This window comes from Bradyrhizobium iriomotense, from assembly GCF_018129405.1.
Lineage (GTDB): Bacteria > Pseudomonadota > Alphaproteobacteria > Rhizobiales > Xanthobacteraceae > Bradyrhizobium > Bradyrhizobium iriomotense_B.
The window spans coordinates 113677-170298 of sequence record NZ_JAFCLP010000016.1; the positions used below are offsets into that span (position 1 = coordinate 113677).

The 56622-nt window shown below is 64.2% G+C and carries 53 protein-coding genes and 1 tRNA gene (2 of these 54 cut by a window edge); 27 read left to right on the top strand and 27 right to left on the bottom strand.

Annotation, left to right across the window (positions count from 1 at the left end):
* On the top strand, positions 1-1053 hold the 3' portion of the coding sequence (locus JQ592_RS27530; RefSeq protein WP_211405912.1) for an NAD-dependent succinate-semialdehyde dehydrogenase. The gene continues 405 nt to the left of window position 1, outside the view; only the last 1053 of its 1458 coding nucleotides appear in the window; its start codon lies off the left edge, out of view; it ends in the stop codon at positions 1051-1053.
* 79 nt (positions 1054-1132) lie between these two features.
* On the opposite strand, the gene JQ592_RS27535 is transcribed toward JQ592_RS27530, so the two are convergent.
* Entirely contained in the window at positions 1133-2407 is a 1275-nt protein-coding gene (locus JQ592_RS27535; RefSeq protein ID WP_211405913.1) for an NAD(P)/FAD-dependent oxidoreductase, read from the bottom strand.
* Between the two features lie 16 nt (positions 2408-2423).
* Positions 2424-3092 carry a haloacid dehalogenase type II gene (locus JQ592_RS27540; protein ID WP_211405914.1) on the bottom strand — a complete coding sequence of 223 codons (669 nt, stop codon included), beginning with the start codon at positions 3090-3092 and terminating at the stop codon, positions 2424-2426.
* 175 nt (positions 3093-3267) lie between these two features.
* Here JQ592_RS27540 and JQ592_RS27545 point away from each other — a divergent pair, with 175 nt between their 5' ends.
* The 6 genes from JQ592_RS27545 to JQ592_RS27570 all read left to right on the top strand — a co-directional run bounded on the left by JQ592_RS27545 (position 3268) and on the right by JQ592_RS27570 (position 10923).
* Positions 3268-4110 carry a GNAT family N-acetyltransferase gene (locus JQ592_RS27545; RefSeq protein ID WP_211405915.1) on the top strand — a complete coding sequence of 281 codons (843 nt, stop codon included), beginning with the start codon at positions 3268-3270 and terminating at the stop codon, positions 4108-4110.
* Between the two features lie 12 nt (positions 4111-4122).
* Positions 4123-5499: an aspartate aminotransferase family protein gene (locus JQ592_RS27550; RefSeq protein WP_211405916.1), complete on the top strand. Its 1377-nt coding sequence runs from the start codon at positions 4123-4125 to the stop codon at positions 5497-5499.
* Between the two features lie 274 nt (positions 5500-5773).
* Complete coding sequence (locus JQ592_RS27555) at positions 5774-7378, top strand: ABC transporter substrate-binding protein (RefSeq protein ID WP_211405917.1); 1605 nt, start codon at positions 5774-5776, stop codon at positions 7376-7378.
* An 85-nt stretch (positions 7379-7463) separates the two neighbouring features.
* Positions 7464-8414 carry an ABC transporter permease gene (locus JQ592_RS27560; RefSeq protein WP_211405918.1) on the top strand — a complete coding sequence of 317 codons (951 nt, stop codon included), beginning with the start codon at positions 7464-7466 and terminating at the stop codon, positions 8412-8414.
* Positions 8411-9265: an ABC transporter permease gene (locus tag JQ592_RS27565; protein WP_211405919.1), complete on the top strand. Its 855-nt coding sequence runs from the start codon at positions 8411-8413 to the stop codon at positions 9263-9265. Before JQ592_RS27560 ends, JQ592_RS27565 begins: the two co-directional genes overlap by 4 nt.
* The gene (locus tag JQ592_RS27570; protein ID WP_211405920.1) at positions 9262-10923 is read left to right on the top strand and encodes an ABC transporter ATP-binding protein; all 1662 of its coding nucleotides are present in this window, start codon (positions 9262-9264) and stop codon (positions 10921-10923) included. The genes JQ592_RS27565 and JQ592_RS27570 overlap by 4 nt, the downstream gene beginning before the upstream one ends.
* Positions 10924-10936: 13 nt before the next feature.
* Here the strand turns inward: JQ592_RS27570 and JQ592_RS27575 are convergent, their stop codons facing one another.
* Positions 10937-11413, bottom strand: a complete 477-nt coding sequence (locus tag JQ592_RS27575; protein ID WP_211405921.1) for an Lrp/AsnC family transcriptional regulator — start codon at positions 11411-11413, stop codon at positions 10937-10939.
* Positions 11414-11648: 235 nt separating this feature from the next.
* Between JQ592_RS27575 and JQ592_RS27580 the strand changes: the two genes are divergently transcribed.
* On the top strand, positions 11649-12974 hold the full coding sequence (locus JQ592_RS27580) for an NAD(P)/FAD-dependent oxidoreductase (protein WP_211405922.1): 1326 nt from the start codon (positions 11649-11651) through the stop codon (positions 12972-12974).
* A gap of 54 nt (positions 12975-13028) precedes the next feature.
* Here the strand turns inward: JQ592_RS27580 and JQ592_RS27585 are convergent, their stop codons facing one another.
* The 7 genes from JQ592_RS27585 to JQ592_RS27615 form a co-directional block, all read right to left on the bottom strand.
* Positions 13029-13664: a response regulator gene (locus tag JQ592_RS27585; RefSeq protein ID WP_211405923.1), complete on the bottom strand. Its 636-nt coding sequence runs from the start codon at positions 13662-13664 to the stop codon at positions 13029-13031.
* Positions 13665-13832: 168 nt separating this feature from the next.
* Positions 13833-14462 (bottom strand): response regulator transcription factor, encoded by a 630-nt coding sequence (locus JQ592_RS27590; RefSeq protein WP_211405924.1) that lies wholly within the window; start codon positions 14460-14462, stop codon positions 13833-13835.
* A 60-nt stretch (positions 14463-14522) separates the two neighbouring features.
* Positions 14523-15728: an ATP-binding protein gene (locus JQ592_RS27595; RefSeq protein ID WP_349630501.1), complete on the bottom strand. Its 1206-nt coding sequence runs from the start codon at positions 15726-15728 to the stop codon at positions 14523-14525.
* 381 nt (positions 15729-16109) lie between these two features.
* On the bottom strand, positions 16110-16358 hold the full coding sequence (locus JQ592_RS27600; protein ID WP_211405925.1) for a hypothetical protein: 249 nt from the start codon (positions 16356-16358) through the stop codon (positions 16110-16112).
* 14 nt (positions 16359-16372) lie between these two features.
* Positions 16373-17212: an outer membrane beta-barrel protein gene (locus tag JQ592_RS27605; protein WP_211405926.1), complete on the bottom strand. Its 840-nt coding sequence runs from the start codon at positions 17210-17212 to the stop codon at positions 16373-16375.
* 138 nt (positions 17213-17350) lie between these two features.
* Positions 17351-18616 (bottom strand): arginine deiminase, encoded by a 1266-nt coding sequence (gene arcA, locus JQ592_RS27610; RefSeq protein WP_211405927.1) that lies wholly within the window; start codon positions 18614-18616, stop codon positions 17351-17353.
* Positions 18617-18630: 14 nt separating this feature from the next.
* Positions 18631-20064, bottom strand: coding sequence for a basic amino acid/polyamine antiporter (locus JQ592_RS27615; RefSeq protein ID WP_211405928.1), 1434 nt, complete (start codon positions 20062-20064; stop codon positions 18631-18633).
* A gap of 441 nt (positions 20065-20505) precedes the next feature.
* On the opposite strand from JQ592_RS27615, the gene JQ592_RS27620 reads away from it, so the two are divergent.
* A complete protein-coding gene (locus tag JQ592_RS27620) occupies positions 20506-21009 on the top strand; it encodes a DUF1269 domain-containing protein (RefSeq protein WP_211405970.1) in 504 nt (167 codons plus the stop codon).
* An 18-nt stretch (positions 21010-21027) separates the two neighbouring features.
* Here JQ592_RS27620 and JQ592_RS27625 read toward each other — a convergent pair whose 3' ends face one another.
* Positions 21028-21738, bottom strand: coding sequence for a Bax inhibitor-1/YccA family protein (locus tag JQ592_RS27625; protein ID WP_211405929.1), 711 nt, complete (start codon positions 21736-21738; stop codon positions 21028-21030).
* Between the two features lie 264 nt (positions 21739-22002).
* On the opposite strand from JQ592_RS27625, the gene JQ592_RS27630 reads away from it, so the two are divergent.
* The 11 genes from JQ592_RS27630 (at position 22003) to JQ592_RS27680 (ending at position 32067) form a co-directional block, all read left to right on the top strand.
* On the top strand, positions 22003-22227 hold the full coding sequence (locus JQ592_RS27630) for a DUF6894 family protein (RefSeq protein WP_211405930.1): 225 nt from the start codon (positions 22003-22005) through the stop codon (positions 22225-22227).
* Positions 22228-22376: 149 nt separating this feature from the next.
* On the top strand, positions 22377-23810 hold the full coding sequence (locus JQ592_RS27635; RefSeq protein WP_211405931.1) for a basic amino acid/polyamine antiporter: 1434 nt from the start codon (positions 22377-22379) through the stop codon (positions 23808-23810).
* Positions 23811-23840: 30 nt separating this feature from the next.
* Positions 23841-24077: a hypothetical protein gene (locus tag JQ592_RS27640; RefSeq protein ID WP_211405932.1), complete on the top strand. Its 237-nt coding sequence runs from the start codon at positions 23841-23843 to the stop codon at positions 24075-24077.
* Between the two features lie 29 nt (positions 24078-24106).
* Positions 24107-25228, top strand: coding sequence for an AI-2E family transporter (locus JQ592_RS27645; protein WP_211405933.1), 1122 nt, complete (start codon positions 24107-24109; stop codon positions 25226-25228).
* Positions 25229-25233: 5 nt separating this feature from the next.
* Complete coding sequence (locus tag JQ592_RS27650) at positions 25234-25833, top strand: hypothetical protein (protein WP_211405934.1); 600 nt, start codon at positions 25234-25236, stop codon at positions 25831-25833.
* Entirely contained in the window at positions 25834-26319 is a 486-nt protein-coding gene (locus JQ592_RS27655; protein WP_211405935.1) for a DUF992 domain-containing protein, read from the top strand.
* A gap of 146 nt (positions 26320-26465) precedes the next feature.
* Positions 26466-27044, top strand: a complete 579-nt coding sequence (locus JQ592_RS27660; protein WP_211405936.1) for an HdeD family acid-resistance protein — start codon at positions 26466-26468, stop codon at positions 27042-27044.
* Entirely contained in the window at positions 27041-27355 is a 315-nt protein-coding gene (locus tag JQ592_RS27665) for a hypothetical protein (RefSeq protein ID WP_211405937.1), read from the top strand. The genes JQ592_RS27660 and JQ592_RS27665 overlap by 4 nt, the downstream gene beginning before the upstream one ends.
* A gap of 39 nt (positions 27356-27394) precedes the next feature.
* Positions 27395-27637, top strand: coding sequence for a hypothetical protein (locus tag JQ592_RS27670; protein WP_349630502.1), 243 nt, complete (start codon positions 27395-27397; stop codon positions 27635-27637).
* Positions 27638-27676: 39 nt separating this feature from the next.
* Positions 27677-28918 (top strand): efflux RND transporter periplasmic adaptor subunit, encoded by a 1242-nt coding sequence (locus JQ592_RS27675; protein WP_211405938.1) that lies wholly within the window; start codon positions 27677-27679, stop codon positions 28916-28918.
* Positions 28915-32067, top strand: a complete 3153-nt coding sequence (locus JQ592_RS27680) for an efflux RND transporter permease subunit (protein ID WP_211405939.1) — start codon at positions 28915-28917, stop codon at positions 32065-32067. The genes JQ592_RS27675 and JQ592_RS27680 overlap by 4 nt, the downstream gene beginning before the upstream one ends.
* Positions 32068-32274: 207 nt before the next feature.
* On the opposite strand, the gene JQ592_RS27685 is transcribed toward JQ592_RS27680, so the two are convergent.
* The 5 genes from JQ592_RS27685 to JQ592_RS27705 form a co-directional block, all read right to left on the bottom strand.
* Positions 32275-32350, bottom strand: a tRNA-Lys gene (locus JQ592_RS27685).
* Between the two features lie 169 nt (positions 32351-32519).
* A complete protein-coding gene (locus JQ592_RS27690) occupies positions 32520-33128 on the bottom strand; it encodes a Spy/CpxP family protein refolding chaperone (protein WP_211405940.1) in 609 nt (202 codons plus the stop codon).
* A gap of 209 nt (positions 33129-33337) precedes the next feature.
* Positions 33338-34339, bottom strand: coding sequence for a TRAP transporter substrate-binding protein (locus JQ592_RS27695; protein ID WP_211405941.1), 1002 nt, complete (start codon positions 34337-34339; stop codon positions 33338-33340).
* A gap of 221 nt (positions 34340-34560) precedes the next feature.
* Positions 34561-36123: a 2-isopropylmalate synthase gene (locus JQ592_RS27700; protein WP_211405942.1), complete on the bottom strand. Its 1563-nt coding sequence runs from the start codon at positions 36121-36123 to the stop codon at positions 34561-34563.
* Between the two features lie 590 nt (positions 36124-36713).
* Complete coding sequence (locus tag JQ592_RS27705; RefSeq protein ID WP_246820703.1) at positions 36714-36977, bottom strand: hypothetical protein; 264 nt, start codon at positions 36975-36977, stop codon at positions 36714-36716.
* Between the two features lie 277 nt (positions 36978-37254).
* Between JQ592_RS27705 and JQ592_RS27710 the strand changes: the two genes are divergently transcribed.
* A complete protein-coding gene (locus tag JQ592_RS27710; protein ID WP_211405943.1) occupies positions 37255-38487 on the top strand; it encodes an SMP-30/gluconolactonase/LRE family protein in 1233 nt (410 codons plus the stop codon).
* A 120-nt stretch (positions 38488-38607) separates the two neighbouring features.
* Entirely contained in the window at positions 38608-39729 is a 1122-nt protein-coding gene (locus JQ592_RS27715) for a D-alanine--D-alanine ligase family protein (protein WP_211405944.1), read from the top strand.
* Positions 39730-39914: 185 nt separating this feature from the next.
* Here JQ592_RS27715 and JQ592_RS27720 read toward each other — a convergent pair whose 3' ends face one another.
* Positions 39915-41027, bottom strand: a complete 1113-nt coding sequence (locus tag JQ592_RS27720; RefSeq protein WP_246820704.1) for a hypothetical protein — start codon at positions 41025-41027, stop codon at positions 39915-39917.
* Between the two features lie 277 nt (positions 41028-41304).
* Here JQ592_RS27720 and JQ592_RS27725 point away from each other — a divergent pair, with 277 nt between their 5' ends.
* The 3 genes from JQ592_RS27725 (at position 41305) to JQ592_RS27735 (ending at position 44468) form a co-directional block, all read left to right on the top strand.
* Positions 41305-42402 carry an NAD(P)/FAD-dependent oxidoreductase gene (locus tag JQ592_RS27725; protein ID WP_211405945.1) on the top strand — a complete coding sequence of 366 codons (1098 nt, stop codon included), beginning with the start codon at positions 41305-41307 and terminating at the stop codon, positions 42400-42402.
* A 185-nt stretch (positions 42403-42587) separates the two neighbouring features.
* On the top strand, positions 42588-43898 hold the full coding sequence (locus tag JQ592_RS27730; protein ID WP_211405946.1) for an ABC transporter substrate-binding protein: 1311 nt from the start codon (positions 42588-42590) through the stop codon (positions 43896-43898).
* Positions 43899-44279: 381 nt separating this feature from the next.
* Entirely contained in the window at positions 44280-44468 is a 189-nt protein-coding gene (locus tag JQ592_RS27735; protein WP_211405947.1) for a hypothetical protein, read from the top strand.
* Between the two features lie 180 nt (positions 44469-44648).
* On the opposite strand, the gene JQ592_RS27740 is transcribed toward JQ592_RS27735, so the two are convergent.
* The 9 genes from JQ592_RS27740 to JQ592_RS27780 all read right to left on the bottom strand — a co-directional run bounded on the left by JQ592_RS27740 (position 44649) and on the right by JQ592_RS27780 (position 53606).
* A complete protein-coding gene (locus JQ592_RS27740) occupies positions 44649-45818 on the bottom strand; it encodes a Gfo/Idh/MocA family protein (protein WP_211405948.1) in 1170 nt (389 codons plus the stop codon).
* 43 nt (positions 45819-45861) lie between these two features.
* Positions 45862-46176, bottom strand: a complete 315-nt coding sequence (locus tag JQ592_RS27745) for a septal ring lytic transglycosylase RlpA family protein (RefSeq protein WP_211405949.1) — start codon at positions 46174-46176, stop codon at positions 45862-45864.
* A 104-nt stretch (positions 46177-46280) separates the two neighbouring features.
* Entirely contained in the window at positions 46281-47126 is an 846-nt protein-coding gene (locus tag JQ592_RS27750) for a CmcJ/NvfI family oxidoreductase (protein ID WP_211405950.1), read from the bottom strand.
* Positions 47127-47479: 353 nt separating this feature from the next.
* Complete coding sequence (locus JQ592_RS27755) at positions 47480-48418, bottom strand: ABC transporter substrate-binding protein (protein ID WP_211405951.1); 939 nt, start codon at positions 48416-48418, stop codon at positions 47480-47482.
* Positions 48415-49515 carry an LLM class flavin-dependent oxidoreductase gene (locus JQ592_RS27760; protein ID WP_211405952.1) on the bottom strand — a complete coding sequence of 367 codons (1101 nt, stop codon included), beginning with the start codon at positions 49513-49515 and terminating at the stop codon, positions 48415-48417. Before JQ592_RS27760 ends, JQ592_RS27755 begins: the two co-directional genes overlap by 4 nt.
* A 30-nt stretch (positions 49516-49545) precedes the next feature.
* Positions 49546-50718: an acyl-CoA dehydrogenase family protein gene (locus JQ592_RS27765; RefSeq protein ID WP_211405953.1), complete on the bottom strand. Its 1173-nt coding sequence runs from the start codon at positions 50716-50718 to the stop codon at positions 49546-49548.
* Positions 50712-51509 (bottom strand): ABC transporter ATP-binding protein, encoded by a 798-nt coding sequence (locus tag JQ592_RS27770; RefSeq protein ID WP_211405954.1) that lies wholly within the window; start codon positions 51507-51509, stop codon positions 50712-50714. The genes JQ592_RS27765 and JQ592_RS27770 overlap by 7 nt, the downstream gene beginning before the upstream one ends.
* Positions 51503-52525, bottom strand: a complete 1023-nt coding sequence (locus JQ592_RS27775) for an ABC transporter permease (RefSeq protein WP_211405955.1) — start codon at positions 52523-52525, stop codon at positions 51503-51505. Before JQ592_RS27775 ends, JQ592_RS27770 begins: the two co-directional genes overlap by 7 nt.
* Positions 52503-53606 carry an ABC transporter substrate-binding protein gene (locus JQ592_RS27780; protein WP_211405956.1) on the bottom strand — a complete coding sequence of 368 codons (1104 nt, stop codon included), beginning with the start codon at positions 53604-53606 and terminating at the stop codon, positions 52503-52505. The genes JQ592_RS27775 and JQ592_RS27780 overlap by 23 nt, the downstream gene beginning before the upstream one ends.
* 474 nt (positions 53607-54080) lie before the next feature.
* On the opposite strand from JQ592_RS27780, the gene JQ592_RS27785 reads away from it, so the two are divergent.
* Complete coding sequence (locus JQ592_RS27785; protein WP_211405957.1) at positions 54081-55061, top strand: ABC transporter substrate-binding protein; 981 nt, start codon at positions 54081-54083, stop codon at positions 55059-55061.
* Positions 55062-55184: 123 nt separating this feature from the next.
* On the opposite strand, the gene JQ592_RS27790 is transcribed toward JQ592_RS27785, so the two are convergent.
* Complete coding sequence (locus tag JQ592_RS27790; RefSeq protein WP_211405958.1) at positions 55185-55637, bottom strand: hypothetical protein; 453 nt, start codon at positions 55635-55637, stop codon at positions 55185-55187.
* A 321-nt stretch (positions 55638-55958) separates the two neighbouring features.
* On the opposite strand from JQ592_RS27790, the gene glgC reads away from it, so the two are divergent.
* On the top strand, positions 55959-56622 hold the 5' portion of the coding sequence (glgC, locus tag JQ592_RS27795) for a glucose-1-phosphate adenylyltransferase (RefSeq protein ID WP_211405959.1). It continues 599 nt past the right edge of the window; the window shows 664 of its 1263 coding nt (coding positions 1-664); its start codon is at positions 55959-55961; its stop codon lies beyond the right edge, outside the window.

A 56622-nucleotide genomic window follows, 5' to 3' on the forward strand; every position in this document is an offset into this window, starting at 1 on the left:
ACACCGGACCGGCGCATCGTCGTGCTCAAGGAACCGGTCGGGGTGTGCGCGATCATCACGCCCTGGAATTTCCCGAACGCGATGATCACACGCAAGGTGGCTCCGGCGCTCGCGGCGGGATGCACCGTCGTGATCAAGCCATCGGACTTCACGCCCTATTCGGCGCTGGCTCTCGGCGTGCTGGCCGAGCGCGCCGGCATTCCCGCCGGCGTCATCAACATCGTCACCGGCCTACCGAGCGAGATCGGCGCCGAGATCATGGCCAACGAGACGGTGCGCAAGATTTCGTTCACCGGCTCGACCCGCGTCGGCTCGCTGCTCATGCGCGGTGCCGCGGATAGCGTCAAGCGCGTGAGCCTCGAGCTCGGCGGCAATGCGCCCTTCATCGTCTTCGACGACGCCGATCTCGACCTCGCGGTCGAGGGTGCAATCATGTCGAAGTTCCGCAATGGCGGCCAGACCTGCGTCTGCGCCAACAGAATCCTCGTGCAGTCGGGCGTCTATGACGCTTTCGCGGCCAAACTCATCGCCCGCGTCAAGTCCATGAAGGTGGGATCGGGCCTCGAACCGGGCGTGGCGATCGGGCCGATGATCAACGAAGCGGCGATCAGCAAGATCAACCGCCATATCGCCGACGCACTGTCAAAGGGCGCGCGTATCGCCGCGCAACCGGCGTACCTGCCCAAGGGTCCGCAATTCACCGCGCCGATCGTCCTGACCGGGGCGACCACCGACATGGTGCTGGCGCATGAGGAGACATTTGGTCCCGTGGCGCCCCTCTTCCGCTTCGAGACTGACGAGGAGGCGATCGCGATCGCCAATGCGACGCCCTTCGGCCTTGCCGCCTATTTCTATACCCGGGACCTGAAGCGGTCCTGGCGCGTTGCGGAGGCGCTCGAAGCCGGTATGGTCGGCCTCAATACGGGCATGGTGTCGACCGAGGTGGCGCCATTCGGGGGTGTCAAGCAATCCGGCCTGGGGCGCGAAGGAGCGCAGATCGGAATCGAGGAATATCTCGAGACCAAGGCCTTCCACATTGGTGGACTGGGCTAGGCTGCTGCAATGGAGAGGGCGCAGATCCGCGCCCTCTCGCGCATTTTGGACAACAGTTCGGCGACGGGCTCTTCCGACGCTACTGAACGCGATCGAGCGTCTTGTAGTACAGTCCCACCAGCGGCAGGAACCACGGCTTGCCGAAGTGACCGGGCACCGCGGGCCAGTCGAGTCCCTTCATCGGATTTCGATCCTCGCGTCCGAGCATCGCATCGGCGATGATCATGCCGAGATGGGTCGACAGTTGCGCGCCGTGGCCAGCATAGCCCATCGCATACCACAGCCCGTCCTGATAGCCGGCGCGCGGGAAGCGGTCGCTGGTCATGTCGACGAGTCCACCCCAGCAATAGTCGATCTCGATGCCGGCGAGCTGCGGGAAGATTCGCGTGAGACCATCGACGAGAATGGCGCCGCTCTTTGCGTCGGAACGCTGGTCCGATGTCGCCGAGAAACGCGCGCGTCCGCCGAAGATCAGGCGGTTGTCGGGTGCCAGGCGGAAATAGTTGCCGACATTCATCGACGTGACGCAAGTGCGATTGCCGGGCATGGTGGCCGCGATTTCAGCCGCGTCCAGCGGACGGGTCGCTATGATGAAGCTGCCGACGGCGACGAGGCGTCGCCGGAAGTAACCGAAATTGGGCGTGGTATAGGCGCCCGTCGCCAGCAGCACCTGATCGGCGGTGACGCTGCCGCGCGGCGTCGTCAGGCGATGGCGCGATCCTTCGCGCGCCTGCGCGGTGACTGGTGCCTGCTCGAAGACGGTCGCGCCGCGGCGCTTGGCGGCCTCCGCCAGTCCGACGCCATAGCGTCCCATATGCATCATCGCGCTCTTCCTCGAGAGCATCGCGCCAAAGAAGGGTGAGCCGATCTCTGCGCCGAGATCCCGGGCGGACAGCAATGCGGTGTCCGGATCAACCTCGCGATGGACCGCTTCGAAATTGCGCGCGATGGCGTCGAGATGCTTCGGCTTGGAGGCGAGCTTCAGCTTGCCGGCGCGGCGAAAATCGCAAGCGATGCCCTCCTCCGCGATCAGCGCCTCGAGCGTGTCGATCGAGGAATCGAGCGCGCGGTAGAGCGCGACGGCTCGCTCCTTGCCCAATTCCGCCTTGGCAGCGAGATAGCTGTGGGCGAGTCCATTGTTGAGATGCCCGCCGTTCCGCCCCGATGCGCCGCCAATCACCCGGTCGGCCTCGAGCACGACAACCTTCGTTCCCGCCTTGGCAAGCTGACGTGCAGCTCCGAGGCCGGTGAAGCCGCCACCGATCACCGCGACGTCATAATGCCCTTCGACCGGACCTTCGGCGCCGCCGGAAAAGCGCGGCGCGGTATCGTGCCAGTAGGAGACGTATTTCACCGCAGATCCCGCCGGCTCAGAGTCCGAACACGCCCGGCAGGCCGCCGATGTCCTTGATCTCGACATAACCGTAATAGGGGTTCGCAGGCTCGTGCCCCCGATTGACCCAGACCTTGTTCTTGATGCCGAGGTCGTGCGCGGTCATCAGGTCGTAGCGGAAGGACGAGGAGCAGTGCACGACGTCCTCAGGCCCGCAACCCAGCGTATCGAACATGAATTCGAAGCCTTTCATGCGAGGCTTGTAGGATCGGGCCTGTTCGGCCGTGAGCGCAGCGTGAAACGGCGCCCCGAGCTTGGCAACGTTGGACGGCAGCTGCGCATTCATGGCGTTGGAGAGGATGACGAGTGGAATCTCCTTGGCGACCTTGGCGAGGCCGGCCGGAACGTCGGGATGCGGTCCCCAGCTCGGCACGCGATCATAGACCATCTGCGCATGCTCGGACTTGAAGGCGACGCCGTTGCGCTTGCACGCACGCTCCAGCGCATTGTGGATCACGTCGGCATAGGGCTTCCAGTCGCCGAGAATCTCGTCGAGCCGATACGCCGCGAAATCCCGCACGAGCGCAGCCATTTGCGGTTCAGGAAGATGCGCGCGATAGAGATCCTGCGCCGCTTCCGCCATCTGAAAATTCGTCAGCGTGCCGTAGCAGTCGAAGGTTACGTATTTCGGGCGAAACTGGCTCATCATCCTATCCTGGTGCGCTCGCTCAATGTCAGGGCTGCAACAATAGAACGTCAACGCGGCATAAGATGCGGCTTTTTCGCCGGCTGCGGTGGAAGATATCGTTCGCGCCGGGCCCTTCAGACGATCTGCACATCGCCGAGATACGAAACTCGGTCCCGGACAGGAACACGAGTCAATGACCCAGAGCACCATATCGCTCACGGCGTTTCGCCCCGATCATCTCGAGGGCGCGTTGCGTCTTTCGCGTCAAGCCGGATGGCCGCACCGCCTCGAGGACTGGCAATTGGCGCTCGATCTCAGTGCTGGGTTCGTCGCCCTGGATACGAATGCTTTGACCGTTGTCGGAACGATCCTGATGACGCCCTACAAGCGGGACATCGCGACCATCAACATGGTCATCGTCGATGAAACCGCCCGCGGCCGCGGACTGGGACGCCGGCTCATGGAAGCAATCATCGAGCAGGCGGGATTGCGCGCGCTGAGGCTGGTCGCGACCGGCGAGGGTCTGCCGCTCTATCAAAAGCTGGGCTTTTGCCGGACCGGAACGATCATCCAGCACCAGGGAATGGTCTTGCCCGTCGACGCGCCCGCCAATGTCCGGCCGGCCGAGTCGCACGACATCTTCGGGATCCTCGAGCTCGACAGAGCCGCATTCGGCGCGGACCGCAGATGCCTGCTGCGGACGCTCGCAGAGATCGGCCAACTGGCCGTGCTCGATCGTGGCCACGGGATCGCCGGATTTGCGGCGTCGCGCAGCTTCGGCAGAGGTGAAGTGATCGGACCTGTGGTTGCAGCGAATGTCGACGACGGAAAAGCTCTGCTCAGCTTTTTCATGGCCCGAAGCGAGGGGCGTTTCATTCGCGTGGATACTGCCGAAGCCTCTCAATTGAGCGCCTGGCTCGCGGAGTGCGGGCTGGTCCAGGTGGGCGACGGTATCGCCATGCAGCGCCCCGTCGCGGTGCAGTCCAGCCCCTCCCCATTCACGACATTCGCCCTCGCCAGCCAGGCTTTTGGATAGACGGAGACTTTGATGCTGAGCAATTCGCTGATCGAGCTCGACCGGGCTCACCTCATCCACCCGGTCGCATCCTACCGGGGTCACGAAGCGGCCGGCGTCAAGGTGCTGAAGTCGGCCAGAGGAGCGACCGTGACGGATGCCTCCGGACATCAGCTGATCGACGGTTTCGCCGGCCTCTGGTGCGTCAATGCCGGCTACGGGCACGAGAGCATCGTTGCGACAGCTGCCAGGCAGATGCGGGAGCTTCCCTACGCGACGGGCTATTTCAGCCTTGGCTCGGAGCCCGCGATCCGCCTCGCAGCCGAATTGGCGCAGCGCGCGCCCGGCGACCTCAACCACGTCTATTTTACGCTCGGCGGTTCGGACGCCGTCGACAGCACGGTCCGCTTCATCCGCTACTATTGGCATGCGCGGCGCGAGCCACAGCGTGAGCATTTCATCTCTATCGAACAGGGCTATCACGGATCCTCGACCGTCGGTGCCGGGCTGACGGCCCTGCCCGCCTTCCATGCCGGATTCGGCGTGCCGCTGAGCTGGCAGCACAGGATCCCCTCGCACTATGTCTATCGCAATCCGGCCGGCGAGGACGACGCCGCCATCATCGCAGCCTCGCTCACCGCGCTCGACGCGAAGATCGAGGAGATCGGCGGCGCAGAACGCGTCGCCGCGTTCTATGCCGAACCGATCCAGGGCTCGGGCGGCGTGCTCGTACCGCCGAAGGGCTGGATGAAGGCCATGCGCGCGCGGTGCAAGGCGCATGGCATCCTTTTCGTCGCGGACGAGGTCATCACCGGGTTCGGCAGAACAGGCCCGCTGTTCGCATGCAGCGAGGACGACATCATCCCCGACCTCATGACGGTCGCAAAGGGATTGACGTCGGGATACGTCCCGATGGGCGCGGTCCTCATGTCGGATCACGTCTACGACACGATCGCCGATGCGGCGGGCGCGAGCGCCGTCGGCCACGGCTACACCTATTCCGCGCATCCGGTCAGCGCCGCGGTCGCCCTGGAAGTGTTGCGCCTCTACGAAAACGGCCTGCTCGAGAACGGCAGGAAGGCGGGTGCCCGCCTGATGGCTGGCCTTCGATCGCTCAGGGATCATCCCCTTGTTGGAGACGTGCGCGGCCGCGGCATGCTGGCCGCCGTCGAACTCGTCACCGACAAGCAACGCAAGACGCCGCTTCCTGCCACGGCCCAGCCGGCGAAACGCATCTTCGACCGGGCCTGGAAGAACGGCCTCGTCATCCGGGCCTTCCCCACCGGCGTGCTGGGTTACGCCCCGCCGCTCTGCTGCTCCGAGTCGGAGATCGACGCCATCATCGAGCGCACGGCGAGGACGCTCGACGATACGCTGGCTGATGCCGAAGTTCGCGCCGCACTGCGATAATAATAGGCATGCACAACGAGCCGGCTGGAAGCAGGTCCGAAACACTGGAAACAGAGACATCTTCGCAATTTTGTGCCGCCGCTCGCGGTTTTTTCGGCCGAAGCCGCGGAACTATCCTGCGAGACTTTGATCGCAGGAAAGAAGTGCAGTTCTGAGTGGAGAGGCGGCACCGTCGTTACGACGGACCGCGCCGGCATCCACCACAACGGCGCGGCAGAACAATCTGCCGCTCACCGCAACACGAGCCGTAGCCTTAGCCAGCGAGGGGATTGACATGAGCGACACGACGAACTGGTCCTGTTCAGACGATGCCATGATCGAGAACGCCATTCGGCGCGGCGCTTCGCGCCGCGATCTTCTGAAGCTGATGCTCGCCAATGGCGTGGCCATGGCCGCAGCCGGCACGATCTTCGGCCGCGCGTCGGAAGCGGTGGCGGCGACACCTGTGAAAGGCGGCGCCCTGAAAGCCGCGGCATGGTCCTCGTCGACCGCCGACACGCTGGATCCGGCCAAGGCTTCGCTCTCGACCGACTATGTTCGCTGCTGCTCCTTCTACAATCGCCTGACATTTCTCGACCAGACCGGCGTGCCCCAGATGGAGCTCGCCGAATCGATCGAGAGCGGCGATGCCAAGACCTGGACGATCAAGCTCAAGAAAGGCGTCAGCTTCCACAACGGCAAGGAGCTGGGCGCCGACGACGTCATCTTCTCGCTGAAGCGCCATCTGGACAAGGCAACCGGATCGAAGGTCGCTGCGATCGCGTCCCAGATGACCGACTTCAAGGCCGTCGACAAGACGACCGTCGAGGTGACGCTGGCGAGCCCCAACGCAGACCTGCCGACGATCCTGTCCATGCATCACTTCATGATCGTGGCCGACGGCACCACCGACTTCTCCTCGGGCAACGGCACCGGCGCCTTCAAGTGCAAGCAGTTCACCCCCGGCGAGCGCTCGATCGGCGTACGGAATCCGAACTACTTCAAAGGAGGGCCGAACGTCGATTCATTCGAGTTCTTCGCCATCCCGGATGAAAACGCGAGGATCAATGCCCTGCTGTCCGGGGACATTCATCTCGCCGCCTCGATCAATCCACGATCGGTGCGCCTCCTCGACGGCAAGGACGGCTTCGCGCTGTCCACGACAACGTCGGGCACCTACACCGACCTGAACATCCGCATGGACATGGCGCCCGGCAACGTCAGCGATTTCGTGGAAGGCATGAAATACGTGGTCAACCGCGAGCAGATCGTCAAATCGGCCCTGCGCGGCTTCGGTGTCGTCGGCAACGACCAGCCTGTGTCGCCCGCCAATGTCTACCACAACGCGGCCCTCAAGCCGAAAACGTTCGACCCTGATAAGGCCAAGTTCCATTTCCAGAAGGCCGGCGTGCTCGGCCAGACCATCGAGGTCATCACCTCCGAGGCGCCCGGTTCGGCGATCGACATGGCCATGATCATCCAGGCCAGCGCCGCCCAGATCGGCATGAAGCTCGATATGAAGCGCGTGCCCTCCGACGGCTACTGGAGCAATTACTGGCTGAAGGCGCCGATCCATTTCGGCAACATCAATCCGCGTCCGACGCCCGACATCCTGTTCTCCCTGCTCTACAAGTCGGATGCGCCGTGGAACGAGAGCCGCTTCGTCTCGGAAAAATTCGACAAGATGCTGCTCGAAGCCCGCGGCTCGCTCGATCAGGCCAAGCGTCGCGAGATGTACAATGAGATGCAGGTCCTGGTGTCGGAGCAAGCCGGCACCATCATTCCGGCCTACATCTCCAACGTGGACGCCATCACCGCCAAGCTGAAGGGACTGCAGCCCAACCCGCTCGGCGGCATGATGGGCTACGCCTTCGCCGAATATGTCTGGCTGACCGCCTGACCGGCACAAGGCGAGGTCGCAGCTCGGGATCCTGCATCGGGACCCGAGCTGACCAAAATGAGCGGCGTGGCGTGGGAGGACGAATGTGAGAGGACAAGTTTCGTCGCTCGTGGCGAGGCGGCTTATCATCGCCTTGATCACACTCGTGATCGTTTCCTTCGCCGTGTTTTTTGCCACCACGCTCCTGCCGGGCGATACGGCCACGATTCTGCTCGGGCAGTCCGCGACACCTGAAGCCGTCGAGGGCCTCCGCAAGGCAATGCATCTCGACGATCCCGCGATCATCCGCTTCCTGAGATGGATCGCCGGCCTCGTCCAGGGCGATTTCGGCAAGTCTTACGCAAACAATGTCCCGGTCGCCACTCTGATCAGCGGACGCTTCGTCAACACGATGAAACTTGCAGGATTGACCGCTGTGATTGCCGTGCCGCTCGCGCTGACGCTCGGCATCACCGCTGCGATGTGGCGCGGCACGCTGTACGACCGCATCGTGACCGTCGGGACCATTGGCATCATCTCGGTGCCGGAGTTCATGATTGCAACGCTGGCGGTGCTGCTCTTCGCGGTCTACCTCAAATGGCTGCCGGCGCTTTCCCTCACCAACGAGGTCAAGTCGCTCCATGACCTGGTGCGGATCTACGCGATGCCCGTCATGACGCTCACATTCGGCGTTTCGGCGCAAATGATCCGCATGACACGCGCCGCCGTCGTCGAAACATTGAATACGCCCTATGTCGAGATGGCGCTGCTCAAGGGCGCTTCGCGCCCCCGGCTCGTGCTGCGGCATGCACTGCCGAATGCACTCGGCCCCATCATCAATGCGGTCGCGCTCTCGCTGTCATACCTGCTCGGCGGTGTGATCATCGTGGAGACCATCTTCAATTATCCCGGGGTCGCAAAGCTGATGGTCGACGCCGTTTCGACCCGTGACCTGCCGCTGATCCAGACCTGCGCGATGATCTTCTGCCTCGGTTATCTGGCACTGATCACGGCCGCCGACATCATCGCCGTCCTGTCCAATCCGAGGCTCCGATGACGAATCCGACCTCGTCAGGCCGGCTCAGCATGCGATTGGGCTATCGCTTCAACCTCGTGGGCATGTCTGCCCTTGGCATCATCCTCCTCTGGGCCGGCATCGCCCTGTTCGCTCCGCAGATCATCCCGCATTCCGTCGGCGAGATCGTCGATACCGATTATTTTGGCCCCGTGAGCCGGGACCTGTGGTTCGGCTCCGACTATCTCGGCAGGGATATCTTCTCGCGCATCCTGATGGGCGCGCGTTACACGCTCGGCATCTCGCTTGCCGCAGTCTCCATTGCCTGCTTCAGCGGCGTCGCGCTCGGTATGACTGCGGCAGTCGCCGGAGGGTGGTTCGACAGCATGCTGAGCCGCTTTCTCGATGCGCTCAACTCTATACCCAGCAAGCTGTTCGGTCTCGTCGTGGTCGCCGCGGTCGGCTCGTCGATCCCGGCACTCATTGCGACGCTCTCGGTGATCTACACGCCCGGCGCTTATCGCTTCGCTCGTGCGCTCGCCGTCAACGTCAATACGATGGACTTCATGGTGGTCGCCCGCATCCGGGGCGAACGCCTGCCCTATCTCATCGCCTCCGAGATTCTTCCAAACATTCTCGGGCCCGTACTCGCCGATCTCGGCCTGCGCTTCGTCTTCATCGTGCTGCTGCTCTCCGGCCTGTCCTTCCTCGGGCTCGGCGTGCAACCGCCCTACGCGGACTGGGGCGCACTGGTTCGCGAGAACATCGGCGGGCTGCCCTTTGGCGCGCCGGCCGTGATCTTCCCGTCGCTCGCGATCGCAAGTCTCACCATCAGCGTCAACCTTCTGATCGATAACCTGCCGAGCAGGATCCGCGACCGGAGCGCCGAATGACGGGAAACCTCGTCGAGATCCGCAATCTCAGGGTTGAGGCAACGACCGACGCCGGCCGGCGGGTCGAGATCATCAAGGGCGTCAGCCTCGACATTGCCGAAGGCGAAATCGTCGCCCTCATCGGCGAGAGCGGCTCGGGCAAGACCACGATTGCCATGACGCTCATGGGCTACGCCCGGCAGGGCTGCGCGATCACCGGCGGCGAGGTGCGGGTGGGCGGCGTCGACATGGTGAAGCTTTCGGAAGCGGAACGCGCCGGAATCCGCGGGACCAGCGTCGCCTATGTGCCGCAGAGCGCTGCGGCCGCGTTCAACCCTGCGCTCACCATCATGGATCAGGTCATCGAGGTGGCGCGGATCCACAGGCTCATGTCGGCCGCCGAGGCGCAGGCGAAAGCCCTCTTGCTCTTCAAAGCCCTGTCGCTGCCGGAACCAGGAGCGATCGGCAACCGCTACCCGCACCAGGTCTCCGGCGGTCAGTTGCAGCGCCTCGCCGCCGCGATGGCCCTGATCGGCCAGCCGAAGGTGGTCATCTTCGACGAGCCCACCACGGCGCTCGATGTCACGACGCAGGTGGAGGTGCTGCGGGCGTTCAAGTCCGTCACGGCGCAGCACAACATCGCCGGCGTCTACGTCTCGCACGATCTGGCCGTGGTCGCCCAGATCGCCGACAGGATCGTCGTGCTCAAGGACGGTACGGTCCAGGAGATGGGGACGACCAACGATATTCTCGAGGAGGCCCAACACCCCTACACCAGGGAGCTGCTGGCCGCGTTCAGGCCAAAGACTCAGCAGCGGCAGCCTGACGACGAGGGCGTGATAAAGCGCCCGTTGCTTGAGGTCGACAATCTCACAGTCGGCTACGGACCTCGCTCGCGCGATGGACAGCCGCTGATCAAGGCCGTGCAGGCGGTCAGTCTCAAGCTCGATCAAGGGCGGAATCTCGGCATCATCGGCGAGTCCGGCTGCGGCAAGTCGACGCTTGCCCGGGCGATTGCCGGAATCCTGCCGGCCCATGCCGGCGATATCGTCTTCAACGGGCGCGAACTGGGAAAAGCCGGCCGCAACCGCACCCGCAACGAGCTCCGCCAGATCCAGATCGTGTTCCAGCACGCGGATACCGCGCTCAACCCGGCGAAGTCGGTGGAAGACATCCTGAGGCGTCCCCTCGCCTTCTACCACGGCATGAGAGGCAAGACCCGCGATGCGCGCGTCAGCGAGCTGCTCGATCTGGTCCGCCTCCCCAAATCCGTGCGGCATCGATTGCCGGGAGAACTCTCAGGCGGCCAAAAGCAGCGGGTGAATTTTGCCCGGGCGCTCGCCGCCGAGCCGACGCTCATCCTGTGCGACGAGATCACGTCGGCCCTTGATACGGTCGTGGCGGCCGCTGTGGTCGAGCTGCTGAAGGAGCTGCAACGCGAGCTCGGCATCTCCTACATCTTCATCAGCCATGACCTGTCGGTGGTCGAGGCGATCTGCGACGAAATCATCGTGATGTATCGCGGTCAGAAGGTCGAACAGATCGCGTCGACCCGCCTGGCAGCACCGGAGCACCCTTATACGCGGCTGCTGTTCTCTTCGGTGCCCAAGCTCGATACCGGCTGGCTCGACAATCTGGAACAGGATGCCGAACAGGTGCGGGCCTATTGCCATCCGTAGGCGCAGCCGGCAATCAAGCCGGAAACAGGCTGGTCAGCGGCATCTGCGAACGGACAATCGGCGACTTGAGGACGACGAAGCTGAAATACTTGTCGATGCCGATGTCCATGTCCGTCAAACGCTCCATGATCGTCTGGTACTCGCCGATGCTGGCGGTGACGAACTTCAGCATGTAGTCGTAGCCTCCCGAGACCAGATGGCATTCGATCAGCTGGTCCACCTTGTCGACGGCCGACAGGAAACGAGCGAAGTCGATCTGCCGATGGTTCTTCAACGTCACTTCGGTGAACACCGTCAGCGTCTGTCCCAACTTGCGCACGTTGATCTGGGCGGAATACCCCTCGATGTAGCCCTCGGCCTGCAGTCTCTTCACGCGCATCAGGCATGGGCTGGGCGACAGGTTCACCAGCTCGGCAAGCTCGACATTGGTGATGCGACCGTTCTTCTGGAGTTCGTGGAGGATCTTGATGTCGATCCGGTCCAGCTTCATTGGCGACTCTCCATTGAGCACGCGCCGCAGGGCGCAGCAGAAAATTGGGCACAATGAGGCAAAATCTCACTTATCCTGCATCCATTGTCCACCGCTGACATCATATTGCTCGGTCAGAATACAGTTTTGCAGCCCCCCGAGGATGCAGCATAAAGTGCCGAGCTGCCATCGAATCCGGCGCCGCGCGGGGCGATCCGGGGCTTACGATGTGCCGAGCGAAATCTAGGAAGCCAGGATGCCCGCACCACTCAGCCACATCGAGACCTCGCCGGAGCTTCCCCGTGACGCCGACGTGGTGGTCATCGGAGGCGGCATCATCGGGGTGTTCGCGGCCTATTATCTCACCCTGCGAGGGCTCAGCGTCGCACTCGTGGAGAAGGGACGGATCGGAGCCGAGCAGTCCAGCCGCAACTGGGGCTGGTGCCGGCAGCAAAATCGCGATGCCCGCGAGTTGCCGATGGCGACCAGGAGCCTCGACCTGTGGGAGAGCTTTGGCGCCGAAAGCGGCGAGAGCACCGGTTTCTCCCGCTGCGGCCTTCTGTATCTCAGCAACGACGAGGCCGAGCTCGATGGCTGGGCACGGTGGCGCGACTTCGCGCGGACGGTCGGCGTCACCACGCACATGCTCGATGCAACCGCAGCAACACAGCGCGGCGCGGCGACGGGACGCGCCTGGAAGGGCGGCGTCTTCTCGCCAACCGACGGCACCGCCGATCCCGCCAAGGCTGCGCCGGCGGTGGCGCGGGCGATGCTGAGGCGCGGGGGCACCGTGCATCAGATGTGCGCAGCGCGCGGGCTGGAGACCGAGGGCGGCTGCGTGAGCGCGGTCGTGACCGAGCGCGGCACAATTCGCACGCGTATGGCCATATTGGCGGGCGGCGCGTGGTCCTCGTCCTTCTGCCATCAGGCCGGCATCCGCCTTCCGCTTGCCTCGATCCGCTCGTCCATCCTGTCGGTGTCGCAAGGTGCGAAAGGCCTGCCTGATGCACTCCACACTGCCGCTGTTTCGGTGACGAAACGCGGCGATGGCGGTTATACGCTCGCCATCAGTGGTCGGGGCCGCGTCGATCCGACTGCGCAGCAGCTGCGCTTTGCTCCGCAATTCCTGCCGATGTTTCTGCGGCGCTGGCGCAGTCTGCTCCCGGGCGGCCTCGAAGGCGTCAGGTCCGGACACGAAACACTCCAGCGCTGGCGCGCGAGCGAGCCGACACCGATGGAGCGCATGCGCATTCTGGATCCCACGCCCGATCGGAACACGATCGAGCTCACGCATCGGCGCGCGCTCGAACTGTTGCCCGCCCTGAAGGACACCAAAATCACCGCCGCATGGGGCGGCTACATCGACTCGACGCCCGATGGCGTGCCGGTCATCGGAGAGACGTCGAGCCTGCCTGGGCTGATATTGGCCGCAGGCTTCAGCGGCCACGGCTTCGGCATCGGTCCCGGAGCCGGTCACCTCATCGCGGATCTCGTGACTGGCGCCGCGCCGATCGTCGATCCCCAACCCTATAGGCCAGATCGCTTTGACGGACTTGCGGTCGGAAAGGTCTCGGACTTCTAGACAAGGTCATCATACAGGCCGAAGCGGCATCTGGCGCAGCACATCGGCATCCGTTCAGGGCGAGACCAGCTTCTTGCGTACGGCATAGCGCACCAGTTCGGCGGTGGACGACATTCTGAGCTTGCGCATGGCCGAGGCGCGATGGGTTTCGACGGTCTTCACGCTCAGATTCAGGATCGCGCTGATCGACCTGTTGGTATTCCCTTCCGCGATCAGCTGGACCACGCTCTGCTCGCGTGATGTCAGCAGCATGTCGGCCCGGTTCTGCTTGTTCGCCTGGTAATCATGAAGCAGCTTTTCCAGGAGGACGCTGGTGAAGTAGGGCCTGCCGTCGAGCAAGGCTTCGATAGCGGAAATCAGGTGCTTGCGGGCATCGGACTTGAAGAGGAAGCCGCGAATACCGGTGAGGATGGCCTCCGTCAGGAGTTCCTCGCTTTCGTGCATGGTCAGGATCAGCACTTCGGTTCGCACATGCAGCGTCCTGAGGCGACGGCTGACCTCCAGGCCGTTCATGATCGGCATGGAGTAGTCGACAATCACGATGTCCGGTCGGGTTTCGAGTGCCAGCGCGACGGCCTGCTCGCCGTTTGTAGCCTCTCCGCTCACGATCCAGTCGGAACGCGTTCCAACGATCGCGCGAAGGCCGGAACGCACGATTTCATGATCATCCGCAATCAAGATGCGTTTCACGACGTCGTTCCCGTTTTCCGGCTCCTATCCGACCGGGCGGACAACGGCAGTGACCGGCCGTAAGGTCAAACGATCATACGGCTCCCGGCGGCAAGCGTTATCCAACAAAACCCTGAGATGTCCCGGCGAAGGTACTGACGCCCAGGGTCGGCTCGCCGATGTCACAGTTCAGGCCTCGACCAGCCCGGTCCGGACCGCGTATCGGACGAGGCCTGCCGTCGAATTCACCTCGAGCTTGCGCATCGCAGCCGCCCGATGCGCCTCGGTTGTCTTGACGCTGAGATTGAGGATCGCGCTGATCCCCTTGTTGCTGTAACCTTCCGCAACCAGCTTGACCACGAGCTGCTCGCGCGCCGTCAGCTCGTGATGTCGCTCGCCGTTGGCGCCCGCCCCGCGGTCGAATTCCGTCACGCAGCTCGTGGTGCAGAACGTCCGGTGCAACAGCAACGCCTCGACCGCCGCGAGCAGCAGCTTGTTCGCGTCCGATTTCACCAGGAACGCACGCGCGCCGGCCTCGAATGCCTGCTGCGCGATCAGGCCCGAATTGTGCACGGTGAAGATCAGGACCTCGGTCTGCAACGGATGGTCCTTGATCCGCCGCGCCGCCTCCACGCCGGTCATACGGGGCATCGAGAAATCGAGGATGGCGACGTGAGGCTGGCTCTCGATCGCCGCAGCGACCGCCCGGCCGCCGTCGGTGACCTCGGCCACCACTTCCCAATCCGCCCGCTGTTCGAGCACCGCTCGCAAGCCGGACCGCACCGCTTCGTGATCGTCGGCTATGAGAATTCGTTTCATGGCAGCACGCTCCAAGTCCCTCACGGCGGTCCGGCCGCCCTTCCGGCCTGCCGCCGCGGGCTAATGTTCTTTCGCTGATCGTGTGCCTGCGTGGGCCCTCATGATGGTCGTGGTTCTTCGCCGATTCCGCCCGTTCGCCGCGAGACGTCGCGGAAACATCGCGCACAGGACGGTCCCGGAAAGTGGCGCGGTCCGGCTGGACCGGATGTCGAGCGTACCTCCGATCTCACGCAGCCTCATCCGCATCGCGGGAATACCGACCCCGATCGCTACGGCCTTGTGGCCGCGCCCGACCGCATCGGGAAGACCGCGTCCATTGTCGCTGATCGTCAGCACGAAACGGCTGTCGGCGAGGTCGATGACGATGGCCACCTCCGTCGCCTTCGCATGACGGAAGACGTTCGTGAGACCTTCCTGAACGACGCGCAGCAGCGAACGCTTTGTTTCATACGGCAGCCGATCGACATCCGGCACGATGTTCACGGTCACACGCAAAGAAGTGCGCGCCGCAAATCCTTCCGCATACCGCTCGATCGAGGCCTTCAATCCCTCACCCGCCAGATTCCGTGGATGCAGGAGATAGGCAAAGGCGCGGAGCTCCCGGAGGGCTTCATCGATCGACGCGTCGATGTCGTCGCAGAGCCGCTCCGCCAGGGCCGCATCGCCCAGATTGCTCCGCATCCGCATCAGGCCGAGGCTGGCGGCGATCAGATGCTGACAGGTCGAATCGTGCAGATCGGAGGCGATCCGTTGCTGGATGCCTTCCTGAATGGCGAGCAGGCCGACGTCGATATCGAGCCCGTCGTCGCATGCGGCGGCGTGTCCGATAGGACCATTGCGCAGCTCGCGGTGGCTGCCGATCAAGCGGACCACACCGCCGTCCACGATCGGCGTGACAGTCGTCTCCATCGCCCGCGGCGACCCGCCGAGCGCGAGTCGCTGGCGGATCCTGACTTCCGTTCCCTCCGCGAGGCCCGCCCGAAGCGCCTCGCAGACGGACCTTGCGTCGTCCGCACTCATGCAATCGAAAACGTCCATGTCGCTGACGTCTTCCGACGATACGCCGAGCCGCGACTCGAATGCCGGATTGATTCCCTCGTAGGCGAAGTGTCCGCGGAAGGACGGCCGCGCGGCGAAGAGAAGATCTGCCGAAGACGTCCAATAGAGCTCGTCGATCGATTCTTGCGAACCTATGCGCAGCCAGTTCTTCAGACCGGTTCGATCCGACTCACTGTCGGGGCAGCCATGTGGCTTCACGGTACGCACTCACTCTATTCCGGCGACGCCCGATATTGGCGACGATATCGCAGGTCCCCTCCCCGCCCCACCGGCAGACATCCGCCACCGGATCCGGAAGACGCACGCCATTGGGGCTGACCAATCATACACCCCGCCGCGCGACCACACCATCAGGTAGTATTATTTCCAGATTGAAATCTCGAATTCGTGAGGCATGCTTTCCGCGGCGGGCGCTATGCAGTTTGTGCCACGCCCGCGACGTCAAATCCGATGCAACAGAGATGCAAAATCAAGATGCGGTTGACCGCGAGGTCATTGCGGCAACGTGGTTGCACCGATACGCAGCAGCACGCCTTCCGCAATTTGCCAGCACCATTCCCGGCCCGCTGGCCACGATGCGCGAACGGCCTAGCGGCTGCTGCTCGTGCCTGACTTCTTCTTCCTCGCTGCCTTCGCCGCTGGTGCGGGGCGAGGCGGCGCTATATCGAGGGGATGCGACGGCTGTTGCAGACGGTGCGTTGCGGCATCATCCCGAAGCGCATCGGTATCGAGACGCTGGGCCCGATCCACCGAATCGCGCGGATCGGCGAGCGCCACCGATGCCGACAGACTTCCGGCGACGATGCAGGTCAGCGTCAACAGGCGTCTTGCGAACATCTTTCAGGTCTCACTCAAAAGGCGAAATCCAGGCGAGGGCCGATGCGAACGTCCCTGTACCGCCGCAGCGGAACGTTCGATGTTCGCGCTTCGTATAGCACGGTGGTCGTGAGCGCCACATTGCTGGCGAAGTTATACTTCAGGCCCACATCAACCGAATAGAGCTGATCCTGACGGCCACTGTTGAGCCCATCGGTGAACCAGTAGGCCTCGAACAGCGGTGTACTCACGATCGACCATCTGGGATCGAGCTTGACCTCGATACCGAGCACAGCGTCAAAGCGCCAGCGGCGCGCTTCCGCGAGGTCCGAGAAGCGATAGGTCAGCAGCAGCAGTGGCGAGAACGTCGTGTTGTCGATGCGGAAGTCGCGCGCCACCGAGCCCATCACATCATGCGACACGAATGCGAGGTCGCGATAGACCCCGTCGAAATCATATCGGTTTTCATAAATGGCAGAGAAGCGCCAGCCGTTCCAATTCTCGGTCAGACGCGCGCCCATGCGCGCCACGGCGAAGTTGCCGTCCTTCTCCCGCGAAAAGGCTTCGTACTGGGCCCGCGCATAGAGCCGATAGGACAGATCGTTGGTGAGGTTTCCGTCCAGCCTGACACTGACGTCCGGCTCGTAGTAGATGTCCGACTTGCGGTTGTCGCGGGTGAAGAGCGCGTTGTCGGTGAAGGTCGGCGAGATGGAACCGACGACGCTCCAGGACGGCGCGGAATAGTAGGGGGCAGCGGCAATCCGGCTCGTCTTGAACTCGTTGAAATCAAGGTCCGCTGCCCCGGCCGGGCCCACACTGAGTAAGCCGAGGACGGGCAAGCCGACGACCGGCAGAAAAGATCCAGAGCTCCGCATGGCGCCCACCTCCGATGCTGCTGCGCAGACCGGTTTGGCGTCACGCTGCGCAAGGATTGTGGCGTGTTAATGTCACATTTTTAAATCACTGGTTGATTCGATCGACCGGCGTTGGTTGGGCCTCCAGATCGCGTACGCCTAGTAGTCAACGACGTCCCTGATGATCGGGCATGTCATGCAATGACCGCCGCCGCGCCCCCGTCCGAGCTCCGCGCCGACGATGGTGATCACCTCGATCCCCTCCTTGCGCAGCAGCGTGTTGGTGTAGGTGTTGCGGTCATAGGCGAAGACGACGCCGGGGGATGCGCAGACCAGATTGGCACCGCTGTCCCACTGGGTCCGCTCACGCAGATAGGCGTTCCCGCCGGTCTCCACGACACGCAGCTTCTTCAGACCGAGCGCTTCTGCGACGACGTCAACGAAGGGCTTCTCGTCCTTGCGCAACTCGAGGCCCGCGGAATTGTCGGCCGGCCGATAGGAGAATGCGGTAATGTTGTTGACGATATCGGGATAGAGCAGCACGCAATCGCGGTCGGCGAAGGTGAAGACGGTATCGAGATGCATCGCCGCGCGGAGCTTGGGCATCGCGGCCACGATCACCCGCTCGGCCGCCTTCTTCTTGAACAGCGCTGCAGCAAGCTGGCTGATCGCCTGCCTCGAGGTCCGCTCGCTCAGCCCGATCAGAACGTTGCCCTTGCCGATCGGCATTACGTCACCGCCTTCCAGCGTGGCGAGGCCGTGGTCCTGCGTCGGATCTCCCCACCAGACATTGACCTTGCCGGCGAAATCCGGATGGAACTTGTAGATGGCAGTGGCGAGGATCGGCTCCTCATGGCGCGCCGGCCAGAACAGCGAGTTCAGCGTCACGCCGCCATAGATCCAGCAAGTGGTATCGCGCGTGTACAGCGTGTTCGGAAGCGGCGGCAGCAGATATTCGGTCATGCCCGCCGCCTCCCGGATCAGCCTGAGCGTCTCGCCGCCATGGGCCTCGGGAAAATCGTGGGTCGACAGTCCACCGATCAGGGTCTCCGCCAGTTCTCGAGGCTTGAGGCTTTCCAGGTAACCGCGAAGCTCGTCGATCAGCCCGAGCCCGACCTGATTGGGAACCACCTGGTTGTCGAGAATCCACTTCCTCGCTTCCGGGATGGCCACGGTGTCGGTGAGCAGATTGTGCATCTCGACAACATCGATGCCGCGGTCGCGCATCTTCTGCACGAAGTCGAAATGATCGCGCTTGGCATTATCGACCCACAGCACGTCGTCGAACAGCAAAGTATCGCAGTTCGTGGGGGTGAGGCGCTGATGAGCGCGGCCCGGGGAGCAGACCATCACCTTGCGCAGCTGACCGACTTCCGAATGAACACCGAACGGGGTCCTTGAATCCGACGTCTGCGCTGTCGCCATGGGAGATGCCTCGCCTAGATGGTGATGTAGCCGGTGGCCAGGCCATGAATCCCGACCGCGGCGCCGATCACGGCTGCGATGAAGATGACCCAGTCGATCGAAGTGAAGATTTTCGCCTTTTGCTGGAGGCGCGCCCAGAAATACAAAACCGTGCCGGGGGCGTAGAGGATCGCCGACAGCAGCAGGTATTTCATTCCGGCGGCATAGATCAGGAAAAGCGTGTAGACGACGGCAATGCTGGTGAAGACCAGGTCACGCCTGCGCGCGTCCGGGCTCTTTTCGTAGGTCTCGCCCCGCTTGACCAGCAGGAGCCCGTAGGCGGCGACCAGGAAAAACGGAATGAGGTTCATGACGCTCGTCAAGTTGAGCATCAACGCGAAGGCATCCCGCGACCAGTAGGTGCTGATGACGAACAGCTGCACGACGATATTGGTGAGCCAGAGCGCCGCGGCCGGCACCTTGTTGGCGTTTTCGGTGCCGAACACGCGCGGCATATCCCTGGTCCGGCCGGCGGCGGAGAGCACCTCGGCGCAGATCAGCGACCAGGCGAGATAGGCTCCGAGCACTGAGACCAGAAGTCCGATGCTGACGAAGACGGCGCCCCAATGCCCTACCACGGCCTCCAGCACCGTCGCCATCGACGGCTGCCGCGTGTCGGCGATCTCGGCGCGCGGCAGCACGGCATAGGGCAGCATCGTCACGAGCACCATGAGGCTCGTGACGACAGCGAAGCCCATGATCGTCGCGGCACCGACATGGGACCGCTCCTTGGCGTAGCGGGAATAGACGCTGGCGCCCTCGATCCCGAGAAAGACGAACACAGTGACCAGCATGGTCGCGCGGATCTGATCGAACAGTCCCTTGTCCGGCATCCCCTCGCCGCCCCAGAAATTGGCGCGGAACAGATCGACCTTGAAGGCAAACGCCAGGATGACGATGAAGATCAGGATCGGCACGATCTTGGCGATGGTGACGATGGTGTTGATCGCGGCGGCCTGTTGCACGCCACGCAGGATCATGAAGTGGAACAGCCAGATTCCGATCGAGGCGACGATGATTGCGGTGACCGTATTGCCGTCGCCAAACACGGGAAAGAACGCGCCAAGCGTCGACTTGATCAGGACCCAGTAGGACACGTTGCCGATGCAGCTGCCGATCCAGTAGCCGAGCGCCGACAGGAAGCCGGGATAGTCGCCGAAACCTGCCTTCGCGTAGGCGTAGACGCCGGCATCGAGATCCGGTTTTCGCTCGGCCAGAGTCTGAAACACGCGCGCCATCGTGTACATGCCGCCGCCTGCGATGCACCAGGCGAAGATGGCGCCAAACGGGCCGGTGGCGATGCCGAACGTTCGCGGCAGCGAGAAGATGCCCGAGCCGACCATGGAGCCAACGACCATTGCCGTCAGCGCGAACAACGAAAGCTTTTGGACCGATGCCGTCGCAGTCATGGGGAGACCTCGAACCGCGAACGATGACCGATGCCGAACCATGCGCCTTGGCATGAAGGCGGCCTATCAGGTGATTACCTAGTCGGAGTCCGGGATTACCCTCACGGCGTTCAGGCCGCGCCAGCCACGTCGGGAGCCGCGACTGGCTCCTTTCCGCCCGACCAGGCCGCATACAAGGTCGGCAGAAAGACGAGCGTCAGAATGGTTGCGACAAGCAGTCCACAGACTCGGCTCGTCCAGGCCTCGCCGGTCGGGCGTCGCTAGACGATTTTCCCGTCGTCTCGCGCCGCCCAACCTCCAGAGTGGGCCGCGGTGCGGATGCCCTATTGGGACATTCATCCGCCCTGGGGCAGGGTTTCCTCTGATCCCGGAGGTGCCGCCCGCGGGATACCGTCCGCACCAACATTCATGTCCGCATTGTCGATCCAACGGGAGGTCTTCATGTCCGATCTGGTCGCGATCGTGTATCCGTCCGAGGCAAAAGCCGAAGAAGTGCGTCAGCGGCTGCTCAAGCTGCAGAAGGAATATCTGATCACGATCAGCGACGCCGTGATCGCCGTGAAGACGGATGCGGGCGGCATCAAGCTCAATCAGCTGGTCAATACCACTGCCATGGGCGCGATGACCGGGAGCTTCTGGGGCCTCCTTATCGGAGTCCTCTTTCTCAATCCGATTCTCGGGGTCGCCGTGGGCGCCGCGTCGGGCGCGCTGGGCGGCGCGCTCTCCGACTTCGGCATCGACGATTCCTTCATGAAGAACCTGTCAGCCAGTCTCCAGCCCGGCAATGCCGCCCTGTTCGTCCTGATCAAGCACATGACCGCGGACAAGGTGATCAAGGAGATCAAGGACGCCGGCGGTGTCGTGCTCAAGACCTCGCTCGATGAGACCAAGGAAGCGGCGCTGCGCGACGCGCTCGCCAGTAGCGTGGAGCGACCGGCGGCGTGAGCCGCCGTCTCTCGCGTCTCAACGGCGGCCGCCGGCAAGTCGCAGCAGCATCATGAACAGGTTGAGGAAATTGAGATAGAGCGACAGCGCGGCAACGACCGACTTGCGGCCCGCAATGGTGTGGTCATCCGAGCTGTCGTACATCCCCTTGATCCTCTGGGTATCGTAGGCCGTCAGGCCGGCAAACACGCCGACGCCCACGATCGAGATCAGCCAGTCGAGCGCGGTCGACCCCAGGAACAGGTTGACCAGGCTCGCGATGATGATTCCGATCAGGCCCATGAACAGGAAGGTGCCCAATCCCGAGAGATCGCGCCGGGTCGTGTAGCCGAGGAGGCTAAGCGCCCCGAACATCGCGGCCGCGATGAAGAAGACGCGGGTGATCGACGAGCTGGTGTAGATGTGCAGCAATATCGAAAGCGATACGCCGACCAGCGCCGAATAGACGAAGAACAGGGTCCGTGCCGTGGACACCGACAGCGTGTTGATGCGCGAGCCGATGAAGAACACCAGGGCGAGCGGCGCCAGGATGAAGACCCACATCAGGGGACTCTGGAGCAACTCGGGGCCGATAGCCTGATAGGTCACCCAGGCGACGACGGCGGTCAAGCCGACACCTGCAGCCATGTAGCCGTAGATCCGCAGCATGTAATCGCGCAATCCGGCATCCACCGCGATCGCGCCGCCGACGGCGTCTGTGGCCGTCAGGTTGTGATCATAGTTCGACATCGCTTGCCTCCTCTGACGTTCGCCGAGTGAGGCCACGCTAGCCTTCGAACCTGCTGACCAATATCGGACAATCCCCCGAGGGCCGTCGGTGAAAACCACCGCCTTACGATGCAAATTGCACGGCGGCGCCGGAGCCCTCACGGCACCCGCGTTCATGGCCAATCCGCAAATCGGGAACCTCTGCCTGCGCCTCTCAGTCTTTTGGCGGAGCTACCTTACGCCGTTGTCACTGGAGGCCCGCCGCGGGCCGGCTTAATCGGGGGCATGCGCTTCTTCTTCCATATCGCCGACAAGTACGGTGTCTCGACCGACGGGATCGGATGCGAATATGCCGGGCAGGACGCAGCCGTCCTGCATGCCAGCCGCCTTGCCGCCGAGCTTGCCAAGGCCGGCGAATTCTTCCGTGGCGGTGTCGTGCTCGTTGCCCGGGCCACGGAATCCCTCTCCTGCTCCGCGAGCGAGGACGACGCGTTGCTTCCCAAGACCTGACGTCCGCAGCTGATGCTCCGCGCCCGCCGATTTCCTGCCCTGCTCCCTACAGAGAATCCCTGATGGGCGCGCTGGGTGTGACCCTCTAAGGTCTTCGCATAAGGCGGCCGCTGCAACTGCGGCCGCCTTGGATCGGAAGGCCATCCGTCATGGCGGCGAACGAGGCCGATCAGAAACTCTCGCGCAACGCGCTGATTGCGCTTGTGATCGGGTCGATGGTCGGCTCCGGCATCTTCGCATTGCCGTCGCAATTCGGACGCGCCACCGGCGCACTCGGCGCGATCATCGCCTGGGTGATTGCCGGCACCGGTATGCTGACGCTGGCCTTCGTGTTCCAGTCGCTGTCCCGGCGCAAGCCGGAGCTCGACGCCGGCATCTACGCTTACGCGAAGGACGGCTTCGGTGACTATATCGGCTTTGCCTCCGCGGCGGGCTATTGGATCGGCTGCTGCCTCGCCGACGTCGCCTGTCTCATCCTGATCAAGGCCACGCTCGGGCAGTTCTTCTCTGTCTTCGGCGACGGCACGACGCCCATCGCGATCGTCTCGGCGTCCCTGCTGCTGTGGAGCGTCCATGTCCTGGTGCTGCGCGGCATCAAGGGGGCCGCCGCGCTCAACACCGCCACGACCTTCGCGAAAATCATTCCGATCCTGCTCTTCATCGTCGTGGCTGCGATCGCCCTGAACGGCGAAGTATTCTCGGGGAATTTCTGGGGTGCGGAGCGGCCGGACGCCCGGGACGTTCTGGCCCAGGTCCGCGGCACGATGCTGCTCACGGTGTTCGTGTTCGTCGGCATCGAGGGCGCGAGCGTGTATTCGCGCTACGCCAGGACGCGTTCCGACATCGGCATCGCAACGGTCACCGGCTTTCTGACGGTGCTCTGTCTTCTCGTGCTCGTGACGCTCCTGTCCTACGGCATCCTGCCGCGGGGTGAGCTCGCGGATCTGCCGACACCGTCGATGGCGGGCGTGATGGAAACAATGGTCGGCCGCTGGGGCGGCGTGCTCATCAGCATCGCCTTGCTGATCTCGATCCTCGGCAACTACCTGTCCTGGTCGCTGCTTGCGGCCGAGATCCTGCACTCGGCGGCGAAGCAGCGCACCATGCCGGCCTTTCTCGCGCGCGAGAACGTGCACAAGGTTCCTGTCGGTGCGCTCTGGCTCACGAATTGCGTGATACAGACCTTTCTCTTCGTGAGCTGGTTCGCCGAATATGCCTTCACGCTCGCCCTGAAGATGACGAGCGCGATGACGCTGATCCCGTATTTTCTCGTCGCGGCGTACGGCCTGAAGCTCGCATCGACGGCTGAGGCCTATGATGCCGGCGAGCGCGCCCGCACCACCGACGGGATCGTCGCAGCCGTCGCGACGCTCTACGCGGCCGGCATGATCTACGCCGGCGGACCGAAATTTCTTTTGCTGTCCGCAATCCTCTACGCGCCGGGAACGCTGCTGTTCCTGATCGCCAAGCGCGAGCGCAAGGAGAGGCTGTTCAGGCCGGTCGAGTCCGTCCTGTTCGGGGCGATCACCATCGCCGCGGGCGCCGGAATCTATGGGCTGGCCGTCGGAGCCATCTCGATTTGACCGATTGTCGCTGACCGCATGGAGGCGAGTATGAACATCCGGACCGTGTATCGCTCCTTGATCCTGAGCGCCGTGGTGGCCGTCACCGCACCGTCGACCATTTCCGTGGCGCAGAAGGACGGGACCGTGGCGGCACCGAAGCAGTCCGGCGCGGCTGCGCCAAGCGATGCAAGGCCCAACACCAATACGAATCCGGTCAAGCACCGCTATTGGCGTCATCGCGGCGGCAAGCATCCGCATTATGGCAGCCGCCGCGTTCGCACCTGAGACACGGCCACATGACGGCGGACCGATCAATGAGCGATTCCAGGATCGGACCAGAGCGGGTCCGCGAGGTCGTTCTGCACGAGAGCCCGGTCGACGAATCCGGGCAAGCCGAACGGCCGAGCCTGCTCGCAATCGGCCTCACTTTGCTCGCCGCAGCCGTTGCCCTGTTCCTGGTGTGGCAAACTGTGTCCAGCCTCCTCATCGTGTTCGCGGGGGTGCTGTTCGCAGCCTTTCTGGATGCCGCAGCGCGAGCTCTGGCGCCGGTCCTTCCCCTCAGCCGGATCTGGCGTCTGACATTCGTTCTCATGCTGCTCTCGGCCTTGTCGGGCTTTGGGCTGGTTTGGGGCGCCGGCAAGCTGCCGGAGCAGACGCGCCTGCTGCTGAAGGTCATGGATGCGCAGGTCGATATTCTGCAGCAGCACCTGTTGTCTTACGGCGTGGACCTGCTCGGCCCGGAATGGGGGCGCGACTTCGCCCAATGGCTGTTCGCCGATCAGGGCCGGTTTCTCAGCCATGCGCAATTCCTGCTGGGGGGCGCCTCGAGCCTTCTGACCGGCGTGCTCGTGGTCGTGTTCCTGGGGATTCTCTTTGCCTTCGATCCCACCAGCTACCGCGAGAGCCTGGTCGTGCTGGTCAGGGCATCCTACCGCGCCCGCATGCGCGCCGTGATGGACGAGATCGGCACCGTCATGCGGCTGTGGTTCGTCGGCCAGTTGATCCGCATCATCCTGATGACGCTGTGCGTCTGGCCCGCGCTTTATCTCATCGGACTGCCCGGGCCATTCCTGCTGGGGCTGCAGGCGGGCTTGTCGAATTTCATCCCCTATCTCGGGCCGATCGTCGCCGCGATCCCGATCGCGCTTGTCGCGATGCCGCTCGGTGCCTCGCTGCTGATCTGGGCCGTCGCCGTCTACACCATCATCCAGTCGATCGAAGGCTACGTGATCGGGCCTCTGATCCAGCGCCGGGCGGTCGAGACACCGCCGGCCTGGACGCTGGTTGCGATCGTCCTGCTCGGCGCCCTGTTTGGCGTCATGGGCATCGCGCTGGCAATGCCGCTCGTCGCCGTCGCACGGGTCGCGATCATCCGGTTCTACGTCGAGGACTATCTCGGCGACGGTCACGAGCCGGCAACGGAATATCGTGAGTGATCTCCATGAGCGAAATCGATGCACAGCAACACGATGCCCCCGAGCCTCCCCTGACGCGCGCAGGGGCCGGTCATTTTCTCTGGCAGCAGCTTCCGTATGCCATCGCGCTGCTGCTCGCCATCGCAGGCGTCGCCTATACGAACGTCTCGCACCAACCGCTGGTCGGCTATTGGGAGTTCCTGGCGCTCGCCATCGGCGTGGTCTGCGTCATCACCAAATGGCCGGAGACCGAAGGCAGGGACGGCCAGATCCGCCTGGTGTGGACCCAGGCGCTGCACTGGATCGCGGTCCTGATCACGATGAACATCATGCTGGTCTCCGGGGTTCAACAGATGCTTCCGACGCCGGCGACCGGTCTCGTGCTGCTGACGCTGCTTGCGCTCGGCACGTTCCTTGCGGGCGTCAGCCTCCTGTCGTTGCAGATTGCCTTTCTCGGCCTCGCGATGGGCGCGGCCGTGCCGGCGATATCCTGGCTGAAGCAGTCCATCTTCTTCTTCCTGCTCGGCGCCGTGTTGCTGATCGGTCTCGCGATCTCGTTCTGGCTGCGCCAGGACGGCCGCCCCTCGAGCGCAGCGACTGGAGCCCAACACCAGACGGAGGCTTGAATGCGAACATTGCGATGTCTTGCGGCCATCTGCGCGTTGACCGTTCTTTGCACCACCACCACGTCCGCGCGCGCCGAGAGATTCAGGATTGGCAGGCTGCTGTGCTTCTCCGAACCTCGCGTCGGGCTGGTGCTCGGATCCACGCAGGCAATGCGCTGCGTGTTCACCGGGCTGCGCCCGCCACGGCAGTACGCCTACGAGGGACGGATCAGGCGCGTCGGCCTTGACCTCGGCGTGACCAGCGCCGGCACGCTGTCCTGGGCGGTCTTCGCCCGGAATTCGCGGATTGGCCCCGGCACGCTCCGCGGCAGCTATGTCGGCGCTAGCGGCAATTTTGCATTGGGTCCCGGCCTCGGCGCCAACGTCCTGATCGGCGGCTCGCGGAGGAGCGTGATGCTGCAGCCGATCTCGATCGAACGTTCGATCGGGCTCAATCTCGCGGCTGGCGTGACCCATCTGACATTGGGGCCGCGAGGCCCGCAATAAGGCCTGCTCTTGATGCTGATACAGCCCGATGGGGGATGCGAACATTCCCGCCCGGTGGCTCAGGGTTTCGTCTGATGTCGGCGCGGCGGGTTCGCCGCTAGGATTCACCGTCGGTCGATGGAACCATCGTCGTCCGGGAGGATCGCATGACAGCCTATGACAGCCGGTCCGGCATCGCGGCGCTGGGCCCTCCGCCACTCTGGGTCTGCGCTCTCCTCGGTGCCGTCTTGATCGCCGCCGGCATCTTCGCTCTGGGCGACGTTGCGTTCGCGACCATCATCAGCGTCAAGTTCATCGGACTGACCGCGATCGCCGCCGGCGGGTTCGAGATCGCGCATGCGTTCTGGACCAAGGAATGGGGTGGCTTCCTGTGGCGGATCGTTCTCGGCGCGCTCTACCTCGTCTTTGGCCTGCTGCTGCTCACACAGCCCGCCTCGGGCGCGCTGATCCTGACCTATTTCCTCGGCGCGGTGCTGTTCGCCTCCGGCGTCATTCGCTGCGTGCTGAGTTTTGCCTACTGGCATCAGAACGGCTGGATGATGCTGATCTCCGGCATCTTTGCCGTCATCGCCGGCGTGCTCATCCTGTTCGGCTTCCCCGATATCAGCGTCTGGGCGCTTGGCTTCCTGCTCGGTGTCGACCTGATCTCGCATGGGCTCGCATGGTTGCTCTACGCGCTGCAATCGCTGCGGACGGCCGAACCACAAAGGAGAGAAGCACAATGAACGCCCCCAACCGCCGTGCCGTCCTCGGTCTTGCAACGAATGCCATTGCCGCGGCCGCAATCGGCACCGTCGGCGTTCGCCTCATCGGCGTTGCCGAGGCGATGCCGGTCGATCCCGATCCCGGGCGGGCCGGCGGGCCAGCGACCCCTGTTACGCCGGCGCAGTGGGGACCCGGCCCGGGCTGGGGAGGCCCGGGCTGGGGCGCCCCGCCGCCGCGTCCCGGTTGGCGTCCCCCACCGCCGCGTCGTCGTCGCCGCTGGGTGTGCTGGTGGCATCGCGGCCGTCGTCATTGCGGATGGCGCTGGCGCTAGGACGCTTCGCGAGCCCTTGCCAAGGTGATGGAGGGAATTGTGCGCAACAATTACCAATGGGTCCTCGCCGCCGCGCTGGCCGCGCTTCTCGTTGCGGCGACCTGGTTTTGCGTATCGGTCTGGCGCTCGACGCCGGCGATGCCGGTCTACGGCAATATCATCCTGGCCGGGGCTGCGGTCCTCGTCCTGGTGTCGGGCTGCGGCCTGATCGCGCTGATGTTCTACAGCCATCGCAAGGGCTACGACGAACCTGCGCGGAGCGACAGGGCCGCCCGGGAGTGACCCAGTCCGCTGTTCTGAGCCTGGAGCAAGGAGCGGACGATGAATCTTGCCGACGTCCCGATCCGATTGCTGGCGGCGGGTCTCATGACCGTGCTGACCGGCGGGGCCGCCCGGACGCAGCCTGCCGCCCCCGCGCCTTCGGTCGGGATCGTCGAAGCGACACGGCGGCCGATCACCGAGAGCAGCGAGTTTCTCGGCCGCATCGAGGCGATCAACCGGGTCAACGTTGCCGCCCGCGTCACCGCTTTTCTGGAACAGCGGCTCTTCGACGAGGGCGCCGAGATCAAGAAGGGTGACCAGCTTTATCGCCTCGAGCGCGGTCCATTCGAAGCCGATCTTGCGACCAAGAAGGCGCAGGTGGCGCAGCTCGAGGCAACGCTGGAGAATGCAAGGCTGACGACGGAGCGCGCACGGACCCTGCTCGGAGGCCCGGCCGGGCAGCAGTCGATCTACGACGCTGCGATTGCAAACCAGCGCAGCCTGGAAGCCCAGGTGCAGGCCGCACGGGCCCAGGTCCAGGCCTCGCAAATCAACCTCGACTACACCGTGATCAGCGCGCCGATCGACGGCAAGATCGGGCGCACGGCGGTGACGGAAGGCAACATCGTGAGCCCCTCGTCCGGCGTGCTGACCACGATCGTCAGCCAGGATCCGATGTACGTCACGTTTCCCGTGCCGCTGCGCCAGGGGCTCGAGCTGCGCGAGCGATACGGTCCGCAGGGCGGACTTGAGGCGGTGGTGATCCGGTTGCGGCTACCCGACGGGCGCATGTACGGCCAGTCCGGCAAGTTGAACTTCGTCGACAACAGCATCGCGCAAAACACCGACACGATCACGGTGCGGGGCGAAATCGCCAATCCGATCCTGCGCGCTCCATCCGCCGCAGGCGTCATCGCCCATGAGCTGACCGACGGCGAGTTCGTGACCGTCGTGCTCGAAGGCGTCCAGCCGGTCGAGGTGCTGGCGATCCCGCGCTCGGCCGTGCTGTCCGACCAGCGGGGCGACTACGTCCTCGTGGTGGGCACGGACAACAAGGCCGAGCAGCGGCGCATTCAGCTCGGACAATCGACATCGACGATCGCCGCGGTCATCAACGGGCTTGCGGCCGGCGACAAGGTGATCGCCGAAGGCCTGCAGCGGGTTCGTGCCGGCCAGACCGTCACTCCGGATCCGGCAAGCGCGCTCATCCTGTCGAGCATGAAGGGCGCAGCGAGCGGGCCGGCGCCACTGGCCGACCACGCAACCCGTCCCCCGACGCGCCCGGCGGACGGCAGCCCATGATATCGGACATCTTCGTCGACCGCCCGCGGCTATCGATGGTGATCGCTTTCATCATCACCATCGCCGGCGCGCTGGCGCTGACGCAGATTCCGGTGGCGCAGTTTCCGGATATCGTGCCGCCCCAGGTCACCGTGGCCGCGACCTTCCCCGGCGCCTCTGCCGAAGTGGTGGAGAGCAGCGTCGCCCAGCCGCTGGAGGCTCAGGTCATCGGCGTCGACCGCGCGCTGTACATGAAATCGACCAGCGGCAATGACGGCAGCTACACGCTGACGGTTTCGTTCGCGCTCGGTACCAATCCCGACATCAACACCGTCAACGTCAACAATCGCGTGCAGAGCGCGCTGTCGCAGTTGCCCACGGAGGTGCAGCAGCAGGGCCTGACGGTGCAGAAGCGGTCCTCGTCGATCCTGCAGTTTCTGGTGCTGTACAGTGCCGATGGCCGGCAGGACCCGCTGTTCATCACCAATTACGCCATCATCAACGTGCTGGACGCGATTGCCAGCACGCCCGGGGTCGGCCAGGCCAATCTGTTCGCCAAGATGAACTATTCGATGCGGATCTGGTTCGATACGCAGCGGCTCACCAGCCTCGGCCTGACCCCGGCGGACGTGATCGCTGCAATTCGCGCGCAGAGCGTCCAGGCTCCCGTCGGCCGTATCGGCGCGCGGCCGATCAGCAACGATCAGCAGTTCCAGTTCAACGTGCAGACACTGGGCCGGCTCGCCACCGTCGATCAATTCGCCAACATCGTGCTGCGCGCAAATCCGGACGGATCATCGCTGCTGGTGAAGGACGTCGCCCGCGTCGAGATGGGCGCGCAAAATCTCGACAGCGAAGCGCGGATCGACGGGCGCGCCGCTGTTCCGGTCGCGATCTATCTCGCGCCGGGCGCCAATGCGGTGACCACCGCACGCGCGGTGGCGGAGACAATGCAGCGGCTCTCCGCCCGGTTTCCCGCAGGCCTCAGCTATCTCGTGCAATACGATTCCACGAGTTTCGTCCGCGACACGATCGCGGAGGTGTTGCGGACGCTGGGCGAAGCGTTCGTCCTCGTGGTGGTCGTGGTCTATTTGTTCCTCGGAAACCTTCGCGCCACGGCGATTCCAGCCGTCGCCGTACCGGTCAGCCTGGTGGGCACCTTCGCCGTCCTGCTGACCTTCGGCTATTCGGCCAACACCGTGTCCCTACTCGCCATGGTGCTCGCCATCGGCATCGTCGTCGACGACGCCATCGTCGTGGTGGAGAACGTCGAGCGCGTCATGGCAGAGGAGCCCGACCTGTCGCCGGCGGAGGCCAGCAAGAAGGCCATGAGGCAGATCACCGCGCCGATCATCGCCATTACCCTGGTGCTGCTCTCGGTGTTCGTCCCGATCGCATTCATTCCCGGCATTTCGGGCACGCTATTCCGTCAGTTCGCGGTGACCATCAGCGCCGCCATGATGATCTCGGCATTGAACGCGCTCACGCTCTCGCCGGCGCTATGCGCCCTGCTGCTGCGCCACGGCGGCCCGCGCCGGGGTCTCATCGGCCGCGTGCTGGATGGGATCGACTGGGTGCGCGATCGCTACAGCGACGGCGTCCGCCACCTGGTGCGCATGGCCGCCTTGTCACTCCTGCTCGTGACGGTCTTTGCTGGCGGGATCTTCGGCCTGTCGCTGGTCACGCCGACGGGCTTCCTGCCGGAAGAGGACCAGGGTGCCTTCTTCACCTCGGTGCAGTTGCCCGATGGCGCATCGGTGGCGCGGACCAGCGCGGTCACCCGGCAAGTCGAGGACATCCTCAAGCAGATTCCGGCCGTCGACCACGTCCTGGCGGTGATCGGCTTTTCGCTGCTCGACGGCGCCTCCGAACCGAACAGCGCGCTGGTGGTGGCGCGGCTCAAACCCTTCGCCGACAGAAAGGCGGCGGCGGATTCCGCGCAGGCGCTGATCGCCAGGATGTTTGCAGCCGGCGCGCAGATTCGAGAGGCCAACGTGCTGCCGTTCAATCTGCCACCGATCATCGGGCTCTCGACCGGAGGCGGATTCGAGTATCAGTTGCAGGCGCTGGAGGGACAGACTCCAGCCGCGATCTCCAGCGTCACCAACGCGCTGATCGGCGCCGCCAATGCCGATCCACGGCTTGCGCGCGTGTTCTCGACGTTCACCGCGACCAACCCGTCGCTCTATCTCGATATCGATCGCCGCAAAGCCCAGGCGTTGGGCGTCACCATCAGCGACATCTTCACTGCTCTCCAGGCCACGCTTGGCGGCATCTATGTCAACAATTTCAACCTGTTCGGTCGGACCTGGCAGGTCAATCTTCAAGGCGAGGCGTTCGACCGGGCCGACACCTCGGACATCTGGCGAATCTATGTGCGCAACAGCACCGGCCAGATGGTGCCGCTCCGATCGCTGGCGGGGCTGAAGATCGTAACCGGACCGCAGGTCATCACCCGCTACAACAACTACCGCTCGGTGACCGTCAACGGCAGCCCGGCGCCGAACATCTCCTCGGGCACTGCGATGGCTGCCATGACCGAGATCTCCGATGCCGTGCTGCCGTCGGGTTACACCTTCGCGTGGACCGGCACCGCCTATCAGGAGCAACAGGCCGCCGGCCAGACCGGCATCGTGCTGATGCTGGCCGTCCTGTTCGCCTATCTGTTCCTGGTCGCGCTCTATGAGAGCACGGTGATCCCCATCCCCGTGCTGCTCTCGGTCGTCGTCGGCGTGCTCGGATCCTATCTCGGCATCAAGGTCGCGGGGCTCAACCTCGATCTCTACGGCCAGATCGGTCTGGTGGTCCTGATCGCCCTCGCCGCCAAGAACGGCATCCTGATCGTCGAATTTGCGAAGGAGCAGCGCGAGGCGGGCATGGCGCTCGATGAGGCCGCAGTCCAGGGCGCCCATATGCGCTTTCGCGCCGTCATGATGACCTCGGCCGCCTTCATCCTCGGCCTATTGCCGCTCGTGATCGCAACGGGCGCTGCCGCGCTCAGCCGTCGCGCGGTGGGCACGGCGGTGTTTGCCGGCATGCTGGCCGCAAGCTCGATCGGGATATTCCTGGTGCCGATGCTCTATGTGGTCTTTCAACGCATACGCGAGCGCGCGAAAGCGGCTTTCAAATCAAGCCATCGGCCGAATTCGCCCGACCGCAATGCAGTCTAGACGGGCTTCGGCGATGCCCATTGCATCCGGCATACCCCTCGCCCGAAAGCAACCCTCAGCCCGCGTGCCCATCCGGTTGGTGCGAAGAGCGAGAAAACGGTGAGCGATTTCGCACCTGTCCTCGGCCGAGGACAGAACGGATCAAACAGACCACCCAACCAAAAGGAGCGTTTCGATCCACAAGCGCTCAAAGCACTTGATCTTATATGGTGGGCGCACCAGGGCTCGAACCTGGGACCCGCTGATTAAGAGTCAGCTGCTCTACCAACTGAGCTATGCGCCCGAAAGGCCGGTCAAAGCCTTGCGAGGCCGGTCGTTTAGCAAAGCGATCCGGGGATGGCAAGCGATGTGGCGCATGTTTTCCAAGGTTCTTCCACAGCCCCAAAATAGCGAAAAGCCGCTGGATTCCAGCGGCTTCGCCAAGGTTAATCCCCGGGAAATCCCGTATTCGCTCAGAGCCGGCCCTCGCGGTCCCGGTCCAGGCCGCCGTCGCGGTCGAAACGGTCACGGTGGAAGTGCTCCATGCCCCTCTCCATCATCCGGTCCATGCCCCGTTCCATGAAGTGGCGGGACGGGCCGTCCTCGCCGCCGCCGAACGGGCCGCGGTGGCGGGTCAGCACGGCGAGGCGCCGCTTCTGGCCCTCGTCCAGGGTCTTGTAGAGCGGATCGGCGGCATCGGCGATCTTCTTCAGGGCGGCGGAACTGGCGCCCATGTCCTCGGCGCGCTGGCGCAGACGGGCAATCGGATCATCCGGCTTGTCCGCATCCCTGTTTGCGTCACCTGGCCCGGCATTCATGCGCGCATTGGCGCGGTCGATGCGCAGCTTGGCGAACTCGCGCACGGCGGCCTCGACCGGCGGCCACAGCTTCTCCTGGTCGGCGTTGAGCTTCAGCCCGGCATGGACGGCGGCGATCCGCGCGTCGACGAAGGCGGCGCGGTCTTCCGGGTTCATGCGGATGTGGCGGAAGTGCTCCATCCACGGGCGATGATATTGGGCATAGACCGCGCCCGAGCCGGCGATGCTGAGCACGGCGATGGCGGCGATGGTGAACTTCTTCATCCGAACCTCCTCTGGAAGGATGCGCGTGAGGATGAGCGCGAGGAGGCTGACGCGCAACTTACAACTTGGACAGGAAGCCGTTCTTACAGAGATGTAACTGCCGTGAATGTCCGTTCAGATGCATACTGAAACCATTTGCAACAGAAAGGGCTTCCGTGCCGACACGGAAGCCCTTTGTTCATGCACTATATATCCACGCGTCACGCGAGTCAGTTCGTCGTGCTCTTGGCTTCCTTCAAGAATTCGTCGATCAGCGGTTGGCCGACGCGGCTCGCGGCGTCCTTGTAGACCGGCTCCATCGCCTTGCGCATCGCCTCGTCCTGCTCGCCCGTGAGCTTGATGATCTCGCTCTTGCCGCTCTTCCTGATCTCAGCGAGCGCGTCGTCGTTCTCCTTCTGCGACTGCGCGTTGTTGAAGTCGGTGGCCTCCTTCATCGCCTTCGACAGCTGGTCGCGGATATCGGCCGGCAGATCGTCCCAGAACTTCTTGTTCACGATCACGACGTAGCCGATGTAGCCGTGATTGGTCTCGGTGATGTACTTCTGCACCTCGTGCATCTTCTGGGTATAGATGTTCGACCAGGTGTTCTCCTGCCCGTCGACCACGCCGGTCTGCAGGGCCTGGTAGACCTCGCCGAAAGCCATCACCTGCGGCAGCGAGCCGAGCGTCTTGAACTGGGCCTGCAGCACACGCGAGGACTGGATGCGGAACTTGACGCCCTGATAGTCGGCGGGCGTCACCAGCTTCTTGTTGGCGCTCATCTGCTTGAAGCCGTTGTCCCAATAGGCAAGGCCGGTGATGCCCTTGGGCTCGAGCTGCTTGAGCAGCCGCGCGCCGAGCGGGCCTTCCGTCACCTTCCGCAGCGTCTTCAGGTCGGGCAGGATGTAGGGCAGATCGAACACCTCGAACTCGCGGATGCCGAGCGGGCCGAACTTGGAGTTGGACGGCGCCAGCATCTGCACGCTGCCGAGCTGGAGCGCCTCGAGCTCTTCCTTGTCCTTGTACAGCGTCGAGTTCGGGTAGACCTCGACCTTGACCTTGCCGCCGGTGTACTTCTCGGCGAGCTCCTTGAATTTCTCCGCGCCCTTGCCCTTCGGCGTGTCGGTGGCGACGACGTGGCTGAACTTGATGATGATCGGCGATTGCGCCAGTGCGGGCCCGGTCAGTGCCAAAGCCGTGATCGATGCCGCAGCCCAAATGAGTTTCCGCATGCTTCCTCCAGTACGTTTTTGTGGGGCGCGGACTGCCGGCCCCCAAGCCTTAATGCTTGGGAGACAGGTTTATCGGGAAGCAGGCTGGGGCGCCATTGCCCCTTAGCAGGGGTCTCCCTGCAAAAAAGCGGTATCCGGGAGGAAACATCCGCCACGGCGATCAACGAAAAACGCGGTACCGAGGGCACCGCGTCTTTGCCGTTTCATCAGGAGCGTGAGCGTCAGCTCGCCGCCGCCGTCGTCACCGTGTCGCGCTGGCGCTTCATGACGATCTTGTTGAGCGCACCGAGATAGGCCTTGGCCGAGGCCACCAGCGTATCCGGGTCCGCCGCACGCGCCGTCATCGAGCGGCCGTCCTGCGACAGCCGTACCGAGACTTCCGCCTGCGCGTCGGTGCCTTCGGTGACGGCGTGGACCTGGTACAGCTCGAGCTTGGCCTCGTGCGGCACCAGGCGCTTGATGCAGTTGAACACCGCATCGACAGGACCGTTGCCCTCGGCCTCCTCGATCTTGATCTGGCCATCGACGTCGAGCTTCATGGTCGCGCGCTGCGGGCCATGGGTGCCGGCGATCACGGTCAGCGAGGTCAGCTTGATGCGGTCGTGCGAAGCCGCCATCTCCTCGTCGACCAGCGCCTCGATGTCCTCGTCGTAGATGTCCTTCTTGCGGTCGGCCAGCGCCTTCATCCGCGTGAACGCATCTTCCAGCTGGTTCGGACCGAGCTTGTAGCCCATCTCCTCCAGCTTGTGCACGAAGGCGTGGCGGCCGGAATGCTTGCCGAGCACCAGCGAGGACTGCTTCAGGCCGACCATCTCGGGCCGCATGATCTCGTAGGTCGAGGCGTCCTTCAGCACGCCGTCCTGGTGAATGCCGCTCTCATGCGCGAAGGCGTTCCGGCCGACGATCGCCTTGTTGTACTGCACCGGGAACGAGGTCGCCGCCGACACCACCTTCGAGGCGCGGGTGAGCTGCGTGGTGTCGATCTTGTTCCAGTACGGGAATTTGTCGTTGCGGACGTTGATCGCCATCACGATCTCTTCGAGCGCAGCGTTGCCGGCGCGCTCGCCGATGCCGTTGATGGTGCACTCGACCTGGCGCGCGCCGCCGGTGATGCCGGCCAGCGAGTTCGCCACCGCCATGCCGAGGTCGTTATGGCAATGCACCGAGAACACGGCTTTATCTGAATTCGGCACGCGCTCGATCAGCGTCTTCATGAAGTGGGTGTATTCCTCCGGCACCGTGTAGCCGACGGTGTCGGGGATGTTCACCGTGGTGGCGCCGGCCTTGATCACGGATTCCACGATGCGGCAGAGAAAATCCATCTCGCTGCGGGTGCCGTCCTCTGCCGACCATTCGACGTCGTCGATCTGGTTGCGGGCGCGCGCCACCATGGCGACCGAGGTCTCGATCACCTGCTCCGGCGTCTTGTTCAGCTTCACCCGCATGTGCAGCGGCGAGGTCGCGATCACGGTGTGGACGCGGCCGCGCTTGGCAAACTTCACGGCCTCGGCGCAGCGGTCGATGTCGGCGGGATGGGCGCGCGACAGGCCGGCGATGACGGCGTTCTTGGAGCGGCGGGCGATCTCGCTGACCGCCTGAAAGTCGCCTTCCGAGGTGATCGGGAAGCCGGCCTCGATGACGTCCACACCCATATCGTCCAGCAGCTCGGCGACCTCGAGCTTCTCCTCGAAGGTCATGGTGGCGCCGGGGCACTGCTCGCCGTCGCGCAGCGTGGTGTCGAAAATGATGACGCGGTCCTTCTCGGACTTGTTCACGGTGGCCATTTCAAATTCCTTTTGAGCTTTTGCGCCGTTCAATCTGCAGGGCGCCTGAGGTGTCCGGTGATCTCGACCAGCCCCTGAGCGCCCAGGCGCGTTGCGCCCAGCCGGCCCTCAGGGGCAGCTAAGAAGAAGCCCGCCAAGAAGGAGGGTGGGCAGCGCGGCCGGGATCGTGGCGGCGGCCAGAGCCACCTCCTTCGAAATCCCATCGATTTGGCCGCGAATCAACATTGCCAGACCCTTTTGAGCCCTCAAATCCTCGGTCAAAACCGTTGACGGTTGGTTGCCGGGGAGGCTCGATGCGGCTGTTTCTAGACGAGAAACGGGCGCAACTGCAACGCCAAAAGATGGTCAGAATGGCTGACCTGGTTGGCGGTCAATGGCGCTGGTGGCCCTTATCAGCACCGTCATCCCGAGGTGCGAGTGGCGCAATGCGTTCAGCATCGCGCCGGGAGCCTCGAAGGATGAGCGGCCGAGATGCATCCGGGCCGTCGCCCTTCGAAGCTCGTCCGGCGAGCTCGGTCGCGCCGCGTCCCTGCGATGCGAGGGCCTCGGATGACAATTCTCTTTATCCGAATTCGGGAGCAGCGCTCGGACTATCCCGCCGCGCGGCGGGCACGCGCCCTGCTCTCCCAGCGATCCAGCATCTGACCGAGCTCACCGGTGGCCACGGGCGCGGCCTTCTTCGCGACTTCATTGGTGTTGGCCGGCGCAGCGGCACTGAGCCAATCCGGCTCGGTATACTCGCGCCAGCGGCGTGCTTGCGCCCGCCTTTTGCGGGACAGGTAGTCGCGCGTGAAATAGCCGGCCGCAAATGCGATCGCGAGCAACATGATCAGGACGACGACAGCTACCGCCATGAGTTCCGGCCTCTTCTCCCCCGCGCACCGTTCTGCCAGCATCGCGCGCGAGGTCAAGGCTTGACAGGTCTCAAAACAGGCCCCGATTGACCGCGCGAGGGCCGGGACCAATTGTCGCCCTGCACCATGCGCAGCCGCAATGCGGCAATGTTGCGGCGATCTCGCGGCATCGCGCGGAGGCTGCGAACCTGCCCCTCGCAACCGGACGCGGACCGGACTAACCTTCGCCTCGCTCGGCCGGATCAACCGGCCAGCCGAACATAACCGGGAGGACGCGATGACACGCCAGGAGGCTCCTGAGCAGGAGCAGCGTGAGCAGGATGCTGCGCTTTCACGACGAACACTTGTCCGGGGATTGGCGCTCGGCGCCGCGGCCACAATGGCCGGCCCCGCGCTGGCCCAGACCGGGCCTGCCGCACCGCCGACGACGATCACGACACCGCCGCGCGATTTCGGCCCCAATGGCGCGCCGACGACCTATTTCTGGGACCCCGACATCATCGCGGTCGATCCGTCCTTCAACGATCTCGCGCAGCCCAACACCGCGATCAAGCGCCTCTATACCGGCCTGCTGTGGGCGGAAGGTCCGGCCTGGAGCGCACAGGGCCGCTATCTGCTCTGGAGCGACATCCCCAACAACCGGCAAATGCGCTGGACCGAGGACGACGGCCGCGTCAGCGTATTCCGCTCGCCCTCCAACAATTCCAACGGCAACTCCTTCGACTTCCAGGGCCGGCAGCTCTCCTGCGAACACCTGACGCGGCGGGTGACGCGCTACGAGCATGACGGCACCGCCACGGTGCTGGCGGATTCCTATCAGGGCAAGCGGCTGAACTCGCCGAACGACGTCGCGGCGCATCCCGACGGCAGTTACTGGTTCACCGATCCGCCCTATGGCGGCCAGCTCTACGAAGGCGAGCCCGATGTCGCGGGCGGTCCGAGCAATACAGGCGGCAAGCTCAATCCGCGGATCGGACAGCCGGCCGGCTTCGTGCCGGGCAAGCGCGAGCTGCCGACCAACTGCTACCGCATCGATCCCTCCGGCCGCATCGATCTCGTCGTCACCGAGGATCAGGTGCCCGATCCGAACGGCCTGTGCTTCTCGCCCGACTACAAGAAGCTCTACATCGCCTCGACCGGCAAGGGACCGGGCGACACCGGCCCCGGCGGCAAGGGCGAGATCTTCGTGTTCGACGTCGGCACGGACAACAAGCTCTCCAACCTCAAGAAGTTCAGCGATTGCGTGATCGACGGGGTGAAGTGCGGGCCCGACGGCCTGCGCTGCGACGTCAACGGCAATGTCTGGTCCTCCAGCAATGCCGGCCGCGCCGTCGGCTACAGCGGCGTGACGGTGTGGTCACCGGAGGGCAAGCTGCTCGGCCGCATCCGCCTGCCGGAAGTCTGCGGCAACGTCTGCTTCGGCGGCCCCAAGCGCAACCGCCTGTTCATGGCCGCGAGCCAGTCGCTCTACGCGGTGTACACGGCGACGCAGGGCGCGGGGCCGGGCTGAAGCGCAGCGGCCTTCATGACACGGCGCCGGCGTGCCTCGCCGGCGCCGAACTGTTTTGATCGATGCGTCGGCCCGGGGCAACAGAGGTGACTTCCAGGCCGAGCGCGTGATAATTGAACCATGGCAGAGAAAATTCGCGTTGTGGTTCTCTACGGCGGCAGGTCCGGCGAGCATGAGGTCTCGCTGAAATCGGCGGCCTGCGTATTCAGGCATCTCGACCGTGCCCGCTTCGAGGTGATCCCGGTCTCCATCGACAAGGAAGGCCGGTGGCAATGGAACGACTTTCGCACGCTCGATCAGGGGCAGGCGGTGTCCTTGCCGATCCTGCCCAATGCGCCGGAGATACGGCTCGCCAGAGAAGCTGATGGACGCGTCGCTCTCATGCCGATTTCCGCAGGGACGATGGACCCGCGCGAGATCGACGTCGTCTTTCCGGTCATCCACGGGCCGCTTTGCGAGGACGGCACCGTGCAGGGCCTCCTGGAATTGGCCGACGTCGCCTATGTCGGATCCGGCGTTCTCGCCTCCGCCGTCAGCATGGACAAGGACGTCGCCAAGCGGCTCGCTGAATTCGCCGGCATTCCGGTCGCGCCCTATCGCGTGCTCACCCGCAAGGCCTTCGCGCAGGACCGCACCTCATCGCTTGCAAAGGCGGTCGAGGGACTGAGCCTCCCGGTGTTCGTCAAGCCATGCAACATGGGCTCCAGCGTCGGCATTCACAAGGTGAAGGATTGGGATGCGCTTGGAGCGGCGCTTGACGATGCGTTTCGCTATGACGTCAAGGTGCTGGTTGAGCAGGGCATCGACGCGCGCGAGATCGAGGTCGCGGTGCTCGAGGGCGAGACGCTGTTCGCCAGCCTAGCCAGCGAGCTGAACCCCAATGCCCATCACGAGTTCTATTCGTACGAGGCCAAATATCTCGACCCCGATGGCGCCCGGGTCGACCTTCCGGCTCAGCTCGACGCGGTACAGATGGAGCGCGTCCGGTCGCTGGCGACGCGGGTGTTCGCGGCGCTCGAATGCAGCGGCTTCGCACGCGTCGACTTTTTCCTCGACCGTCAGGGCGGAGAGTTCTGCTTCAACGAGATCAATACCCTGCCCGGCTTCACCTCGATCAGCATGTATCCGAAGATGATGGAGGCCTCGGGCGTGCCCTATGGCGAGTTGCTGACGCGCCTCGTCGAGCTGGCGCTGGACCGGCACCGGCAGCGGCAATCACTGGAACGAGGCTACGCGAGCTAAAGCATGATCCGGAAAAGTGCGAAGCGGTTTTCCGGAAAGATCATGCGTAAACAATAATCTAAAGCGCGATGACGATTCGTCCAAATCTCATCGCGCTTTAGGCGCCGGCGCGATCCGCCGGCGCCCGATCTGACCGCCCCCCGACTGACCTCAGCCGAGATCATCACCGGAGGCGGCATGGCCCGCTAATCATCGCCACGCTTCGGCGGCGCCGGCACGGCGGTCCGATTGGCGGGCACGATCTGCGGCTGGAACGCGAACACCTCGCGGCTGCGCTCGTCCACGAGCACCTTCAGCCAATGCACGTCGTTGTTGCCGTTCGTCTGATTGTCGCCGAAGGTCTCAACGCGGACGAAGTTTTCGAGCCGCCGGCCCTTGGCATCGAGAAATGGCCGGTCGATACGGAAGTAATGCGAGTCGCCATGAACGTAGGCGACGGGCCTGCCGAAGCCGACAACTTCATCGCGCAGCGCAACCAGGAAAGCCTGGAAACCGTCCGGATTGGTGTCCGTTTGCGCAAGCGTCTTCGGGTCACGCAAGGGCGCACGTGTTCCGTCCGACTGATCCCACCCCGGGTTCGCCTGCGAGATGAACATGATGGCGGCGGCGCGATATGTTCGCGCCATCTCGAAGGTCTGCTGCATCCAGAGGATATTGGCGTTGTTGCGCGCGGCCCATTCGGCGTCGTCGGGGAGCGTATCGCAACGATTGTTGCACGATCCCTGGATGTTGAGTGTGGCGTAAACCACGCCCTTCATAATCCAGCGGCGATTCTCGACGCACCCGGTCAGCTGGTTGTTGTGATCAAGACACAGCTTGTCATGCTGCACCTGCTGCTTGATCGGCCGCTGGCCAAGGGAATAGTCAGTGCTGAAGAAAACCTTCCGCTCGTAGTCGAGCCTGTCGCGCGAGTTGAACGAGCCGTTCGCCGGGCGATCGCAGTCGGTCCAGTCATTGTCGCCGGGAGTCACCATCGCAGCGGATTTCAGCGCATTGAAATATCCGAGCCCCTGCTGATACACAGCGTCGCTGCACGTCGTGGGAGTCACGGATCCCGGCGTGCCGCTGCCGGCTTTCAGGTCGCCATCATGCACCGTGAAGGCCAGCTTCTGGTCGTTCATGTCGGCGATCAGATTCGGCACGCCGACCTGCGCCTGGAGGTCGGAATACGGCAAATCCCCCCACAGCCCGATGGCATAGGCCCGGCTCTCGCCTCCCCTGCCCCGGTCATCATCGTCAGCGCGCGCGCTGACGATCGAACAAATCGCAAGGCAGGCTGCAAGCACGAGGAAGCTCATCTTGCGCAGCTTGCCGTAGACGTCTTCCAACTTCCCTTCGCCAAGTCTCGTCATCGTCGCTCCCCAGAACAGCTTTGGACAGAACACGGCTCACCGCAGGCAGCAACGTTGAGCTGTCCTGCGCCAAGCCCGATCTACGAAAATGAGAAGAAGCCCCACCCGCGGCTTCAAATTGCCGCAGTGAACGTATCCACCGGGTGTGACGCCCGCGTGAAACATTTTGAAACACGGCACAGCTGATGAAGTCGCGAGTTGCGGGATCGACAAGGGAGAGAGCATGCGCGTTGTGATCTGCGGCGGCGGCGTGATCGGGGCCTGCACCGCTTATTTCCTTCGCCGCCGCGGCATCGACGTGATCGTCGTGGAGCGAACCGAGGTCGCCGCCGCCGCGTCCGGCAAGGCCGGCGGCTTCCTGGCCCAGGACTGGTGCGCCGGCACGCCGCTCGACGCGCTCGCGCGGCGCAGCTTTGGACTTCACGCGCAATTGCCGGAGGAGATCGCGGGCGATTGGGGCTATCGGTCGATGACCGCCTATAGCGGTTTCGTTGCCTCCGACGGCACTGCGCGCAGGAATACACCATCCGCGCTCGACTGGCTCAGCGACGGCGTCGTCATCACACAGCGCATCGGCACGGCGAAGACGACGGCGATCGTTCATCCCCGCAAGTTCACATCGGCTGTGATGAACGCGGCCCTCGCGCAAGGCGCCACGCTTCGCCCAGGCCGCGTCACCGGCATCGTGCGCGATGGCGACCGTGCGACGGGTGTCGAGATCGAAGGCAGCGCGGTTGAGGCTGATGCCGTCGTGATCGCGATGGGGCCGTGGTCGCTGCTCGCGGCGCAATGGATGAGCCTGCCGGCCGTCTACGGCCAGCGCAGCCCGAGCATCGTGTACGACACCGGCACCGACGTGCCGGCCGATGCGTTGTTCCTGGAGTATGAGGACAACGGCAGCGCGGTTTCGATCGAGGTCTTCCCGCGCGCCGATGGCAGCACGCACATCACGGCCCTGTCCGACATCGCGCCGCTGCCGCTCGATCCTGCCGCCGTGACGCCGGACGTTGATGCGATCGCGCGGCTGCAAAGCATGTCGGAGCGGCTGTCACCGCTGTTCCGTCCCGAAAGGATCATCGCGCAGCAGGCCTGTTTCCGTCCGGTGACCGAGGACGGCCTGCCGCTGATCGGCAAGGTGCCGTACAGCGAAGGCCTCTATATTGCGACCGGACACAATGTCTGGGGCATCCTCAATGCACCCGCCACCGGAGAAGCGCTGGCGGAGTTGATCGCCGAGGGCTCAACGCATGAGGTGGACCTGTCGCCATTCGATCCCGCCCGGCTGACACCGCTCGATCCATCCCTGCTGCAAGCACGCTGAACCGCTTGACGACATCGCAGCTCGCCAGTCGCGCTCCGCGGGGAGCGGTGGGCCCTTTGCTTGTCTTTCGCAGATGCGGTGTGCCCTCACCGGCGCCTATCGACCTTGGGCGATGTTGACTTTCCGTCGCCCCCCTCCCCATACTTCGCAAAAAATAACAACCAACGGTTTTGAGGGAGGATAGGATGCCGACTTCACGCAGGCAGCTGCTGAAGACATCGGCGGCTGCCGCCGCCGCACTCAGCCTCGATTGGACCAGGGCCCAGGCGCAAGCCGAGACATTGCGCATCGGCCTGATCTACGACCTCACCGGCCCGTTCGCCGCCGGCGGCTCGGTCGCCTCGTCGATCGGCGCACAGATCGCGATCGATCTCGTCAACGAGAAAGGCGGCGTCGGCGGCAAGACCAAGATCGTGCCGGTGGCCGCGGATTCCCAGAGCAAACCCGACGTTGCGATCAACGAGGCCGAACGCCTGATCAGCCAGGAGAAGATCGACATCCTCAATGGCGTCTATGCGAGCTCGCATGCGGTGCCACTTGCGGCCAAGGTCGAGCAGCAGAAGAAGATCCTCTGGATCACGACTGCGGTCTCGACCGCCGTATTCAAGGACAAGAACCTGCAATACGTGTTTCGCTCGCAGATTCACTCGGACCAGTATGGCCAGGCCTTCGCGAGCTTCATCGCCGAGCATGCGCAGGGCAAGCTCGGCATGGACCCCAAGGACGTCAAGGTCGCGCTGATCCACGAGGACGGCCCCTACGGCGTCGGCGTCGCCACCGCCGATGAGGCCTATGCCAAGCAGGCCGGCATCCAGGTGGTGCTGCGCGAGGGCTATTCGGCCGCCGCGCCCGACCTCTCGGTGCTGGTCACGAAAATCAAGCGCGCCAAGGCCGACGTGATCTCGCATGCCGGCTACAATCCCGACATCACCCTGTTCCTGCGCCAGGCCCGCGAGAGCGGATTGCGCTTCAAGATGCTGTTCGGGGCAGGTGCCGGCTACAGCCAGCTCGACAAGCTGCGTGCCACTTTCGGTGCCGACATCGACAATTTCTGCAACATCGATCCGGTGCCGGCGCAGCTGCTCGATCCCGCAAAGCTCGCGCCTGGCATGGGCGATCTGATCAAGACCATGGTCAGCCGCTATCAAGCCAAGACCGGCGCCAACGACGTGCCGCCGCATTGCTCGATGGGCTTCAACCAGACCTGGGTGCTGCTCAACAACGTGCTGCCGGTCGCCAAGGAGAAGTACGGCAGCTTCGAACCAGAGGCGATCCGCAAGGCCGCGCTCGACGTCGACATCCCCGCCGGCGGCACCATCCAGGGCTATGGCGTGAAATTCTTCCCGCCGGGCACACCGCTCTCCGGCCAGAACGAACGCTCGACGCCAGTGGTGATGCAGAACGCGGGTGAGCACATCTCGGTGGTGTGGCCGACCAGCATCCGCACGCAGGACCCGGTGTTCCCGCTGCCGAAGGGCTCGACCTACGGGACGTGAGGCGACGGCACTGCGCTCCCTCGCCCCGCAAGCGGGGCGAGGCGACACTGCGGCTCCGCCGGTGCTCCACGACGTCACCGGCGCCCACCGCGTTGCAGCCAACCGTGCTTGCACCCACCGGTCATTCCTTTCGCGCTAGAGTTGGATTTTTCGCCGCCGAGCAGCCCGCTCAGGTTGAGGGACGAAGTCTAATTGAAACAAAAGCCGTCTATAGTCCGGGCCTATATTGTCGGCCTTGATTTCATTTTGGTACGTACCAGCCGGTCAACCAGTCTCGTTTGAGCTTTGGATCGGCCTAGTCGCTAAAGCGGCTGATATTGCGGGACGTCCAGCAGAGAACAAGAAATTTTCAGATCGTGAATGTCAGCGATGGGGGTGAGCATGCCCACCATACTCGAATTGCTTTACAAGGAATTTTGTCGCGCCCGTCTTGCCGAGATGCGCAGGCAGCTCCTGCTCACGGGCAAGCATCCTGAACTTCTGCAGGTCAATGACGATCTCTCCGATTCGGATAATCTCGGCGAGATGGACACGCAGCACGAAGCAGAGCCGAGTCCTGTCAGGAAATAGGCGCCCTCGTCGTGGCAACAGCGTTTAGAAAGGCAGCACTCTTTCGGGAGGCAGCAAATGAATACACCCGAATTCTATACTGCATCGATCGCCTGCCTCTCCTGCATGACCATTGCCGTCATGATAGCTGTCGGAGCCTGGTAGCGCGGCATCGGAAGGCAATGAGCGCGTGGCGGCGCCCTACAACGCCACCCGCCGCCCCTCCTCCGCCGCCCAATAGCCGGCGTAGTTCACCTTGATCGTCTCATAGGCCAGCGCGAGATCCGACAGCGGCTGGCGTCCGGTCGCGGCGCATTCCATGAAATCCTGGATCTCCTGCAAGTATCCGCGCGTCCATTCCTCCTCCAGGCAGACATATTGCCAGCCGGTCTTGCGGTCGACCTTTTCGGTGATGTAGACGCTCGCGAGCTTCTCCTCGCTGGTCTGATAGCTCATCAGATGAGTGTTCGGCGTGATGTTGGCGAACAGCGAGCCACCGCTCGTATAGGTCTCGATCAAATTGCGCACGCCGCCCATGATCATGTCGCCGGAGAACACGGTCGCCTTGGTGCCGTCGGAGAACGTGGCGGTAAGCGTGCCCCAGTCCTCGACATCGAGGGGATTGGCCTTGATGTAACTGCGCTCCTCCGGCTTGAGGACGGCGGTGACGTTGCCGACATCGCCGGTGACGCTGGCGACATGGATGCTCTCGCCGCGCGCCTTGGCTTCGACCTGCTTCAGATACAGCACGGCCGAAAGCGGATGGCAGCCCATGCGGATCAGCGAGCCGCCGCCGGTCATCGCCCATTGCGCTGCGTGCGCGGCGTGCGAGCCGGAATGGCTCTCCTCACCCTTCATGAACAGGATCTTGTCCTTGGTCGCTTTGATGATCTCGGCGGTCTTGGTCACCGCGGGCGCGTAGATCCAGTCCTCGGCATACATGAACAGCTTTCCGGTGCGCTCGATCGCGGCCCGCGTCCTGTCCATCTCTTCGATCACGCGCTCATACATCAGCGCCTTCGGCACGTGCTTGCCGATCGGCCGCGTGTCGCCCTCACGGCCGAAATAGCCGGCGAACGGTTTTTCGCAGATGACGTGCTTGCCGGCCTGCATGCTGGCGACGATCATCTCCGCGTGAAGGTTCGGCGGCGTGCAGATGTCGATGACATCGAGCTCGCCGTCCGCGACCAGCTCGGCGAAACTCCGATAAACACGCGGGATATTGTGATGCTGGGCGAACGCGACGACATGGTCGCCGCGCGCGGCGACCGCCGCGACCTCGACGTCCACGCCATAGACGCGCCGGAACGCATACATGTGCAGCTCCGACACGAAACCGCAGCCGACGAGTCCCACCCTGATCCCAGTCATAGCGCCCCCTTGCTTTGGGCGGCACTATAGCGCGCTCGGAGGCCTAATCCACCGAGACGCGCACCACGCCCGCGCTCATCATCCCGAGCGCGCGGGCGGCCGGCACCGAGAGATCGACGATGCGGCCGCGGATGAAGGGGCCGCGATCATTGACGCGGCACTGGATCGTGCGCCCGCTGTAGGACACCCTGAGCACGCTGCCGAATGGGCGCGTGCGATGGGCGCAGGTCAACTCGCCGCCTTTGCCCGCCCTTCCATATCCGTAGTATGAAGCAAGCCCGCTTTCGGCGTTAGCAACGGGCACGAAGGCGAGGAATGAAGTCATCAAACAAAACAGAAGGGTCGTCTGCGCGCGCACGGCACCGCTCCCCGTTGACCCCGCCCGGCGCTGCAAACGTCGTTTTGTTCCCTCAGGTTCCTGGAACCCTGCCGGAAAATGTCAGGCAGGGCCATCACAGTTTGTTACTGCCTGTGGAACACCAGCGTACGGACTTCGATGCTTTCGCGGGGCGCCGCGTCGGCCGGCGTGGTCGGATCGACGAACGCGGTATGCGGCCCGAAACGGGTGCGGCCGTCGGTTGCGGAATCGTAGCACTTCAGCAGCAGCGCCTCGTCCGGCGTCATCTCCGGGAAATAGAACCAGCGGTGGTTCGGATTGTATTTCACCGAATAGGTCTCGCCGCGGCGGTTGGGATAGATCAGGTCGGAGGCGACGAGATCCTCGGGCTCCACCGTCGTGCCATCGGCCATCGCGAGCGGTGAATCGCGCAAGGGGCCGCGGATCGGCCGCCACAGATTGATCACCTGCACGCGGCCCTTCAGCAATTCCTCGGCCTCGTCGGGCAGATGCTCGCGCACGCGGTTGGCGCCGGAGACCGCAGTCTGGTCGACATGGACCCGCGTCGCCGGCTGACGCGGCCCGCCGTCGCGGATATCCGGCGCACCTTCGACACGCTTGCGCACGGTGTGGTCGAAGATGACGACGCGGTCGGCCTTCAGCGTGGCACGCAGAAACGCCTCGACCGCGGGATAGTAGACGCTGCGGATTTCCTCGTCGTTGTAGAAGTCTTTCACCTGGGTCGGGTGACGCACCAGCGCAAAGCCCTCGCGATCGAGCGAGAAGTTGTTCGCGATCAGCCGCGCATCGAAGATCGGGATCTGGTGCGGCTCCGGTAGCGACGTGCTCTTCGGCTCGCCCGGCGGCGGATCGAAAGCGTAGGTGCGCGGCTTGGCCGATGTCGGCGCGAGGTAGTTGAGTTCGGCAGTGACGAAGGGAAGCGATTCGATTCTTGTTTCTTGCAGGCCCATGGCCGGTCTCCCGATGTGGTCGTCGGATTGATTTTTGACGGGATGCGACATGGCGCAAGGGACGCGGTGCAAATAGCAATAGGGGTGTTGTCGTGCGCAGGAAATGCAGAAGGAATGTTTCGAGGAAGGCGATCGCGCTGGAAGCCACCACCTTTCCTCACGAGTCCTTGAGGTGCTCGTGAGCGTCTCTTCCTTCTCCCCTTGTGGGAGAAGGTGGCGCGAAGCGCCGGATGAGGGGTATCTATCTGCGAATCCGACTGCGAGAGATGAGGACGCGGAGAGAACCCCTCACCCGTCTCGCCGCTGGCGCGGCGAGTCACCCTCTCCCACAAGGGGAGAGGGTAAAGCGCGTGCTACAACCCCGCCTTCGCAATCGCGTCCGCAAACGAGCGGTCGACGATCTCCGCCGCATCGAGCTTCTGCTTGATCAGGCCCCAGCGGAAATAGAGGTCGATCGTGCTCTGCTCGTCCGCGACCACGCCGTCATCTATCGGCGCGATCCGGATCTTTGCGCGCGACAGCCAGTTCTGCGGCACGGCGGTCGGGATGTTCATCAGCCTGCCCCAGGTGGCGGCGTAGCTGTCGACATTGCTCAGCGACCACGCCCGCGCCGCGGTGAGGCGGCGGATGAAGTCGGTGAGCTCGGTGCGCTTGTCGCGGATGGCGTCAGGCCGCGCAACCTGAAAGCTCAGGCCCGGTGTCAGGCCTTCGGAGGTGATGATGCGACGCGACCTGAACAGCACCTCCTCCTGGCTCACATAGGGCTCCCACGTCGACCACGCATCGACCGAACCTTGGGTGTAGGCGATCTTGGCGTCCGACGGTGCCAGGAACGCGATCTGCACGTCGCTCGCACTCCAGCCGTTCTTTTCCAGCGCGGCGAGGATCAACTGATGGCCGATCGAGCCGCGGCCGGTTGCGATCTTCTTGCCGCGGAGATCGGCAAAACTCTTGATCGGCGAATTCTCGGGCACGAGGATCGCGAGCCCCTCGCGCGTCTGCCGGATGGCGGCGATCGCCTTCACCGGCGCGCCGGACGCGGCCGCGAAGGTGAAGGGGGCATCGCCCACGAGCCCGGTCTCGATCGCACCTGCGCTGAGCGCCTCAAGCAGCGGTGCGGCCGCCGGAAATTCCTTCCACTCGATCTTGTAGGGGACGTCCTTGAGCTGGCCTGCCGCTTCCATCACGGCCTGCGCATTGCCCTTCTGGTCCCCGACGCGCAAGGTGGTTTGTGCTGCCGCCAGTTCAAGCGAACCGAACAGCAGCGCGCCGGCCAGCATGAAGCGGATCATTCTGCCGCCTCGCCGCGAACGGCCTGGCGTTTGGCAACCAGCTCGCGCGTCAGCGGGATCAGTTCGCGGCCATATTCGATGGCGTCGATCAGGGGATCGAAGCCGCGGATCAGGAAATGGCTGATGCCGAGGTCGTAGTAATCGCCGAACACCTCCGCGACCTGCTCGGGCGTGCCGACCAGTGCCGTGGTGTTGCTGTTGGCGCCGGTGAGCTTTGCGATCTCGGTCCAGAGCCGCTTGTCGATGCGGCTGCCCTGGTCGGCGAGCGCGAGCAGGCGCCGCGCGCCGGCGGTGGCATGCCCGTCGGCCGGCTTGCGATACCCCGTCTTGTCCTGTAGCGCAGTGGCGCGCGCGAGAATTTCCTCCGCCTTCTCCCAGGCCTGCTTTTCGGTCGGCGCGATGATCGGCCGTACCGACAGGCTGAAGCGCGGCGTTCGCCGCCCCTGCCGCACGGCTGCGTTATGGACGCGCGAGGTCACGTCGCGCACCTGCGCATAGGATTCGCCCCACAGCGCAAAGGTGTCGGCATGCTTGCCGGCGACGTCGATCGCCGCATCCGAGGCGCCGCCGAAATAGACGCGGATGCCTTCGGGGCGATACGGCTTCACTTGCGAGAAGGCGTTCTCGACCTGGTAATACCTGCCCTTGTAGCTGAACGGCTTGTCGCTGGTCCATTCCAGCTTGAGCACATCGAGGAACTCGGAGGTGCGGGCATAGCGCTCGCCCTTGTCGTCGAGGGTATTGCCGTCCTGCCGGAGCTCAGTGGCGTTGCCGCCGGTGATGACATGGAGCGCGACCCTGCCGCGGGAAAACTGGTCCAGCACGGCGAACTGCCGCGCCAGCAGCGTCGGCGCGGTGAAGCCGGGCCGCTGCGCGATCAGCACGTTGAGGCGATTGGTATGGTTCAGAACGTGCTGGGCGACCTGGAGCGCGTCCGGCGACGTCGAATGAAACGCCAGCAGCGCACGATCAAAGCCGGCATTCTCATGCGCCTTCGCCACCGTCTCGATGTGGGTGGGGTTGAGGACCGGCCCCTCGCGGACGACGGTTTCAGACGAATTGTTGTTGCTGATGAATCCGATGAACTCGATCGACATGATCGTCTCCCTGATTGTTTTCCGGAAAAGCTAGAGGCCCAATGCGGCGCGGCCGAGGCCAGTCCGCGTGGAATCGTCCTGCGGCGTGTGCACGCGGCCGCACAGCACGTCGCGATAATGCCGCTCCAGCGGATTGGTACGGGACAGGCCGTGATTGCCGGTCAGCGACAGCGCGTCCTCGACGATGGCGACGGCATTGTTGGTCACGGTCAGCTTGATCGCGTTGGATTCGCCGGCGGACAGTTGGACCCCATCATCGAAGTCGCGGGCGAACGTCTCAATCAGCCGCGCATTGACCGCAAGGCGTGCCTCGATCGCACCGAGGATCTCCTGCGCGCGGGCCAAGGTCGCGAGCGGCGCGCCGAGGCTGGCGGGCACGCGCTGTTTCAGGAACGTGATCAGCCAGTCGCGCGCGGCGCGGGCAACGCCGTCATAGATCGCGGCGACGAAGACCGTGTGGACGGTCGCCTGTGTGACGTCGGGTGCACGCCAGTCCGCCGGCTTGCGCACGTCGACTTCGGAATCCAGCGGGATCACGACATCGCCGAAGATGACGTCGTGGCTGCCGCTGGCGCGCAGGCCGTGATGGTCCCAGGTCTCGACGATGCGGGTGCCCGGCAGGCCAGCCGGCACCAGGAACTGGCCGACGCGCGGCTCGGCCTCGTCGGTCCGCGCCCAGACCAGGTACCATTTCAGGATCGGCGATCCCGTCGAATAGATCTTGTGGCCGGAGAGCCGCCAACCGGTCTCGGTCCGCCGCGCGATCGTTGCCGGCAGGCCGCCGCGCGCGGGCGAGCCGAGTTCGGGTTCGACGCGCAGCGCGTTGACCAGCGCAAGGCCTTCGACGCTCTCGCGCGCGAGCTTGCGCGACAGCCGCGCCGGCCAGGTCGGGCTGCGCGCTATGACGAGATGATTGATGTAGTGCATCGACAGCACCAGCGCGGTCGACGGATCGGCCTTGCCGAGGATGCCGATGACGCGCGCGGCGTATTTTGCACCGGCTCCAGCGCCGCCATGAGCCGGCGGCACCGTCAGCGACAGCAGGCCCGCTTCGGACAGCTCGCGAAAATTCTCGAACGGAAAGCTGCCGGTGCGGTCATGTTCGGCCGCACGTTCGGCAAATCTCGGTGCCAGGGTTTCGGCCCGCGCGATGTAGTCGGGCTCACGATGAGTCGACCGGCCCTGGGCTACGGAAGTCACCATGTCGCATCCAGCCCCAACAGGCCAAGGATCTGGCGGCGCAGATCAGCGAGATACGGATCGCCGCGATGGCGCGGATAGGGACGGTCGACGCGGATGTCGGCCTTCACGCGCGCGGGACGCTCGCTGAACACGATGACGCGGTTGGCCAGCACCAGCGCTTCCTCCGCATCATGGGTCACCAGCAGCGTGGTAAACCCCTTGCGCTGCCAGAGCGAGACGAGCTCGGCCTGCATGGTGATGCGGGTCAGCGAGTCCAGTTTTCCCAAGGGCTCGTCCAGGATCAGGATCTTGGGATCGTTGACCAAGGCGCGGGCGAGCGCGACGCGCTGTGCCATGCCGCCGGAGAGCTGATGCGGATAGGCATTGCGGAAGGACGACAGCCCGACGAGATCGAGCGCGGCGTCAACGCGGTGACGCTGGCTCCTGAGAATGCCCTGGGCCTCGAGGCCCAGGGCGACGTTGTCCCAGACCGACCGCCAGGGAAACAGCGTCGGATCCTGGAACACGACCACGCGCGAAGGATGCGGAGTTCTGATGCGCTCCTCGTCCTCCCGCAGCCTTCCAGCTTTGGGCTTGTCGAGGCCGGCAACGAGCCGCAGCAAGGTCGACTTGCCGCAGCCGGAGGGGCCGAGCAGCGCGACGAACTCGCCCGGCTCGACCGAAATCGAAACATCGCTGAGCACCGGCAGCTCGGCGCCGTCGATATCGAAGGCGTGGCTGACCTGCTCGATGTCGAGCGCGGCGCCGGCGGCCGGATGCGTGACCGCTTCGGCGAGAGCTGCGGCTACCATTTGACGGTCCCCTTCTGCCAGACCAGCAGGCGGTCGCGGATCGAAAACAGCAGCGTGATCGCGCCGGAGCAGAGCAGCGACATCACGATCAGCGCCGCATACATGTTGGCGTAGGCGGCCCAGCCCTGCGCCCATTGCAGGTACCAGCCGAGCCCGGCCTTGACGCCGATCATCTCGGCGACGACGAGCACGGCAAAGGACGAGCCGAGCCCCATGAACAGGCCGACGAAGACGTGCGGCAGCGCCGCGGGGATCGCGACCTTCAGCACCAGGAACGATGGCTTGGCGCCCAGCGTGCGCGCGACGTCGTAATAGGCGTTGCTGACGCTCGCAACGCCCGACCAGGTCAGCACGGTGACGGGAAAGCCGGTCGCCAGCGCGATCAGGAAGGTCGAGGCGCTCCAGCTCGACGGGAAGGTGAAGAAGGCAATCGGCAGCCAGGCGGTCGCCGGCAGCGGGCCGATGAAACGCAGCACCGGATGCACCCAATAGCCGACCGCACGCGACCAGCCGATCGAGACGCCGGTCAGGAAGCCGACCGTGGCGCCGATCAGATAACCACCGAGCTGGAGCTTGACCGACGCGAAGACGCTGTCGAGCAGTTTTGGCAGGTCGTCGGTATAGACCTCGATGATCGACTGCGGCGGCGGGAAGAACGGCAGCGGCAGCCAGGCAAACTTCGCGGTCGCAACTTCCCACACCGTCAGGAAAGCGCCGAGCCCGACGAGCCAGGGCGCACGCTTGTGCAACGCCTTTCCAGCCGAGCCGAGATAATCGGCACCAACGGTCCCAAACAGTGCGACGGCCGCGATGATGAAGGCGGCGATGCCGAGCGAGTGCGTGCGCGACCAGTCGCCGACATCCTCCCACCACAGGCAGGACAGGCCGAAGGCGATCCAGGCGATGCTGGCGAGCACACCGACGCCGGATTCCCGGATCCAGGTCGCCAGCAGCGGCGCGCGCGAGGTGCGCGGCGCGCCGGAGGCGAGGCCGTCAGACAGCGAATACGTCGACATAGATGCGCTCCGCGAATTTGGCGGTGTCGGTGCTCTGCTTGAACACCTGCACACTCTTCAGATCGTCGGCATAGGCCTTGAGCTCGCGCTTGAGCACGTCGCCGACGGGATGGTGATGGTGGGTGTGGTAGCGCACCATACCCTCGATATCGGCGAGCGATGCCGTCTTCGGCGCGTAAGGCTGGAACGATTTTGCCGTCACGGCCGGGTTCTGGGCGGTGAACATCGCGGCATCGAGCAGCGCCTGCGTGAGAGCGCGCGCGACCTGCGGCTCCTCGCGCACCAGGCTGCCGCGCAGGCCGAGGATGCAGCAGCTCTTGTCGCGATATTCGCCGTCGAGATTGGAGGCGACTTCCTTGTACTGGCTGTCCTTGAGCCAGAGATAGCCCAGCGGATCGGACGACAGGAACGCCTGCACCTCGCCCTTCTCCACGGCGACGTTGAGCAGGTTGCCGGGATAGGCGCGCCAGTCGACATCCTTGTTCGGGTCGATCCCGAGCTTGGCGAGCTGGACCGAGAAGAAGTTCTTGTCGGGGCCGCCGAGGTCGCCGACCGCGACGATCTTGCCCTTGAGGTCGGCGAGCTTGTTCACGCCGGAATCCGTCCGAGTGAGGACGCGCATGCAGCCGCCATGGGTGCCGGCGGCGATCTTGACGTCAAAGCCCTGCTCCAGCGGCTTCAGCCAGCGCAGCGCCATGCCGAGGCCGGCATCGCTCTTTCCGGTCGCGATGGCCTCGAGCAGCTGGTCGGTCGAGCCGGAATAGTTGATGAGCTCGATGTCGAGATTGTGCTTCTGGAAGAACCCGTGCTCGATGGCGACAGGCACCGGCGCGAGACAGACGGCGCCGGCATTCCACGACAGTTTCAGCTTGCGCGGCGCGCCGGTGAGCGCGGGCGCGTCGGAGGCCGTGCGGCACAGCGGGAACTGCGAGAGGTCGACACCGGGCGCGATCGCCTGCGGCGCAAAGGCCTGTGCTGCACCAAAGGCACCAAGCGGCGCGGCGAACGCCGCAGCCAGCCCCGCCTGCAGCAAATGACGCCGGTCAAGGCCCGATCCGCCGCGCTTGTTGTCGTTGTCCATCAGCCCCGCTCCTGAGTTGGCACAGCTCCGCCGTTCGCGCAGCGCATTGCGTTGCGCATGTTCCGTACGGAGCTGCGTTGAGAGAATATTCTTCGTCGGCGCTTCCCGCGCCGCGTTGATGCGATGCGCAAATCATGCGGCGCAGTCGCCGCATCGTCAATGAAATGGAATTTCGAATGTGGCGCGATGCGAAGTCATTCTCTCCATTGGCATGTGCGGGAACGATGAAAGGATTTTTGCTGCCGCATCGCTTTGCAAAGAGCACCGCGACTCCTTCGTTGCTGTATCCGTGCGCATCTTTCCGCTGCGCACGCTGCGCGTTCTCGAAAGCACCGGTTCACTGAAACTTCCTTGCCGATCGCGCACGCAATACGGACGGCCATTTCATTGACTGCGTGTCGTGCACTCATAGACTTGATCGTCTCGCTGCATCGTCCGCTCACGCATCGTGAGCGACGCAACAAGATGGATCCAATGAGCATCAACTCCCACGACCATTCCATCACCCGCCGGCTGGCCGCATCGCTCTTCGCCGCCGCCATCACCCTGTCGACCGCCGCCGCATCGCTCGCCGCCGAGACCGTCGTGCTGCGCGTCGGCGACCAGAAAGGCGGCAACCGCTCGCTGCTCGAAATCTCCGGCTATGCAAAGGATCTGCCCTACAGGATCGAATGGTCGGAATTCCCCGCGGCCGCACCGATCCTCGAAGCGCTCAACGCCGGCGCGCTCGATGTCGGCTACACCGGCGACCTCTCCTTCCTCTCGGTCTATGCGGCGGGCGCGCCGATCAAGGCGATCGGCGGCACGCGTTCGGAGGCGAAGACGCAGGCGATCCTGGTGCGCCAGGATTCGCCGATCAAGTCGGCCGCCGACCTCAAGGGCAAGCGCCTCGCCGGCACGCGCGGCGGCTGGGGCCAGTTCCTGATCGACGCGACGCTGGAGAAGGCGCAGATCAAGCCCGAGGATGCGACCTTCGCGCCGCTCGGCCCGGTCGATGCCAAGATTGCCCTGGTCGCCGGCTCGATCGATGCCTGGGCGGTGTGGGAGCCCTATGTCTCGTTCGCGACCTTGAAGGACAAGGCGCGCGTGATCGCCGACGGCGAAGGCCTGACGCCGACCATCACTTTCATCGTCGCCTCCGACAACGCCATCGCCACCAAGCGCGCGGCGGTGCAGGACCTCGTGCAGCGGCTGAACAAGGCGCGACTCTGGTCGCTCGATCATATTGCCGAATACGCAAAGAGCACGGCCGAACTAACAAAACTGCCGGAGGACGTGCTGCTGTCGGCCTACACCGCGCAGCGCACCAGCCCGATCGTGATCGATGAGAACGTGGTGAAGGAGATCCAGACCGCCTCGGACCGCTCGACGCGCTACGGCATCCTGCCGAAGACGCTCGACGTGAGCAAAGCCGTCGACCGCAGCTTCACGGCTGCCGCCGCGGGATCCAACTAAACGGAGGCGGCGGGATGCTCAGGCCTCGCCTCAAAGCCGGCCCGCTGCATCTCGCCGCGATCGTGCTCACGCATTTCGCGTGCATGAGCCTGATCGTGTGGCTCTCGCTCTAGCCGCGCGAGATCACCAATATCCGCGGTAATAGGGCCGGTAGTAGCCGTAGCGAGGACCATAATACGGACGATAGACCCGATAGCCATAATAGCGGGGACGCACGTAGTAGCCGCCATAGCCGTAGCCCGGTCCGTAGCCGTAATAGGCCGGCGCGTAGCCATAGCCGTAGCCCGGATATCCATAGCCGCCATAGTACGGTCCGCCATAATAGCCGTAGCCGTAAGGCGCGCCGGCGGCGATGGCGCCGCCGATGATCGCGCCGGCTGCGAGGCCGCCGAGACCCCAGCCCCAGCCGCCACCCCAGCCGCGGCCGCGCCAATAGACCTGCGTGACATCATCGCCGACTGCCGCCTTCATGGCTCCGACATTGGTCGGCAGCGGGGCTGCTGCGGCCTGCCCGATTTGGCCGACCATGACCGCGCCCGCCAGTGAACAGGCAATTGCCGTTGTCCAGATCCTCATCGTCTTGCTCCCTGTCTGACGTTTCGCTTGGAAAAAGGATCGCAGGCCTATGATCCGGCATCGTTGCGCCAAGTCAAAGCCTCGATTTTGCGTGCGGCGCACAAGAGAGCGGGTGCATGCCTCAATTTTGGTCGGGGATCGCCGATATGACACCGATACAACGGCGCCGGATCCCGGCGACCACGGCAAAGCATTAAGCTTCCCGCGCGTTCGCAACCAACAACCATCTTCCTGATTTACTATTCGTACCGTTACTATCGGTTCCAATGGTGCGCGGCCGGGACGCAGCCCGCGACGCGCCAGAGGTGTGGGGAGGATTGCATGAATGCCGTGGGTAATGAGCCGCTCGCGCGTCAGGCGCTGGCGTTCGTCCTGGCTGGTGGACGCGGCAGCCGGCTGCTGGAGCTGACCGACCGGCGCGCCAAGCCCGCGGTCTATTTCGGCGGCAAGTCCCGCATCATCGATTTCGCGCTGTCCAACGCGGTGAATTCCGGCATCCGCCGCATCGCGGTCGCGACCCAGTACAAGGCGCACAGCCTGATCCGGCATCTCCAGATGGGCTGGAATTTCTTCCGCCCCGAGCGCAACGAGAGCTTCGACATCCTGCCCGCGAGCCAGCGCGTCTCCGAGAACATGTGGTATGTCGGCACGGCCGACGCGATCTACCAGAACATCGACATCATCGAGTCGCACGCATGCCGCTTCATCGTCGTGCTGGCCGGCGACCACATCTACAAGATGGATTACGAGGTGATGCTGCGCCAGCACGTCGAGAGCGGCGCCGACGTCACCGTCGGCTGCCTGGAGATGCCGCGGGAGGAATCCTCGGGCTTCGGCATCATGCACATCGACGAGAACGGCTGGATCCAGCAATTCCTGGAGAAGCCGAAAGATCCGCCGCCGATGCCGGGCAAGCCGGACGTCTCGCTCGCCAGCATGGGCATCTATGTCTTCAACGCGAAGTTCCTGTTCGACGAGCTCAAGC

What these genes read in the sequence shown, in the direction of transcription:
- JQ592_RS27625 (WP_211405929.1), bottom strand. Translation starts at nt 21,738, where the DNA reads ATGTCGAACTATGATCACAACCTGACGGCCACAGACGCCGTCGGCGGC.
- JQ592_RS27635 (WP_211405931.1), top strand. Translation starts at nt 22,377, where the DNA reads ATGGCGGCGAACGAGGCCGATCAGAAACTCTCGCGCAACGCGCTGATT.
- JQ592_RS27715 (WP_211405944.1), top strand. Translation starts at nt 38,608, where the DNA reads ATGGCAGAGAAAATTCGCGTTGTGGTTCTCTACGGCGGCAGGTCCGGC.
- JQ592_RS27640 (WP_211405932.1), top strand. Translation starts at nt 23,841, where the DNA reads ATGAACATCCGGACCGTGTATCGCTCCTTGATCCTGAGCGCCGTGGTG.
- JQ592_RS27735 (WP_211405947.1), top strand. Translation starts at nt 44,280, where the DNA reads ATGCCCACCATACTCGAATTGCTTTACAAGGAATTTTGTCGCGCCCGT.
- JQ592_RS27705 (WP_246820703.1), bottom strand. Translation starts at nt 36,977, where the DNA reads ATGGCGGTAGCTGTCGTCGTCCTGATCATGTTGCTCGCGATCGCATTT.
- JQ592_RS27770 (WP_211405954.1), bottom strand. Translation starts at nt 51,509, where the DNA reads ATGGTAGCCGCAGCTCTCGCCGAAGCGGTCACGCATCCGGCCGCCGGC.
- JQ592_RS27650 (WP_211405934.1), top strand. Translation starts at nt 25,234, where the DNA reads ATGAGCGAAATCGATGCACAGCAACACGATGCCCCCGAGCCTCCCCTG.
- JQ592_RS27675 (WP_211405938.1), top strand. Translation starts at nt 27,677, where the DNA reads ATGAATCTTGCCGACGTCCCGATCCGATTGCTGGCGGCGGGTCTCATG.
- JQ592_RS27600 (WP_211405925.1), bottom strand. Translation starts at nt 16,358, where the DNA reads ATGTTCGCAAGACGCCTGTTGACGCTGACCTGCATCGTCGCCGGAAGT.
- JQ592_RS27565 (WP_211405919.1), top strand. Translation starts at nt 8,411, where the DNA reads ATGACGAATCCGACCTCGTCAGGCCGGCTCAGCATGCGATTGGGCTAT.
- JQ592_RS27750 (WP_211405950.1), bottom strand. Translation starts at nt 47,126, where the DNA reads ATGGGCCTGCAAGAAACAAGAATCGAATCGCTTCCCTTCGTCACTGCC.
- JQ592_RS27575 (WP_211405921.1), bottom strand. Translation starts at nt 11,413, where the DNA reads ATGAAGCTGGACCGGATCGACATCAAGATCCTCCACGAACTCCAGAAG.
- JQ592_RS27710 (WP_211405943.1), top strand. Translation starts at nt 37,255, where the DNA reads ATGACACGCCAGGAGGCTCCTGAGCAGGAGCAGCGTGAGCAGGATGCT.
- JQ592_RS27720 (WP_246820704.1), bottom strand. Translation starts at nt 41,027, where the DNA reads ATGAGCTTCCTCGTGCTTGCAGCCTGCCTTGCGATTTGTTCGATCGTC.
- JQ592_RS27545 (WP_211405915.1), top strand. Translation starts at nt 3,268, where the DNA reads ATGACCCAGAGCACCATATCGCTCACGGCGTTTCGCCCCGATCATCTC.
- JQ592_RS27555 (WP_211405917.1), top strand. Translation starts at nt 5,774, where the DNA reads ATGAGCGACACGACGAACTGGTCCTGTTCAGACGATGCCATGATCGAG.
- JQ592_RS27725 (WP_211405945.1), top strand. Translation starts at nt 41,305, where the DNA reads ATGCGCGTTGTGATCTGCGGCGGCGGCGTGATCGGGGCCTGCACCGCT.
- JQ592_RS27645 (WP_211405933.1), top strand. Translation starts at nt 24,107, where the DNA reads ATGAGCGATTCCAGGATCGGACCAGAGCGGGTCCGCGAGGTCGTTCTG.
- JQ592_RS27700 (WP_211405942.1), bottom strand. Translation starts at nt 36,123, where the DNA reads ATGGCCACCGTGAACAAGTCCGAGAAGGACCGCGTCATCATTTTCGAC.
- JQ592_RS27550 (WP_211405916.1), top strand. Translation starts at nt 4,123, where the DNA reads ATGCTGAGCAATTCGCTGATCGAGCTCGACCGGGCTCACCTCATCCAC.
- JQ592_RS27590 (WP_211405924.1), bottom strand. Translation starts at nt 14,462, where the DNA reads ATGAAACGAATTCTCATAGCCGACGATCACGAAGCGGTGCGGTCCGGC.
- JQ592_RS27630 (WP_211405930.1), top strand. Translation starts at nt 22,003, where the DNA reads ATGCGCTTCTTCTTCCATATCGCCGACAAGTACGGTGTCTCGACCGAC.
- JQ592_RS27570 (WP_211405920.1), top strand. Translation starts at nt 9,262, where the DNA reads ATGACGGGAAACCTCGTCGAGATCCGCAATCTCAGGGTTGAGGCAACG.
- arcA (WP_211405927.1), bottom strand. Translation starts at nt 18,616, where the DNA reads ATGGCGACAGCGCAGACGTCGGATTCAAGGACCCCGTTCGGTGTTCAT.
- JQ592_RS27765 (WP_211405953.1), bottom strand. Translation starts at nt 50,718, where the DNA reads ATGGTGACTTCCGTAGCCCAGGGCCGGTCGACTCATCGTGAGCCCGAC.
- JQ592_RS27620 (WP_211405970.1), top strand. Translation starts at nt 20,506, where the DNA reads ATGTCCGATCTGGTCGCGATCGTGTATCCGTCCGAGGCAAAAGCCGAA.
- JQ592_RS27655 (WP_211405935.1), top strand. Translation starts at nt 25,834, where the DNA reads ATGCGAACATTGCGATGTCTTGCGGCCATCTGCGCGTTGACCGTTCTT.
- JQ592_RS27540 (WP_211405914.1), bottom strand. Translation starts at nt 3,092, where the DNA reads ATGAGCCAGTTTCGCCCGAAATACGTAACCTTCGACTGCTACGGCACG.
- JQ592_RS27730 (WP_211405946.1), top strand. Translation starts at nt 42,588, where the DNA reads ATGCCGACTTCACGCAGGCAGCTGCTGAAGACATCGGCGGCTGCCGCC.
- JQ592_RS27775 (WP_211405955.1), bottom strand. Translation starts at nt 52,525, where the DNA reads ATGTCGACGTATTCGCTGTCTGACGGCCTCGCCTCCGGCGCGCCGCGC.
- JQ592_RS27605 (WP_211405926.1), bottom strand. Translation starts at nt 17,212, where the DNA reads ATGCGGAGCTCTGGATCTTTTCTGCCGGTCGTCGGCTTGCCCGTCCTC.
- JQ592_RS27790 (WP_211405958.1), bottom strand. Translation starts at nt 55,637, where the DNA reads ATGAGGATCTGGACAACGGCAATTGCCTGTTCACTGGCGGGCGCGGTC.
- JQ592_RS27785 (WP_211405957.1), top strand. Translation starts at nt 54,081, where the DNA reads ATGAGCATCAACTCCCACGACCATTCCATCACCCGCCGGCTGGCCGCA.
- JQ592_RS27755 (WP_211405951.1), bottom strand. Translation starts at nt 48,418, where the DNA reads ATGATCCGCTTCATGCTGGCCGGCGCGCTGCTGTTCGGTTCGCTTGAA.
- JQ592_RS27660 (WP_211405936.1), top strand. Translation starts at nt 26,466, where the DNA reads ATGACAGCCTATGACAGCCGGTCCGGCATCGCGGCGCTGGGCCCTCCG.
- JQ592_RS27680 (WP_211405939.1), top strand. Translation starts at nt 28,915, where the DNA reads ATGATATCGGACATCTTCGTCGACCGCCCGCGGCTATCGATGGTGATC.
- JQ592_RS27665 (WP_211405937.1), top strand. Translation starts at nt 27,041, where the DNA reads ATGAACGCCCCCAACCGCCGTGCCGTCCTCGGTCTTGCAACGAATGCC.
- JQ592_RS27740 (WP_211405948.1), bottom strand. Translation starts at nt 45,818, where the DNA reads ATGACTGGGATCAGGGTGGGACTCGTCGGCTGCGGTTTCGTGTCGGAG.
- JQ592_RS27695 (WP_211405941.1), bottom strand. Translation starts at nt 34,339, where the DNA reads ATGCGGAAACTCATTTGGGCTGCGGCATCGATCACGGCTTTGGCACTG.
- JQ592_RS27760 (WP_211405952.1), bottom strand. Translation starts at nt 49,515, where the DNA reads ATGTCGATCGAGTTCATCGGATTCATCAGCAACAACAATTCGTCTGAA.
- JQ592_RS27690 (WP_211405940.1), bottom strand. Translation starts at nt 33,128, where the DNA reads ATGAAGAAGTTCACCATCGCCGCCATCGCCGTGCTCAGCATCGCCGGC.
- JQ592_RS27580 (WP_211405922.1), top strand. Translation starts at nt 11,649, where the DNA reads ATGCCCGCACCACTCAGCCACATCGAGACCTCGCCGGAGCTTCCCCGT.
- JQ592_RS27615 (WP_211405928.1), bottom strand. Translation starts at nt 20,064, where the DNA reads ATGACTGCGACGGCATCGGTCCAAAAGCTTTCGTTGTTCGCGCTGACG.
- JQ592_RS27780 (WP_211405956.1), bottom strand. Translation starts at nt 53,606, where the DNA reads ATGGACAACGACAACAAGCGCGGCGGATCGGGCCTTGACCGGCGTCAT.